Source organism: Kitasatospora sp. NBC_01287, assembly GCF_026340565.1.
Taxonomy (GTDB): Bacteria; Actinomycetota; Actinomycetes; order Streptomycetales; family Streptomycetaceae; genus Kitasatospora.
The window spans coordinates 3,621,544-3,679,214 of the sequence record NZ_JAPEPB010000001.1 but is presented as its reverse complement, the minus strand read 5'-3'; the positions used below and the strand labels follow the sequence as shown (position 1 = coordinate 3,679,214).

Annotated in this window: 46 protein-coding genes, 1 tRNA gene and 1 pseudogene (2 of these 48 only partly in view); 33 read left to right on the top strand and 15 right to left on the bottom strand. The window is 73.8% G+C overall.

Going from position 1 to position 57,671, the window contains the following annotated elements; genetic code table 11:
* The 3 genes from OG455_RS15375 to OG455_RS15365 all read left to right on the top strand — a co-directional run.
* Positions 1–1,593 carry the end of an ATP-dependent DNA helicase gene (locus OG455_RS15375; protein ID WP_266294040.1) on the top strand. It extends 1,797 nt beyond the left edge of the window, so 1,593 of the gene's 3,390 nt are visible here — the last part of the coding sequence; its start codon lies beyond the left edge, outside the window; it ends in the stop codon at positions 1,591–1,593.
* Between the two features lie 163 nt (positions 1,594–1,756).
* On the top strand, positions 1,757–5,005 hold the full coding sequence (locus OG455_RS15370) for an ATP-dependent DNA helicase (RefSeq protein ID WP_266300799.1): 3,249 nt from the start codon (positions 1,757–1,759) through the stop codon (positions 5,003–5,005).
* 195 nt (positions 5,006–5,200) lie between these two features.
* Positions 5,201–6,415, top strand: coding sequence for a PP2C family protein-serine/threonine phosphatase (locus OG455_RS15365; protein ID WP_266294038.1), 1,215 nt, complete (start codon positions 5,201–5,203; stop codon positions 6,413–6,415).
* A 41-nt stretch (positions 6,416–6,456) separates the two neighbouring features.
* Here OG455_RS15365 and OG455_RS15360 read toward each other — a convergent pair whose 3' ends face one another.
* From OG455_RS15360 to OG455_RS15350, 3 genes are all read right to left on the bottom strand, one after another.
* The gene (locus tag OG455_RS15360) at positions 6,457–7,101 is read right to left on the bottom strand and encodes a hypothetical protein (RefSeq protein WP_266294036.1); all 645 of its coding nucleotides are present in this window, start codon (positions 7,099–7,101) and stop codon (positions 6,457–6,459) included.
* A 14-nt stretch (positions 7,102–7,115) separates the two neighbouring features.
* The gene (locus tag OG455_RS15355) at positions 7,116–7,409 is read right to left on the bottom strand and encodes a hypothetical protein (protein WP_266294034.1); all 294 of its coding nucleotides are present in this window, start codon (positions 7,407–7,409) and stop codon (positions 7,116–7,118) included.
* A 128-nt stretch (positions 7,410–7,537) separates the two neighbouring features.
* Complete coding sequence (locus OG455_RS15350) at positions 7,538–8,509, bottom strand: endonuclease/exonuclease/phosphatase family protein (protein WP_266294032.1); 972 nt, start codon at positions 8,507–8,509, stop codon at positions 7,538–7,540.
* A 63-nt stretch (positions 8,510–8,572) separates the two neighbouring features.
* Here OG455_RS15350 and OG455_RS15345 point away from each other — a divergent pair, with 63 nt between their 5' ends.
* The 7 genes from OG455_RS15345 to OG455_RS15315 all read left to right on the top strand — a co-directional run bounded on the left by OG455_RS15345 (position 8,573) and on the right by OG455_RS15315 (position 17,018).
* Positions 8,573–9,193, top strand: coding sequence for a PadR family transcriptional regulator (locus OG455_RS15345; protein ID WP_266294030.1), 621 nt, complete (start codon positions 8,573–8,575; stop codon positions 9,191–9,193).
* Positions 9,190–9,963 (top strand): ABC transporter ATP-binding protein, encoded by a 774-nt coding sequence (locus OG455_RS15340; protein ID WP_266294028.1) that lies wholly within the window; start codon positions 9,190–9,192, stop codon positions 9,961–9,963. The genes OG455_RS15345 and OG455_RS15340 overlap by 4 nt, the downstream gene beginning before the upstream one ends.
* Complete coding sequence (locus OG455_RS15335) at positions 9,960–12,740, top strand: FtsX-like permease family protein (protein ID WP_266294026.1); 2,781 nt, start codon at positions 9,960–9,962, stop codon at positions 12,738–12,740. Before OG455_RS15340 ends, OG455_RS15335 begins: the two co-directional genes overlap by 4 nt.
* Positions 12,741–12,851: 111 nt before the next feature.
* On the top strand, positions 12,852–14,264 hold the full coding sequence (locus OG455_RS15330) for a dipeptidase (RefSeq protein WP_266294024.1): 1,413 nt from the start codon (positions 12,852–12,854) through the stop codon (positions 14,262–14,264).
* A gap of 29 nt (positions 14,265–14,293) precedes the next feature.
* Entirely contained in the window at positions 14,294–15,235 is a 942-nt protein-coding gene (gene nudC, locus OG455_RS15325; RefSeq protein WP_266294022.1) for an NAD(+) diphosphatase, read from the top strand.
* 218 nt (positions 15,236–15,453) lie between these two features.
* A complete protein-coding gene (locus OG455_RS15320) occupies positions 15,454–16,326 on the top strand; it encodes a GntR family transcriptional regulator (protein ID WP_266294020.1) in 873 nt (290 codons plus the stop codon).
* Between the two features lie 110 nt (positions 16,327–16,436).
* Entirely contained in the window at positions 16,437–17,018 is a 582-nt protein-coding gene (locus OG455_RS15315) for a GNAT family N-acetyltransferase (RefSeq protein WP_266294018.1), read from the top strand.
* A gap of 23 nt (positions 17,019–17,041) precedes the next feature.
* Here OG455_RS15315 and OG455_RS15310 read toward each other — a convergent pair whose 3' ends face one another.
* Complete coding sequence (locus OG455_RS15310) at positions 17,042–17,296, bottom strand: mycoredoxin (protein WP_266294016.1); 255 nt, start codon at positions 17,294–17,296, stop codon at positions 17,042–17,044.
* Between the two features lie 284 nt (positions 17,297–17,580).
* On the opposite strand from OG455_RS15310, the gene OG455_RS15305 reads away from it, so the two are divergent.
* The 4 genes from OG455_RS15305 to OG455_RS42080 all read left to right on the top strand — a co-directional run bounded on the left by OG455_RS15305 (position 17,581) and on the right by OG455_RS42080 (position 21,540).
* Complete coding sequence (locus tag OG455_RS15305; RefSeq protein ID WP_266294014.1) at positions 17,581–19,938, top strand: ATP-dependent DNA helicase UvrD2; 2,358 nt, start codon at positions 17,581–17,583, stop codon at positions 19,936–19,938.
* Between the two features lie 209 nt (positions 19,939–20,147).
* Entirely contained in the window at positions 20,148–20,627 is a 480-nt protein-coding gene (locus OG455_RS15300) for a hypothetical protein (protein ID WP_266294012.1), read from the top strand.
* A 167-nt stretch (positions 20,628–20,794) separates the two neighbouring features.
* Positions 20,795–21,166 carry a WhiB family transcriptional regulator gene (locus OG455_RS15295; RefSeq protein WP_323185514.1) on the top strand — a complete coding sequence of 124 codons (372 nt, stop codon included), beginning with the start codon at positions 20,795–20,797 and terminating at the stop codon, positions 21,164–21,166.
* Between the two features lie 143 nt (positions 21,167–21,309).
* Positions 21,310–21,540: a hypothetical protein gene (locus tag OG455_RS42080; protein WP_323185642.1), complete on the top strand. Its 231-nt coding sequence runs from the start codon at positions 21,310–21,312 to the stop codon at positions 21,538–21,540.
* 271 nt (positions 21,541–21,811) lie between these two features.
* Here the strand turns inward: OG455_RS42080 and OG455_RS15285 are convergent, their stop codons facing one another.
* Positions 21,812–23,143, bottom strand: a complete 1,332-nt coding sequence (locus tag OG455_RS15285; protein ID WP_266300798.1) for an AarF/ABC1/UbiB kinase family protein — start codon at positions 23,141–23,143, stop codon at positions 21,812–21,814.
* Positions 23,144–23,384: 241 nt separating this feature from the next.
* Positions 23,385–24,497, bottom strand: coding sequence for a ThiF family adenylyltransferase (locus OG455_RS15280; protein WP_266294006.1), 1,113 nt, complete (start codon positions 24,495–24,497; stop codon positions 23,385–23,387).
* 259 nt (positions 24,498–24,756) lie between these two features.
* Here OG455_RS15280 and OG455_RS15275 point away from each other — a divergent pair, with 259 nt between their 5' ends.
* A complete protein-coding gene (locus tag OG455_RS15275; RefSeq protein WP_266294004.1) occupies positions 24,757–25,539 on the top strand; it encodes a M48 family metallopeptidase in 783 nt (260 codons plus the stop codon).
* An 80-nt stretch (positions 25,540–25,619) separates the two neighbouring features.
* Here OG455_RS15275 and OG455_RS15270 read toward each other — a convergent pair whose 3' ends face one another.
* Together OG455_RS15270 and OG455_RS15265 are read right to left on the bottom strand one after the other, a co-directional pair.
* Complete coding sequence (locus OG455_RS15270) at positions 25,620–26,180, bottom strand: NUDIX hydrolase (RefSeq protein ID WP_266294002.1); 561 nt, start codon at positions 26,178–26,180, stop codon at positions 25,620–25,622.
* On the bottom strand, positions 26,177–27,745 hold the full coding sequence (locus OG455_RS15265) for a zinc-dependent metalloprotease (RefSeq protein ID WP_266300797.1): 1,569 nt from the start codon (positions 27,743–27,745) through the stop codon (positions 26,177–26,179). Before OG455_RS15265 ends, OG455_RS15270 begins: the two co-directional genes overlap by 4 nt.
* 254 nt (positions 27,746–27,999) lie before the next feature.
* On the opposite strand from OG455_RS15265, the gene OG455_RS15260 reads away from it, so the two are divergent.
* From OG455_RS15260 to OG455_RS15245, 4 genes are all read left to right on the top strand, one after another.
* Complete coding sequence (locus OG455_RS15260) at positions 28,000–29,091, top strand: NAD-dependent epimerase/dehydratase family protein (protein ID WP_266294000.1); 1,092 nt, start codon at positions 28,000–28,002, stop codon at positions 29,089–29,091.
* Between the two features lie 168 nt (positions 29,092–29,259).
* Entirely contained in the window at positions 29,260–29,700 is a 441-nt protein-coding gene (locus tag OG455_RS15255) for a molybdenum cofactor biosynthesis protein MoaE (RefSeq protein WP_266293998.1), read from the top strand.
* Positions 29,701–29,894: 194 nt separating this feature from the next.
* The gene (locus OG455_RS15250; RefSeq protein WP_266293996.1) at positions 29,895–30,098 is read left to right on the top strand and encodes a hypothetical protein; all 204 of its coding nucleotides are present in this window, start codon (positions 29,895–29,897) and stop codon (positions 30,096–30,098) included.
* Between the two features lie 95 nt (positions 30,099–30,193).
* Positions 30,194–31,276 (top strand): PDZ domain-containing protein, encoded by a 1,083-nt coding sequence (locus tag OG455_RS15245; protein ID WP_266293994.1) that lies wholly within the window; start codon positions 30,194–30,196, stop codon positions 31,274–31,276.
* A 67-nt stretch (positions 31,277–31,343) separates the two neighbouring features.
* On the opposite strand, the gene OG455_RS15240 is transcribed toward OG455_RS15245, so the two are convergent.
* The gene (locus tag OG455_RS15240; protein ID WP_266293992.1) at positions 31,344–31,922 is read right to left on the bottom strand and encodes a PPA1309 family protein; all 579 of its coding nucleotides are present in this window, start codon (positions 31,920–31,922) and stop codon (positions 31,344–31,346) included.
* Positions 31,923–32,111: 189 nt separating this feature from the next.
* Here OG455_RS15240 and OG455_RS15235 point away from each other — a divergent pair, with 189 nt between their 5' ends.
* From OG455_RS15235 to OG455_RS15210, 6 genes are all read left to right on the top strand, one after another.
* Positions 32,112–35,108 carry a UPF0182 family protein gene (locus tag OG455_RS15235; protein WP_266293990.1) on the top strand — a complete coding sequence of 999 codons (2,997 nt, stop codon included), beginning with the start codon at positions 32,112–32,114 and terminating at the stop codon, positions 35,106–35,108.
* An 89-nt stretch (positions 35,109–35,197) separates the two neighbouring features.
* Positions 35,198–35,274 (top strand) — tRNA-Met (locus OG455_RS15230).
* Between the two features lie 170 nt (positions 35,275–35,444).
* Positions 35,445–37,388 (top strand): BTAD domain-containing putative transcriptional regulator, encoded by a 1,944-nt coding sequence (locus OG455_RS15225; protein ID WP_266293988.1) that lies wholly within the window; start codon positions 35,445–35,447, stop codon positions 37,386–37,388.
* Positions 37,389–37,710: 322 nt separating this feature from the next.
* Entirely contained in the window at positions 37,711–39,213 is a 1,503-nt protein-coding gene (locus OG455_RS15220; RefSeq protein WP_266300796.1) for a chitinase, read from the top strand.
* 64 nt (positions 39,214–39,277) lie between these two features.
* On the top strand, positions 39,278–41,374 hold the full coding sequence (locus OG455_RS15215; RefSeq protein WP_266293986.1) for a glycosyl hydrolase family 18 protein: 2,097 nt from the start codon (positions 39,278–39,280) through the stop codon (positions 41,372–41,374).
* 330 nt (positions 41,375–41,704) lie between these two features.
* Complete coding sequence (locus OG455_RS15210; RefSeq protein ID WP_266293984.1) at positions 41,705–43,681, top strand: tetratricopeptide repeat protein; 1,977 nt, start codon at positions 41,705–41,707, stop codon at positions 43,679–43,681.
* A gap of 97 nt (positions 43,682–43,778) precedes the next feature.
* Here the strand turns inward: OG455_RS15210 and OG455_RS15205 are convergent, their stop codons facing one another.
* Positions 43,779–44,195: a Fur family transcriptional regulator gene (locus tag OG455_RS15205; protein ID WP_266293982.1), complete on the bottom strand. Its 417-nt coding sequence runs from the start codon at positions 44,193–44,195 to the stop codon at positions 43,779–43,781.
* A 101-nt stretch (positions 44,196–44,296) separates the two neighbouring features.
* Here OG455_RS15205 and OG455_RS15200 point away from each other — a divergent pair, with 101 nt between their 5' ends.
* Positions 44,297–45,775 carry a catalase gene (locus OG455_RS15200; protein WP_266293980.1) on the top strand — a complete coding sequence of 493 codons (1,479 nt, stop codon included), beginning with the start codon at positions 44,297–44,299 and terminating at the stop codon, positions 45,773–45,775.
* 99 nt (positions 45,776–45,874) lie between these two features.
* Here OG455_RS15200 and hisN read toward each other — a convergent pair whose 3' ends face one another.
* The 5 genes from hisN to OG455_RS15175 all read right to left on the bottom strand — a co-directional run bounded on the left by hisN (position 45,875) and on the right by OG455_RS15175 (position 50,539).
* Positions 45,875–46,672 (bottom strand): histidinol-phosphatase, encoded by a 798-nt coding sequence (gene hisN, locus OG455_RS15195; RefSeq protein ID WP_266293978.1) that lies wholly within the window; start codon positions 46,670–46,672, stop codon positions 45,875–45,877.
* 235 nt (positions 46,673–46,907) lie between these two features.
* Entirely contained in the window at positions 46,908–47,231 is a 324-nt protein-coding gene (locus OG455_RS15190) for a multidrug efflux SMR transporter (RefSeq protein ID WP_266293976.1), read from the bottom strand.
* Between the two features lie 95 nt (positions 47,232–47,326).
* Positions 47,327–48,382, bottom strand: a complete 1,056-nt coding sequence (gene rsgA / locus OG455_RS15185; RefSeq protein ID WP_266293974.1) for a ribosome small subunit-dependent GTPase A — start codon at positions 48,380–48,382, stop codon at positions 47,327–47,329.
* Between the two features lie 17 nt (positions 48,383–48,399).
* On the bottom strand, positions 48,400–49,731 hold the full coding sequence (aroA, locus tag OG455_RS15180; RefSeq protein ID WP_266293972.1) for a 3-phosphoshikimate 1-carboxyvinyltransferase: 1,332 nt from the start codon (positions 49,729–49,731) through the stop codon (positions 48,400–48,402).
* Positions 49,732–49,831: 100 nt separating this feature from the next.
* The gene (locus OG455_RS15175) at positions 49,832–50,539 is read right to left on the bottom strand and encodes a M50 family metallopeptidase (protein ID WP_266293970.1); all 708 of its coding nucleotides are present in this window, start codon (positions 50,537–50,539) and stop codon (positions 49,832–49,834) included.
* A 217-nt stretch (positions 50,540–50,756) separates the two neighbouring features.
* On the opposite strand from OG455_RS15175, the pseudogene OG455_RS15170 reads away from it, so the two are divergent.
* The 7 genes and pseudogenes from OG455_RS15170 to OG455_RS15140 all read left to right on the top strand — a co-directional run.
* Positions 50,757–51,508: pseudogene (locus tag OG455_RS15170) on the top strand (SOS response-associated peptidase).
* The gene (locus OG455_RS15165; RefSeq protein WP_266293968.1) at positions 51,508–52,206 is read left to right on the top strand and encodes an alpha/beta family hydrolase; all 699 of its coding nucleotides are present in this window, start codon (positions 51,508–51,510) and stop codon (positions 52,204–52,206) included. Before OG455_RS15170 ends, OG455_RS15165 begins: the two are co-directional and overlap by 1 nt.
* Before the next feature lie 542 nt (positions 52,207–52,748).
* Positions 52,749–53,414, top strand: coding sequence for a sigma-70 family RNA polymerase sigma factor (locus tag OG455_RS15160; RefSeq protein WP_323185641.1), 666 nt, complete (start codon positions 52,749–52,751; stop codon positions 53,412–53,414).
* A complete protein-coding gene (rsrA, locus tag OG455_RS15155; protein WP_266293966.1) occupies positions 53,411–53,770 on the top strand; it encodes a mycothiol system anti-sigma-R factor in 360 nt (119 codons plus the stop codon). Before OG455_RS15160 ends, rsrA begins: the two co-directional genes overlap by 4 nt.
* Positions 53,771–54,050: 280 nt before the next feature.
* A complete protein-coding gene (locus OG455_RS15150; protein WP_323185513.1) occupies positions 54,051–55,472 on the top strand; it encodes an HD-GYP domain-containing protein in 1,422 nt (473 codons plus the stop codon).
* Positions 55,469–57,121, top strand: a complete 1,653-nt coding sequence (locus OG455_RS15145) for an HD-GYP domain-containing protein (RefSeq protein ID WP_266293964.1) — start codon at positions 55,469–55,471, stop codon at positions 57,119–57,121. Before OG455_RS15150 ends, OG455_RS15145 begins: the two co-directional genes overlap by 4 nt.
* 228 nt (positions 57,122–57,349) lie before the next feature.
* Positions 57,350–57,671 carry the start of a hypothetical protein gene (locus OG455_RS15140; RefSeq protein ID WP_266293962.1) on the top strand. 665 nt of this gene lie beyond the right edge of the window, so the window shows 322 of its 987 coding nt (coding positions 1–322); its start codon is at positions 57,350–57,352; the stop codon falls past the right edge of the window.

The window sequence follows — 57,671 nt, the reverse complement described above, 5'->3', positions numbered from 1 at the left end:
CTGGAGCGGTCGGCGCTGCGCGGCGGCACCGTGGGCCGCAACGCCGACCGCGACCTGGACGCGCTCTGCGCCCTCTTCGAGACCGCCGCCCGTGCCGAGGACCAGGTCACCGGCCACCGCGGCGCCCTCGACCTGCTCGCCGAGGTCGAGGCCCAGGACATCGCGGCCGACACCCTCACCGTGCGCACCGCCCGCGCCGAGGCGGTGCGGCTGATGACCGCGCACCGGTCCAAGGGGCTGGAGTGGCGCGTGGTCGTGGTGGCCGGCGTCCAGGAGGGGCTCTGGCCCGACCTGCGCCGGCGCGGTTCGCTGCTGGAGGCGGACCGGATCGGCCGCGACGGCCTGGCCGAGCCGCTCAGCCCGGGCGCGCTGCTCGCCGAGGAGCGCCGCCTCTTCTACGTGGCCGCGACCAGGGCCAAGGAGCGGCTGATCGTGACCGCCGTCAAGGCTCCGGCCGAGGACGGTGACGAGCCCTCCCGGTTCCTGCGCGAGCTCTACCGCGAGGAGCTCGACCCCCGCACCGGCAAGCCGCTGCGCCGCCTGCCCGAGGTCATCGTCGAGGACGTCACCCACCGCCCGCGCCGCCCGCTCTCCGTCGCCGCCCTGGTGGCCGAGCTGCGCGCGGTGACCGTCGACCCGGGCCGCTCGCCGGAGCTGCGCCGCGCCGCCGCCGAGCGGCTGGCCGTCCTCGCGGGCGCGCGCGGCGAGGACGGCGCCGCGCTGGTGCCCGCCGCCCACCCGGATCGCTGGTGGGGCATGGCGGAGGTGACCAGCAACCCGGTGCCGCTGCGCGAGCCGGACCGCCCGATCCAGCTCTCCGGCAGCGGGCTGGAGCAGCTCGACGCCTGCTCGCTGCAGTGGTTCCTGACCAAGGAGGTCAACGCGCAGAGCGCCACCTCCGGCGCCCAGGGCTTCGGCAACGTGCTGCACGCGCTGGCCGACGAGGTCGGCTCCGGGCGCACCCCGGCCGACCTCGCGGTGCTGCTGGAGCGGCTCGACACCGTCTGGGACGCGCTGGCCTTCGACGCGCCCTGGAAGTCGACCCAGGAGAAGGTCCAGGCCAGGGCCGCGCTGGAGCGCTTCCTGCACTGGCACGTGCTGGAGCGCGGGCGCGTCACCCTGGCCACCGAGCACGGCTTCGACCTGACCCTGCCGGTCGGTGAGCTGGCGGTGCGGATCCGCGGCGTGATGGACCGGGTCGAGCAGGACGCGGGCGGGCGGGCGTACGTGGTCGACTTCAAGACCGGCAAGCGGGCCCCGAGCGACAAGTCGCTGCCCGAGCACAAGCAGCTGGCGGTCTACCAGCTGGCGGTGCGCGAAGGGGCGCTGGACGAGCTGGTCAACGCCCGCCCGGAGCTGGGCGGTGCCGAGCTGGTCCAGCTGCGCTTCGAGGACAAGAAGCTCCCCGAGGCGCCCAAGGTGCAGCACCAGCCGCCCCCCGAGGGCGAGCCGTGGATCGAGAACCTGCTCGCCGACGCCGCCGGCCGGGTGCTGGCCGAGCGCTTCGTCCCCACCACCGGCGACGGCTGCGGCAACTGCGGCTTCAAGCGCAGCTGCTCCGCCCAGCCCGACGGCCGCCAGCTGGTCGACTGACGTTGCCCCCGGCCGCCCCGGCCGCCCCGGCCTGACTGGCCTGACCACCCCGGCCTGACCGCCCTGGCTTGACTGGCCTGACCGCCCTGGCCTGACCACCCCGGCCTGACCATCCTGGCCTGACCACCCGCTCCCGGCCGCGCTGTCCGTGCCGCCGACTACCGTGGTGGCCATGCTCACCCACCCCGGCCAGCTCAAGGAGCTGCTCGGCATCCCCTTCAACCGGGAGCAGATGCTGGCCATCGGCGCCCCGCTGGAGCCTGCCGTGATCGTGGCCGGGGCCGGGTCGGGCAAGACCACGGTGATGGCCGCCCGGGTGGTCTGGCTGGTCGGCTCCGGTGCGGTGCGCCCCGAGCAGGTGCTCGGGCTGACCTTCACCAACAAGGCCGCCGCCGAACTGGCCGAGCGGGTGCGCACCGCGCTGGCCCGGGCCGGTCTGCGGGAGCCGGCCGTGCCCTTCGAGCAGCCGGTCGGGGCGGCGGACCACGGTGAGCTGGACCACGGGGAGCCGGAGATCTCCACCTACCACGCCTTCGCCGGCCGGCTGCTCAAGGAGCACGGCCTGCGGATCGGCATCGAGCCGGACGTCCGGCTGCTGGCCGACGCCACCCGGTTCCAGCTGGCCGCCCGGGTGCTGCGGTCGGCGCGCGGGCCGTTCCCGCAGCTCAAGGACCGCTTCTCGGCCCTGGTGAGCGAGCTGACCGCGCTCGACGGCGAGCTGGCCGAGCACCTGGTCGAGCCCGCCGCGCTGCGCGCCTTCGACACCGCGCTGCTGGCGGAGCTGGCCGGGGCCAGGCTGACCAACCAGGAGCTGCGGGACGTCCCCGAGGCAGCCCTGGGCCGTCAGCAGCTGCTCACCCTGGTCGAGGAGTACCGCCGCCGCAAGCACGCGGCCGGCCTGCTGGACTTCGGCGATCAGATCGCCGCCTCGGCCCGCCTGGCCCAGCAGCGCCCCGAGGTGGGGCGGCTGCTGCGCGAGCAGTACCGGGTGGTGCTGCTGGACGAGTACCAGGACACCTCGGTGGCCCAGCGGCTGCTGCTGGCCGGGCTCTTCGGCGCCACCGGGGCACACCCGGGCGGCCACCCGGTGACCGCCGTCGGTGACCCGTGCCAGGCGATCTACGGCTGGCGCGGCGCCTCGGTGGCCAACCTGGACGACTTCCCGCGCCACTTCCCCAAGGCCGACGGCACCCCGGGCGCCCGCTACGCGCTCAGCGAGAACCGCCGCAGCGGCGGCCGCCTGCTGGCCTTCGCCAACGAGCTGGCGGCCCCGCTGCGGGCCCGCCACGCGGGCGTCGAGGCGCTGCGCCCCGCACCCGGGGCGGAGCTGGACGGCTTCGCCCGGGTGGCGCTGCTGCCCACCCACGCCGAGGAGATCGACTGGCTGGCCGACTCGATCGCCCACCTGGTCCGCACCGGCACCGCGCCGGGGTCGATCGCGGTGCTCTGCCGCGGCGGCGCGGCCTTCCCCGACATCCACGCCGCGCTGGTGGTCCGCGAGGTCCCGGTGGAGGTGGTTGGCCTGGGCGGGCTGCTCCAACTGCCCGAGGTGGCCGACCTGGTCGCGGTCTGCGAGGTGCTCCAGGATCCGACCGCCAACGCCGCCCTGGTCCGGCTGCTGATCGGCCCGCGCTGGCGGATCGGCCCGCGCGACCTGGCGCTGCTGGGCCGGCGTGCCGCCCAGCTGGTCCGCTCGGCCCGCTCGGCGGGCGGTGACGCCTTGGCGGCCGCCGTCGCCGAGACCGACCCGACCGAGGTGGTCTCGCTCAGCGACGCGCTGGAGAGCTTCCTGGAGGCGGCCCAGCCGGACGAGCTGCCGTTCTCGCCGCAGGCCAGGACCCGCTTCGCGCACCTCGCCAGGGAGATCCGCGACCTGCGCCGCGCCCTGGCCGAGCCGCTGATGGACGTGCTGCACCGGGTGCTCGCCGCCACCGGCCTCGACGTCGAGCTGGCCGCCTCCCCGCTCGCGCTGGCCGCCCGCCGCCGCGAGACGCTGAGCGCCTTCCTGGACGTCGCGGCCGGCTTCGCCGACCTGGACGGCGATCCGGGTCTCACCGCCTTCCTGGCCTTCCTTCGCGCGGCCGAGGAGTACGACCGGGGCCTGGACAGCAGCCTGCCCGGCGGTGAGGACACCGTGAAGGTGCTCACCGTGCACAAGTCCAAGGGCCTGGAGTGGGAGGTGGTGGCGCTGCCCGGGCTGGTCAGGGGCGCCTTCCCGAGCAGCCGCGGCCGCGAGCGCTGGACCAGCCGCCGCCCGGTGCTGCCCTACCCGCTGCGCGGCGACGCGGCCACCCTGCCCGAGGTCGGGAGCTGGACGGCCAAGGGCATGACCGCCTTCAAGGCGTCGCTGAAGGACCAGACCGCCACCGAGGAGCTGCGCCTTGGCTACGTCGCGGTGACCCGGCCGCGCTCGCTGCTGCTGGCGGGCGGCCACTGGTGGGGCCCCACCCAGAGCACCCGGCGCGGTCCCTCCGAGTATCTGGAGGCGCTGCGCGCGCACGCCGAGCTGCCCGGCGCGGGGGAGGTGGAGCACTGGGCCGAGCCGCCCCTGGAGGATGCCGAGAACCCGGTGCTGCGCCCGGCCGGCGAGACCCCGTGGCCGCTGCCGCTGGACCAGGGCGCCCAGCTCGCCCGCCGCCGGGTGGCGCAGGTGATCGGCGCCCGGCTGGCCGGTGCCCCGGCACCGCGGCCCGAGCGGCTGGCCCCCGAGGAGCAGCGCCAGGTGGACTCCTGGGACCGCGACCTGACCGCGCTCCTCGGCGAGCTGGAGCGGGCCCGGCGCACCGGGCGCACGGTGCCGCTGCCGCCGGCCCTCTCGGCCACCCAGCTGATGCGGCTGGCCGCCGATCCGGACGGGCTGGCCCAGGAGCTGGCCCGCCCGCTGCCCCGCCCGCCGGCCGGCGCCGCCCGCCGCGGCACCCGCTTCCACGCCTGGATCCAGGCCCAGTACGCCCCGCTGCCGCTGCTCGAACCGGACGCGTTGCTGGGCCCCGAGGACGCGACGGACGACGGGATCGAGGACGAGCACGATCTGGAGCGGCTCAAGGAGGCGTTCCTGCACGGCCCGTACGCGCGTCGGCGCCCCTACCGGGTGGAGGCCCCGGTGCAGGTGGTGCTCGGCGGCCGGGTGGTGCGCGGCCGGATCGACGCGGTGTACCGGGAGCGTGACGGCGACGCTGGGTCACAGGGTGGCTACCGGTACGAGGTGGTCGACTGGAAGACCGGCCACCGGGAGGAGGCCGACCCGCTGCAGCTGGCCGTCTACCGGCTGGCCTGGGCCGAGCAGCGCGGGGTGCCGCTGGAGCAGGTCACCGCGGCGTTCTGCTACATCCGCAGCGGTCGGATCGAAAGACCGGTAGGACTTCCTGACCGGATTGCGTTGGAAACGCTTCTGGTCGGGAAGAGTGACTAATAGGTCACAGAGAGCATCCAACTCGTCACGGAGTCGCGCGAAACCGATGCGTCGTGCACGTTTCGCGCCTATTGTGGGGTCGGTAACCGGTCACCCGCGTCTGCTCGGCCGCCGGACAGGCCCCATTTCCTCACCCTCAGTCATCGTCGCAGGTGCTCAGCGAGCACCGGGCGCCTTCTGCTGGAGACACCTAAGTTGAGCGCCGCCGGGAAGTTGAGCGCGATCGGATGGTTCCGCGACCGGTTCGCCGGTCCGACCCGGGGTCCGGCCACCGTCCGTTCGACGGGGACCTGGCCCAGGACCGCCCTGGCCCTGCCGTTCATCGGCATGGCCCTGGTGGTCTGCCTGGACTACTTCAGCACCATCGAGGTGACCGTCGAACCGGCGCTCACCGCCGTGCCGGCGCTGGCGGCGATCGTCAGCCGCCGGGTCTGGTACCCGATCCTGACCGGCTTCCTGGCCGAGCTGGCCGCCTTCGGCCTGGCCGGGTACAACCACGTGCTCGGCGAGTCGGTGCACAGTGCCACCATCTTCGCGATCGCCCTGGTCACCGCGATCAGCTGGGTCAGCGCCACGCTGCGGGTGCGGCAGGAGCAGGCGCTGGCCGACGCGCAGCTGGTGGCCGAGATCGCCCGCCGGGTGCTGCTGCGCTCGGTGCCCGACCGGGTGGGCAGCGTGCGGGCCGCCGTGCACTACGCGGCCGCCGCCGCGCACGCCCGCATCGGCGGCGACCTCTACGAGGTGGTCAACACCCGGCACGGGGTGCGCGCGGTGGTCGGTGACGTGCGCGGCAAGGGGCTGAACGCGGTGGAGACCGCCGCCGCCGTGCTGGGCGCGTTCCGCGAGGCCGCGCACCAGGAGCCGGCCCTGGACAAGGTGGCCGGCTGGCTGGCCGTCAGTCTGGACCGGGCGCTGCACGAGCACGACCACCCCGGGGTGGAGGAGGAGTTCGTCACCCTGGTGCTGATCGGGGTGGCGCCGGACGGCAGCGCCGAGATCGTCAACTGCGGCCACCCGGCCCCGCTGCTGCTGCGCGGCGACGGCTCGGTGCGGGCGCTGGAGCTGGCGGAAACGGTTCCGCCGCTGGGGGTGCTCGACCCGGCCGAGGTCGCGCCGCCGGTGCAGCGGGTCCCGTTCGAGCCCGGTGACCGGGTGCTGCTCTTCACCGACGGGGTGATCGAGGCCCGGGACCGGGCCGGCCGCTTCTACCCGCTGGCCGAGCGGCTGCCGGGCTGCGCGGCGGACGGCGACCCGTCGGAGGTGCTGCACCGGGTGCACGCCGACGTCGTGCGGCACGTCGGCCGGCAGCTCGGCGACGACGCGGCGATGCTGCTGCTCCAGTACGAGCCCGCGACCAGTGGGGCGCCGCAGCAGCTGCCGCACCAGAACGGCCGGCTGGCCCGCCAGTAGCGCGGGCCGGCCGACCCGCGCTACCGGCCGGCCGCCGGGGGCTACTCGATGGCGCGCCGGCTGCCGCTGAGGCCCGCGCGCCCGCCGGCCAGGGCGCCCCCGGCGCCGACCGGCCCACCGGAGACCGGGGCGCCACCGGTGCCGCCGCCGGGCGAGCCGGTCTGCCCGGTGCCCACCGTCGTCTGGGCGGCGCTCGCCAGCGCCTGGATCGCGCTCGCGTTCTGCGCGTCGACCGCCGAGGCCTGGGCGATGATGGCGGCCTGCGCGACCATCAGGTCGGCGCCCGCCTTGGCCTGGCGCTGCTGCTCGGAGTCGGTCGGCGGGGTCGGGGTCGGGGCCAGGGTCAGACTGCCGTCGGCACCCACCGTGTAGCCCCACTGGCTCGCCTGCTGCTCCCACTGCTGGAGCTGCGCCTGGCACTGCTCCAGCTGCTCGGCCCCCTCGGTCAGCGTGTAGCCGATCGCGTGCAGGTTGTCGGCGCCCGCGGCGAGCCGGCTCCGGGTCTGCTGGAGTTGCGGCAGCGCCTGCTCGGCGGCGCCGCCCTGCCAGTTCGCCCGGGTGCGGGCGACCACAGCGGCCTCCCAATTGTCGCACTGGGCGCCGAACCGGGTGCCCAGGTCGATGTAGCTGGTGGCGGTGCTGCTGAGTGAGCTCGGGCGCAGGGCGCTGAGCGTGGCGTAGTCCATGGTTCGTCTCCCCCCTACGGCTGGGCGTTGATGGTGCGGAAGCTGTCGGCGACGCTCCCGTTGGCGGTGCTAACGTTGTCGGCGCTGGTGACCAGGTTGCGCCCCTGGTTGTCCATGTCGGCGGCGAGCCTGTCGATCACCGCGTTCCAGCTGGTGGTGCAGGCGTCCAGCGCGGCGAGCGTGGCGGTGCCGCGCAGGCCGGCCGACGCCTGGTCGGTGGCCTGGTTCAGCTCGATCTTGCCCTGGGGCAGCTGTGCCCCGAGCGACTCGGCACTCTGCCCGGCCGCCTTGACCTGAGCCGGATTCATGCTGACGACCGTTGGTTCGACGTTCCTTGGCACGGCATCCCCCTCAACCCCGTGGTGACTACTGGCTGAGATTGAATCAGTTCGTCCTGTGGCAGGCCAGGTTGAGGTGGGGGCGATCAACGCCGCCGCTAAAGCTCCACCTCGACGAGCAGCGGCCGGTGGTCCGACACCCCGACCCGGGGCGCCGTGACGGTGCCCACCGCGGTGCGCGGCACGCCCACCGCGAGTACGTGGTCGAACTGCACGGCCGGGCGGTGCGAGGGATAGGTGGGGGTGCGGGCCAGGTCGTGCCAGCCGCGCAGTTGCGGGTGGCCCTCGCGCCCGGGGCGGCGGCGCAGGCCGGGCAGCGGGCGCGGGTGGCGGGCGGTGCGCGGCTCGCGCGGTCGGCGGCGGGCGCCGGGGGCGCGGTCCAGCGCGGTGGCCCCGCCGAGCACGGTGCGCGGCACCGGGCCGACCAGGTTGAAGTCGCCGAGCACCAGGTAGGGGCGGGGCAGGTCGGCGATCCAGCGGCGGATCCCGGCCAACTGCGCCATGTTCCAGCCGGGCACGAAGGAGAGGTGGGTGGCGACCACGGTGAACGGGCCGCGTTCGCCCTCCAGGACGGCCGCCAGTGCCGCGCGCGGCTCGTCCGGCACCGGGGTCAGCCCGCGCCGGCCGGCCACCCGCAGCGGCAGCCCGAACGGGGCGGGGGCGAACCGCCGGGCCCGCCAGTGCCGCACCGGCAGCCGGGTGAGCAGGGTGGTGCCGTAGGAGGGCAGCTCGATGGCGGTGGCCACCTCCTCGGGCCCGTAGACCCGCAGGCCCGGCACCGCGGGGTTGCGCAGCCAGCCGGCCACCGGCGCCGGGCGCCCGTGCAGAGCGGCGGCGAAGCGCCAGTCGGCGGCGCCCATCGCCGCCGCGGCCACCGCGCTCTGGTCGCTCAGGCCGGAGCGCTGCTGGTACCGGTCCACCTCCTGGAGCGCCAGCACGTCGGCGTCCAGCGCGGTGATCGCCGCGAAGAGCGGATCGGCGGCCTGCTCCGGATAGGGCAGCGGGGTGCCGTCGGCGGCCAGTGGCTGGCCGTGCAGCAGGTTGAAGGTCGCGATGCGTAGCGGGCTCACACCTGGTGACGGTACGCGAGAGCGGCTTGTGGCTTCGTTGCATACCGGGTATACATACCTGGTATGTCCATCAGACACGGCCTGCTCGCCCTGCTCGACCAGGGCCCCCGCTACGGCTACCAGCTGCGCATCGAGTTCGAGGCCCGCACCGGTGCCACCTGGCCGCTCAACGTCGGCCAGGTGTACACCACGCTCGGCCGCCTGGAGCGCGACGGCCTGGTCGTGCCGGACGGCGAGGACGAGGAGGGCCACCTCTTCTACGCCGTCACAGAGAAGGGACGCGCCGAGCTGCGCTCCTGGTTCGACACACCGGTGCCGCGGACCAATCCGCCCCGGGACGAGCTGGCGATCAAGCTCGCGATGGCGGTGACGGTGCCCGGGGTGGACGTGCACGCCGTGGTCCAGGGCCAGCGCCGGCACAGCATCCAGGCGCTGCAGGACTACACCCGGCTCAAGGCCCGGGCGCTGGCCGGCGAGGCCGCCGCCGGTGCCGCCGAGGGGGCCGAGCTGGCCTGGCTGCTGGTGCTGGAGCAGCTGATCTTCCAGGCCGAGGCCGAGGTCCGCTGGCTGGACCACTGCGAGACCCGGCTGGCCAACCACCACGAGCGGCAGGCCGCTGCCGCCGCCGCGCCTTCCGAAGCGCCCAAGCGGCGCCGGACCAAGCTGAACCTGGGGGAACGATGACAGACGCCGGTTTTCCCGACCGCACCGAGCCCGTGCTGCACCTCGAGCAGTTGAGCCGGGTGCACGGCCACGGAGCGGCCGAGGTGCACGCGCTGCGGCAGGTGGACCTGCGGGTCTACCCGGGTGAGTTCGTGGCGGTGATGGGTCCTTCGGGGTCCGGCAAGTCCACGCTGCTGACGCTGGCCGGTGGGCTGGACAGCCCGAGCAGCGGGCGGGTGCTGGTGGAGGGGCGCTCGCTGGGTGAGCTGTCGCGCCGCAAGCTGGCGGAGGTGCGGCGGCGGGCGGTGGGCTACGTGTTCCAGGACTACAACCTGATCCCGGCCCTGACCGCGGCGGAGAACATCATGCTGCCACGGGAGTTGGACGGGGTGTCGACCCGCACCGCGCGGCGCGAGGCGCTGGCGGCGCTGGCCGAGATAGGCATCGGTGAGCTGGCCGACCGGTTCCCCGACGACATGTCGGGCGGACAGCAGCAGCGGGTGGCGATCGCCCGGGCGCTGATCGGCGACCGCCGGCTGGTGCTGGCCGACGAGCCCACCGGGGCGCTGGACTCCACCACCGGGGAGAGCGTGCTCGCGCTGCTGCGGGCCCGCTGCGACGAGGGCGCGGCCGCCATGATGGTCACCCATGAGGCCCGCCACGCCGCCTGGGCGGATCGCGTGGTCTTCCTGCGTGATGGCCGCCTGGTCGACGAGACCGGCCGGCAGAGCCCCGAATCACTGCTGGTCACCGCTGCCACCAACAGCCTCAACCGCCCGGATCCGCGATGAGGTGGGTGAGTTGGCGGGTCGCGCTGCGGATCGCCCGGCGCGACGCGCTGCGGGCCAAGGGCCGCAGCCTGCTGGTGCTGGCCATGATCGCCCTGCCGATCCTCGGGGTGACCGGCGTCGACGTGACCTACCGCAGCAGCAACCTGACCGCCGCCGAGCAGGCGGACCGACAGCTGGGGCGCGCCGACCTGCTGCTCGAGTCGCACATGCGCGGCGGCACCGTCAGCCAGGCGCCGTTCGCCGGCGACGGCGAGAACGACTCGCCGGCCGGCCGGCAGCCCACCGAACAGCAGCGGCGCAGCCTGGGTACCGACCCGGCCCAGCTGGCCGCCCAACTGCTCCCGCCCGGTTCGGTGCTGACCCCGGTGGCGGGCGACCAGCGGATCTGGGCCACCAGCGTGCCCGGCCGGCTGCAGGTCACCGCGACCGAGGCCGACCTGACCGACCAGGTCTGGCGCGGCAAGCTCAACCTGATCCGCGGCAAGGCCCCGGTGGACGACCAGCAGATCGCCGTCACCCAGCGCTTCCTGGACGGCTCGGGACTGAAGGTCGGCGGCACCACCAAGCTGGCCGGCGTGGGTGACGCGCCCTTCACCATCACCGGCGTGGTCGAGTACCCCGACGAGCTCGGCCTGACCGCGGTGGTCACCCGCCCCGGCGTGTTGAGCCAGGGGCAACCGCAGGCCGCCCAGGCCGCCGACGGCTGGCTGGTGCGGCTGCCGGCCGGCACGACGGTCGACTGGGCCAAGGTCCAGGAACTGAACCAGTACGGCTTCGCGGCCACCTCGCGCAGCGTGGTGCTGCACCCGCCGGCCCGCGCCCAGGTGCCCTACTACGTGGCCCAGGACAACGCGTCGCACGGCAGCTACTTCAACAAGACCGCGGTGGTGATGCTGGTCACCGTGGCCGGCATGGCGCTGTTGGAGATCGTGCTGCTCGCGGGCCCCGCCTTCGCCGTCGGGGCCAGGCGCTCACGGCGTCAGCTGGGCCTGCTGGCCGCCGCGGGCGGAGACCGGGCCCAGGTGCGGGCGGTGGTGCTCGGTGGCGGCGTGCTGCTGGGCGTGGCCGGGGCGGTGACCGGCGTCGTGCTGGCCGTGCTGCTGGTGGCGCTCACCCGGCAGTGGACCGAGCCGCTGGCCGGTCGGCGGCTCGGGGCGCTGCGGCTGATGCCGCTCGACCTGCTCGGCATCGTGGCGATCGGCCTGGTCACCGGGCTGCTCGCGGCCCTCGTCCCGGCCGTCCAGGCCTCGCGGCAGGACGTGGTGGCCGCACTCACCGGGCGCGGCGCGGTCAAGCCGCCGTCCAAGAAGCTCACCCTGCTCGGGCTGCTGATGCTGGCCGGCGGGGCGGGGCTGGCGCTGCTCGGCGCGACCCGCGGGATGGGCAGCCGCAGCTCCGCGGTGCTCGGCGGCTCGATGATCGCCGAGTTGGGCATGGTCGCCTGCACCCCGATGGTGGTCGGCCTCTTCGGCAAGCTGGGCCGCTGGCTGCCGCTCGGCCCCCGGCTGGCGCTGCGCGACTCGGTGCGCCACCGCGGGCGGACGGCGCCGGCCGTGGCGGCCGTGATGGCGGCGGTGGCCGGGGCGGTCGCGGTCGGCATCTACTCCGCGAGCGCGGACGAGGAGGGCCGGCAGTCGTACACCCCCGCGGGGCCGGGCGGATCGGTCAGCCTCTCGGTCTTCTCGACGTCGCGCGGCGGCGTCGACGCGGCCACCGCCCGGGGGGCTGTCGAACGCGCGGTCTCCACCATCGGGCCGCGGGCCGACGTGTCGGCGCTGCGCTACCCGGCCGGCTGCGACGAGGCGGCAGGCCACTGCGGATACGCGATGGCGGTGGCCTCCCCGGCTGTCCGGTGCCCGCTGGACGACGGGCAGTACCACGACGGGACCGAGCGCCAGCAATCCTTCTCGGACCCGCGCTGCCTGACCGACCAGTTCGCGCCCGGCCGTTTCGGCTCGGTCGTGGTGGGCGACGCGAACCTGTTGCACAACCTCTTCGACCTGTCCGGCGGCGCCGCCCAGCAAGCGGTGGCCGACGGCAAGGCGGTGGTCTTCGACCCGCGGATGATCCAGGACGGCAAGGCCTTCATCCGGCTCCAGGATCCCTATCAGGACGGCCAGGACCCCTCCAAGGCGCCGCCGAGCCACGAGGTCACGGTCGACGCGGTGCTGGCGCCGGTGTCCGCGGCGCCCGCGCAGATGCTCATGCCGCCGCAGACCGCCGCCCGGCTCGGTCTGCAGCTCACCGACAGCGGCTCGATCTGGCGGCCGACCACGGCGTTGTCCTCGGCCGACGAGCAGCGGGCGAGCGCCGCGCTCGTGAACGCCGGCGGCGGCAATGCCAACCTGTACGTGGAGCGCGGCTACCACCCGGCGCACAGCCTGGTCGGGCTCGGCCTGACCGGCTTCGCCATCCTGGTGGCGCTGGGCGCGGCGGGCATCGCCACCGGTCTGGCCGCCGCCGACTCGCAGCAGGACCTGGCCACGCTGGCGGCGGTCGGAGCGGCGCCGCGGATCCGGCGCTCGCTCTCCGGCTTCCAGTGCGGGGTGATCGCCGCGATGGGAGCGGTGCTCGGCACGGTCTGCGGGATGGTGCCCGCGGTGGCGTTGCGGCGGATCGAGGGGATGGCCGATTCGCCGCTGGCCCACTCGCACACGGTGATCGCCTTCCCCTGGCTGAACATCGCGCTGACCCTGGTGGTGCTGCCGCTGCTGGCCGGATTGCTGGCCGGCGCGCTGACCCGCTCGCGGGTCACCCTGCTGCGGCGGGCCGCGTAGCGGGGCCGGTGGGGCGGGTAGGGCGAGGGGTGACGGAGGTTACACGTCGCCGCGGTCCGCGTCGCGGACCGCGGCGACATCCGGCGGGTCCGGCGAACTAAAGTCGTCCACATGACGAAAACCTCGGACAGCGTCGTCCGTTCCTTCATCGACCAGCACGAGGCAGCCTTCCTGGCCGACCTCGGCGAGTGGCTGCGGATCCCCTCCGTCGGGGCGGACCCGGAGCGGGCGGGCGATGTCCGCCGGTCGGCCGAGTGGCTGGTGGCGAAGCTCCGCGAGACCGGCTTCCCGGTCGCGGAGGTCTGGGAGTCCGACGGCCTGCCCGCGGTCTTCGCCGAGTGGCCCTCGGGCGAGTCCGATGCGCCCACCGTGCTGCTCTACGGTCACCACGACGTGCAGCCGGCCGCCAAGGAGGACGGCTGGGACACCGAGCCGTTCGAGCCGGTGGTGGTCGGCAACCGCCTCTACGCCCGGGGCGCGGCCGACGACAAGGGGCAGGTCTTCTTCCACACGCTCGGCCTGCGCGCCCACCTGGCCGCCACCGGGCGCACCGCGCCGGCCGTCAACCTCAAGCTGCTGATCGAGGGTGAGGAGGAGTCCGGATCGCCGCACTTCGGCGCCCTGCTGCGCCGGGAGGCGCACCGGCTCGCCGCCGATCTGGTCTTCGTCTCGGACACCGGGATGTGGAGCGAGAGCACTCCGACGGTCTGCACCGGCATGCGCGGCAAGGCCGACTGCCAGATCGACCTCTTCGGCCCGCTGAGCGACATCCACTCCGGCTCCTTCGGCGGCGCGGTGCCCAACCCGGCCACCACCGCCGCGGAGCTGGCCGCCGCGCTGCACGACGGCGACCGCCGGGTCGCGGTGCCGGGCTTCTACGACGGCGTCATCGAGCTGACCGAGCGGGAGCGCGAGCTCTTCGCCAAGCTCCCCTTCGACGAGGCGGGCTGGCTGGCGACCGCGAAGTCGCAGGCCACCCAGGGCGAGGCCGGCTACTCGACCCTGGAGCGGGTCTGGGCCCGGCCGACCGCCGAGGTGAACGGGATCTGGGGCGGCTACACCGGCCCCGGCAGCAAGACCATCGTGCCGGCCGCGGCGCACCTGAAGATCTCCTTCCGACTGGTGGCCGGGCAGGACCCGGAGCGGGTCGAGCGGGCCGTCGCCGACTGGGTGGCCGGGCAGCTGCCGGCCGGCATCCGGCACGAGATCAACTTCCGCGCGGCGACCCGCCCTTGCCTGACCCCGCTGGACCACCCGGCACTGCGGTCCACCGTGCGGGCGATGGAGCGGGCCTTCGAGCAGGAGATCCTCTTCACCCGCGAGGGTGGTTCCGGGCCCGCCGCCGACCTGCAGGACGTGCTCGGGGCGCCGGTGCTCTTCCTCGGCATCTCGGTGCCCTCGGACGGCTGGCACTCGGTCAACGAGAAGGTCGAGCTCGACCTGCTGCGCAAGGGCGTGGAGGTCGCCGCCCACCTCTGGGGCGACCTGGCCGAGAACTACCGGCCGGCGGCCGGCAACCACTGAAGACTCTGTGATCGGGGACGGATCAACGAATGAGTACCTTGCCTGACACCGAACTGCCGGCCGCCCTCCCGCTGGCCCGGGCGGGCGTGGACCGGGCCGCCCAGCACCGCCTGGACGAGCCCTGGCTGGCGGCGGCCTGGAGCCACCCCGCCACCAAGGTGCTGCCGATCTCCGGTGGCGAGGCGTTCGTGGTGGACACCGACACCGGTGCCGAGCTGGTCCTGCTGCCCTCCTTCGAGGCACCGCAGACCGGTGACCGCTACTTCCTGGGCACCGACGAGGAGGGGGTCTCCTACTTCGCGCTGGCCGGCGAGGCGCTGCCCGGTCGACTGGACGGCGACGCCCGCCCGGCCGGGCTGCGCGAGGTCGGCGGCACCCTCTCGGACCGGGACGCGGGCCTGCTGGTGCACGCGGTGGCGCTGGAGCACTGGCACCGGACGCACAGCTTCTGCTCGCGCTGCGGGCACCCGACCGAGAAGGCGGGCGCGGGTCACCTGCGCCGCTGCACCTCGTGCGCGGCCGAGCACTACCCGCGGACCGACCCGGCGGTGATCATGCTGATCACCGACGAGGAGGACCGCTGCCTGCTGGGACGCCAGGCGCTCTGGCCGGAGGGCCGCTGGTCCACCTTGGCCGGCTTCGTCGAGCCCGGTGAGTCGATCGAGCAGGCGGTGGCCCGCGAGGTCCTCGAGGAGGCCGGGGTGCGGGTCGGCGAGGTCGGCTACGTGGCCAGCCAGCCGTGGCCGTTCCCGGCCAGCCTGATGCTCGGCTTCATGGGCAGGGTCGCGCCGGGCGGCGCGGAGATCACGGTGGACGGCGAGGAGCTGGCCGAGGCGCGCTGGTTCTCCCGGGAGGACCTGCGGGCCGGCTGGGAGGCCGGGGAGATCGTGCCGCCCACGGGAATCTCGATCGCCCGGCACCTGATCGAGCGCTGGTACGGCGAGCCGATGCCGGGTACCGCCCGCTGGTAGCGGAAATAGCAAGGGGGGCGTGCGGAAATTAATCCGCGCCCTCTTTGCCGCTGCCCGGTCCCGCTCACCCGCACGGGTTGCCCTGGCCTGATGGCCCGACCGAAGCCGCAGGTCAGAGCCGTCCGGACGGGCCGCTGATCTATTGTTCGGCGGGCAATCATGGCCAATTATGGTCGGTTTAGCTGAGAGGGTCTGGGCGGAATCGCTACATTTCCAGGGTGACCATCTCCAGTGGCAGCGTTCCCTCTCCCAAGTACCAGCGACTGGCCGCCGACCTGCGCCGGCGGATCGCGGCCGGGGAGTGGCGCGGCGACACGGCGCTGCCCGTGGAGGCCGAACTGGAGCAGCAGTACGGCGTGGCCCGCAACACCGTCCGGCTGGCGGTGGACGTGCTGGTCAACGAGGGCCGGCTGGTGCGGCTGCAGGGCAAGGGGACCTTCCTGCGCGAGCACCCGGTGCTGGACCACCGCGCCTACGGCCCGCCGTTGGCCGGCGCGCCGGTCGCCGAGGTCGCCGTGGCGGTCCCCGGCCCCGCGGTCGCCGCCGGTGAGCCGCTGCTGCCCGCCCAGCGGGACGGCCTCTCCGCACCCAGCGCGGTCTACGCGGCCGAGGCGGACGCGGCCGGGCGGGCGCTGACCGCGGAGTTCGAGATGCTGATCGTGCGGGCCCGGGTGGACGTGGCCGAGCGGCTGGGCCTGCGGCCGGGGGAGGCGGTGGTGGTCCGGCGGCAGTTGCGGTTGCTGGACCGCGAGCCGTACTCGATCGAGGAGAGCCACTACCGGGCGGGGGTCGCGGCCGGCACCGCGCTGATGGAGCCCGATCCGGTGCCGGGCGGGGACGAGGCGGTGCTGGCCGCGCTCGGGCGGATCGAGGTCGGCGCGGTGGACCAGCTGGTCTCCCGGATGCCGGGCCCCGAGGAGGCGCAGTGGTTCCAAGGCGGACCCGGCATCCCGCTGCTGGTGCAGACCCGGGTCACCTACGACCGGCGCGGTCCGGTGCGGGTGATCGAGACCCGGTACTCGGCCGACCGCTGCCGCCTGGTCTACGGGCTGGGCGAGTTGGCGGCGCGGCCGCGCGCGGAGCGGGCGTGAGGGTGGGCCGCGCACGGCCGGTCGTGGAGGAACGACGTGGAGCAATGATCTTGACGGATCGGCGCGCGAGCGCCCTAAGGTGACGCGTTGTCAACGAGGGGAGCCCCAGCATGTCCACCGTCACCGCCTTCTTCACCCACGTACTCGGCCCGGACGCGGCCCTGATACCGAAGACCGAGGAGATCGCCGAGCAGTACCACGAGGTGCTGATCGCCAACCGTGAGCGGCTGGCCCGCTGGGAGCCGTGGGCGCGCGAGGAGCTGACCCCGCAGAGCACCCGCGAGTTCATCGGGCTGGAGGGCCGGGACTGGCTGGCCGGCGGCAGGCTGCCGGTGGTGCTGGCCGTCGCGGCGCCGGAGGGCCGCTGGGAGCCGGCCGGCTCGCTCAGCCTGCGGATCAACCAGGAGCTGGCCTCCGGGGAGCTGGGCTACTGGATCGCCGAGCAGTACGAGGGGCGCGGGCTGGTCCGGCGGGCCGCCGAGGTGATGCTCGACCAGGCCTTCGGGCCGTTCGGGCTCGGCCGGGTGCAGCTCAGCATCGAGGTCGGCAACGCCCGCAGCCGGGGTCTGGCCGAGCGGCTCGGATTCACCCAGGAAGGCGTGATCCGGCAGTCGATCGTCTTCCCCGAGGAGCGGCGCGACAAGGTCGTCTACGGGATGCTCCCCGAGGAGTGGCGGGCCCGGCGCGGCTGACCGCCCCGGCCCGCCGACGGCCGTCAGGCGCCGAGCGCGGCCTGGACCTGGCGCAGGCTCGGGTTGGTCATCACGGTGCGCTCGCCGCCCGCGGCCACCACCAGCACGGTCGGGACGGTCTGGTTGCCGTCGTTGGCCGACTCGACGAACTTGGCGGACTCCGGGTCCTGCTCGATGTTGATCTCGTCGTAGCCGATGCCCGCGCGGTCCAGCTGGCTCTTCAGCCGCTGGCAGTAGCCGCACCAGGTCGTGCTGTACATCGTCACGCTGCCGGACATCGAAAGGGCTCCTTCGCCTGGGATCGGCCACCGAGGGTGGGTCTCGCGGTGCACAACGTACGCGAGGCCGGGCGCATTCCAGGGCGGGACCTCCTGCTGCGCCCTGCCGCGGTCACCCCCGCTGTGCCCGGCCCGGCCGTACCGTGCCTGGCGCGGCGAGCCGATCGTCATACCAGGGCTGTGGACAACGCGCGACGGGTTGTCGGCGGATCCTGTCAGGATGTCGGAACCCGGGCCGGTCGGCCCTGCGGGCGAAGAGGATGTGGGCTGAGAGGATGGAGCCCATGCAGGAAGAGCTGTCGATCGACACCCAGGGCAGTTACGGCGGAGGTTACGGCGGTGGCCACGGCGGCCGTCCCGCGGATCCGGACGCCGTTCTCGCCGGACTCGACCCGGAGCAGCGGGCGGTCGCCACCGCGCTGCACGGACCGGTCTGCGTGCTGGCGGGCGCCGGGACGGGAAAGACCAGGGCGATCACCCACCGGATCGCGTACGGGGTGCGCAGCGGCGTCTTTCAGCCGCAGCAGGTGCTGGCCGTCACCTTCACCGCGCGGGCGGCCGGCGAGATGCGCGGCCGGCTGCGCCAGCTCGGCGCCGACGGCGTGCAGGCCCGCACCTTCCACGCGGCCGCGCTGCGCCAGCTCCAGTACTTCTGGCCGCGCGTGGTCGGCGGCGAGGTGCCGCGGCTGCTGGAGCGCAAGGTGCAGCTGGTCGCCGAGGCCGCCGCGCGCAGCGGCCTGCGGGTGCAGCGCACCGAACTGCGCGACCTGACCAGCGAGATCGAGTGGGCCAAGGTCACCCAGATCGTGCCGGACGACTACCCGGTCGCGGTGGCCAAGTCCGCTCGGGACGCCCCGCGCGATCCGGCCGAGATCGCCCGCGTCTACGCGACCTACGAGCAGACCAAGCGCGACCGCAACGTGATCGACTTCGAGGACGTGCTGCTGCTCACCGCCGCCATCCTGGAGGACCGCCCGGAGATCGCCGAGCGGGTCAGGTCCCAGTACCGGCACTTCACCGTCGACGAGTACCAGGACGTCTCGCCGCTCCAGCAGCGGCTGCTCGACCAGTGGACCGGCGGTGGCTCGGGCGCGAGCCTGTGCGTGGTCGGTGACGCCAGCCAGACCATCTACTCCTTCACCGGTGCCACCCCCGACTACCTGCTGAACTTCCGGGTCAAGCATCCGGAGGCCACCGTGGTGAAGCTGGTCCGCGACTACCGCTCCACCCCGCAGGTGGTGCACCTGGCCAACGGGCTGCTGGCGCAGGCCCGCGGCGAGGCCGCCCGGCACCGGCTGGAGTTGGTCTCGCAGCGCCCGGCCGGCCCGGAGCCGCTCTTCGTCGAGTACGCGGACGAGCCCACCGAGGCGGAGAGCACCGCGCACCGGATCAAGGAGCTGCTCGACCAAGGGGTGCGGGCCAGCGAGATCGCGGTGCTGTTCCGGACCAACGGGCAGTCCGAGGTCTACGAGCAGGCGCTGGCCGACCTCGGCATCTCCTACCAGCTCAAGGGCGCGGAGCGGTTCTTCGAGCGGCCCGAGGTGCGGGAGGCGGGCCTGCTGCTGCGCGGGGCCGCCCGGGCCGCCAGCGACCCGCTGACCGTGGACGTGCCCGATCTCGCGGCCCAGGTGCGCGCGGTGCTGGCCACCCGAGGCCTCACCCCGACCGCGCCGGCCGGCTCCGGCGCGGTGCGCGAGCGGTGGGAGTCGCTGGCCGCGCTCGCCCGCCTCGCCGAGGACTTCGAGACCGCCCGCCGGGCCGCGGGCGAGCCGGCCGACCTGCCCGCCTACGTGGCCGAGTTGGACGCCCGGGCGGCCGCCCAGCACGCCCCGGCGGTCGAGGGGGTCACCCTCGCCTCGCTGCACGCCGCCAAGGGCCTGGAGTGGGACGCCGTCTTCCTGGTCGGCCTGACCGAGGGCACGCTGCCGATCATCTACGCCAAGACCGACGAGCAACTGGAGGAGGAGCGCCGCCTGCTCTACGTCGGGGTGACCAGGGCGCGCGAGCACCTCTCGCTCTCCTGGGCGCTGTCGCGCTCGCCGGGCGGCCGGGCGAGCCGCAAGCCGAGCCGGTTCCTGGACGGGCTGCGCCCGGGCTCCACGGCGGGCACCGGGCGCTCGCCCGGCGGGCGCGGCGGCGCGGGGGCCGGGGCGGAGCGCTCGGCTGCCCGGCGGGCGCCGCGCGGACCGGTCAAGTGCCGGGTCTGCGGGCGCACCCTGACCGAGGCGGTGGAGCGCAAGCTGCGCCGCTGCGAGGGCTGCCCCTCGGCGATGGACGAGGGCCTCTACGAGCGCCTGCGCGAGTGGCGCTCCCGGCGGGCCAAGGAGGCGGGGCTGCCGGCCTACGTGGTCTTCACCGACGCCACCCTGATGGCGATCGCCGAGGACAGCCCCGGCAGTACCGGTGAACTCAGCCTGATCTCCGGCGTCGGTGCCATGAAGCTGGACAAGTACGGGGCCGACGTGCTCTCGTTGTGCGCGGGGGAAGACCCCGATGAGGTGCGGGCCGCCGCGGCGGACGCCCCCTCGGGTGAAGCCGTCGGCGACCTCGCCGCGGATGACGCGGAGCAGGCTCGGCAGGAGCTGTCGGGGGAGCCGTCCGAAGGGCCCGGGGACCAGTCCCGAAACTCGCCGGAAAAATAGTTTGCGCGCTGTGCATGATGCGCAATAGCCTGCCGGAGCGGTCAAGGGGACGAGGCCGCGAAGCTGCTCGGGAGCTCTCCTGGAACAGCTTTCCCCTGCGTACCACCGCATGACCCTGCTTCACCGCAGGACAGCAGGACCGACCGAATATCCGAATACCGGAGCCCGGGAGACTGGGCACCGCGAGACGCCGAGAGGAGGCGAAGACAGTGACGATCCAGATGAACACCAAACTGACTGGCCAGGCCGCTGTTTCCGCTTGCCCGCGTCTCTCCGTGTTCGGCGGCGGCACCCCCGGTGCCCGCCCCGGTGGAGTCACGCTGTCCGGCGTCCGCGGCGGTCTGGGCCTCGACGCCACTCCCCTCGACCTGACCGGTGCCACCGGTGCCCTGCGCACCAGTGTGCTGACCGGCGGCGGTAGGGGGACCAGTGTCGAGACCGGTCTGTCCCTCGGCTGGGTCTCTGTCGCCGACTCCTCGCGTGTGATGCGCGATGAGCGACCGACCAAGGCACCGAAGGCAGTGGAAGCGGCGGCCAAGCATGGCGCCTATCTGCTGGTCGACGGTGCCGGAGCAGCCCAGAAGCAGGACGAGCAGCTGATCAACCAGGCCAAGGTCGCCTTTATCGGCGCCGAGGCCGTCCGGATCCGGGCCTTCCGCGGGCCTGAACCCTGGAGAGAACGAACCTGAGGAACCCTCAGGTCGGCGCACTCCAGGGCCGCGGAACCCGTACACCGGGATCCGCGGCCCTTCTGTTTTGTCCGGTACGACAGACCACCAGGCCCTTCGGGGCCTCCGGTCCAGCCCGACCAGTCAGCTGGACCGGAACCACAACCAAGACGAGGAAGACGCCACCAGTGTCCACGGTCATCACACCGCCCCTCCCGTCAGTACCGCCGACAACGCCGACCCAGGCCCCGCCCGCTCAGTTCCCCCCTCCGGAAGGTTCTCTCATGCAGATCACCGCGCTCGACGACGCCGAGACCCTCGGCGCTCCCATCCCGTGCCGCTCCTTCGACCCTGAGGTCTTCTTCGCCGAGACCCCGGCCGACGTGGAGTACGCGAAGTCCCTCTGCGGCACCTGCCCGGTCAAGGAGGCCTGCCTGGCCGGCGCCCTCGACCGTCGCGAGCCGTGGGGCGTCTGGGGTGGCGAGCTCTTCGTCCAGGGCGTCGTGGTGGCCCGCAAGCGGCCGCGTGGCCGCCCGCGCAAGACCGAGGTCATGGCGTGAACCCGCACCGAGCAGCGAAAGTCCACCGGGATTGCCCCCCGGCGGGCGGCGCACTGCGCCACTCCGTTCGCATCGCCCTTGCCCAGGCTGATGCGGCGGCACAGACCACCTATCCGATGACGCACCACGAGCAGGACCACCACATGGCGATCACCGCAGGGCCTCGCGCCCGAGCCGAGCAGACCACTGAACTCTCGATCCAGAACAGGACCCTTGAGATGCATCTCATGCAAGAAAACCTGGCCCGCGCCCATATGCAAGAACGCCTCCAGGAGGCGGAGGACCAACGCTTGGTCCGCGCCCTGCGCCTGCGACGCAAGGCGGAGCGCGCCTCGCTGCGGGCCCGCAAGGCCCTCGCGGTGGCGGTGCTCTAGTGCCGCGTCAGGCAACTTTTGCCCGTCAAGGAGCGAAGGTTGCCTGACGCGGCACCAGGTCCGGACACCCAGGGTCGTGCAGACCCCTGGGGCCGTACGGGTCCTGGGCGCCCGCCTTTGACGGCACGCCGGACGCCGCACCCGCGGCGGGCCGAGGAGGCCGCCGCGCCCGGTCCGCCCGGTCCGCTGGACCTTCCCGACACGGCGCTGCCCGGCTCCCGCGATGCGGGGGCCGGGCAGCGCCGTTCCGTGGGAGCGCGGGGGCTCCTGGTCACTCCTCGGCGAATCCGGGGAGCCAGGTGAGCATCTCGCTGCGGAACGGGGCCTGGGCGCCGAGCTGGCAGAGCACCCCGATGGTGCTCAGCGTGACCCGGTGGATCAGCAGGTAGTCCGGGGGCAGGTTGAGCTGCTTGCCCAGGTTGGAGGCGGGGGAGCGGGGGTCGGCGATCCGGGCGGCCTGGGCGCGCATCCAGGCCCGGGTGAAGTGGAAGTCGTCCACCGCGGCCGGCTCGATGATCGGGAGCAGGTAGTCGAGCACCGCGTCCGGGTCGAGTTCGATGGTGGGTTTCACGAAGCCCTCGGCGCGCAGCATGTCCAGCACCCCGACCGCGTCCCCGGCCAGGGCCATCCGCAGCGAGTTGCCGATCGGTGCGGGCAGTCCGCTGGGCAGCCGGTCGACCGTGCCGAAGTCCATCACTCCGAGCCGCCAGCCGGCGGCCGGTCCGTCGTCCTTCAGCAGGCGGAAGTTACCCGGGTGCGGGTCGGCGTGCAGCAGACCGGTGCGGGCCGGGCCGGCGAAGAGGAAGCGGGCCAGCAGATGCCCGGCCCGGTCGCGTTCGGCCTTGGTGCCACCGGTGATCACCTCGGCCAGCGGGGTGCCCTCCAGCCACTCCGTCACCAGCACCTGGTCGGCCTGGGCGACCACGGCCGGCACCATGATGTCCGGATCGCCCGCGAACTCCTCGGCGTGCACCCGCTGGGCTTCGGCCTCCAGGGCGTAGTCCAGTTCCTCGGCGACCCGGCTTCGCAGCTCGGTGATCAGCGGCTTGATGTCCAGGCCCGGGATCAGCGGGCCGAGCAGCCAGGCCACCCGGCTGAGTTGGGCGAGGTCGGAGAGCAACGCGTCGCCGGCCCCGGGGTACTGGACCTTGACCGCGACCTGCCGCCCGTCCTGCCAGACCGCCCGGTGGACCTGGCCGATCGAGGCCGCCGCGGCCGGGCGGTCATCGAAGCTGCGGAAGTTGGCCCGCCAGTCCCGGCCGAGCCGCTGGGACAGCGCGGTGTGCACCGAGGCAGCAGGCATCGGCGGAGCCGCGTCCTGAAGTTTCGTCAGGGCGGCCCGGTAGGGGCCGGCCACCTCCTCCGGCAGGGCCGCCTCGAAGACCGAGAGGACCTGCCCGAACTTCATCGCGCCTCCCTTCAGCTCACCGAGGACCTTGAACAGCTGGTCGGCGGTGGCCTGCTGGAGTTCGGCGGTGACGACCTCGGCCGACCGGCCGCCGATCCGCTTGCCCAGCCCGAGCGTGGCCCGCCCCGCTATCCCCAACGGCAGGGCGGCGAGCCTTGCCGTGCGGGTCACAGCCTTGCGCGGAAGATCGCTCACCAGGGCCTCCCAATCGAACATGCGCCGACAGTCACCGCGGCTGCGGCGGCTGGGGGACGGCGGTCACTACGTCATTGTGCCCGTTCTCCTTCAAGACCCGGCCGGGGCCCGGGCCGTGGGTTTCGTGATCGTCGGCCCGGGGCGGCAGGCCGGTCGGCTGCCGAGCGGTTGCGGCTGTGTCCCTGGTCAGCCCCTGCTCAGCCGCTGCTCAGCCCCTGGTCAGCCCCTGCCCAGCCGCTGGTCAGCGCCAGAAGCAGCCGCAGTCGGTGTGCGGCGGCAGCCGGAGCCGCCGCACCATGCCGTCCAGCGCGGAGACCTCGCACCAGCCGTCCACACTCGGCGGCCGCACCCCGTCGAGCAGCAGCAGCGCGTGCAGCCCGGCCAGCCCCGCCACCGCCGTGGCCACCGCGCCATCGCAGGCCACCTCCCGCGGCCGGGCGGGCCCGGCCGCGGTGAGCTGGGCGAGCAGCCGCGGCCAGGCCGCGTCCTGGTCGGTGCGGGTGAGGCCGAGGCAGCGGCCGCAGGCGGAGGCGCCGGGCAGCACCAGCGGCCCGACAACCCCCAGGTGCTCGACCACCCCGAGGTAGAGGTGCGGGGTGCCCGCCTGCATCAGCGCGTGCGCCTCGACGGCATCGCCCGCATAGGCACCGCTGCCGTCCCGAGGGGCCAGCACCACCAGATCGGGCAGCCGCCCGGCGGGGCCGCCCGCTTCGCGCCGCCGGCCCGGTGGTGCGCCAGGCCCCGCCCCGGCGCCCGCACTCGCCCGGGCCCCCGCTGCCCGCCGCACCGCCTCCAGGGCGGCCGCCGCCCTGGTCCGCCCGATCTCCTGGGCCGGGATGCCGCCTGGCGAGCAGTCCCCGGGCAGCACCCTGCCCTGGTCCAGCACCCGCACCCGGCCCACCCCGGCCGCCGCCAGCACCGCCGCCACCGCCGCGCCCACCCGCCCCGCGCCGCGAACCTCCACCACCAGCCCCGCCCGCCGGGCCAGCGCCTCGGCGCCGCCACCCGGTCGGGGATGGAGCAGCGAGAGTGAGGCGAGATCGGGCCCCAGCAGCTCCCGGCGGCTCGGTGGCAGTTCGGCGAGCGCCGCCTCGACGGCCACCGCGTCGTCCAGCAGGCCGGTTTCGGCCAGCGAGTGGAGTGCCTGCGCGACATAGGCGGGGGCCAGACCGAGCCCCTCGGCGGCGGCTGCCACGGCCGGCTCGTCCCGCTCGCCGTCGAGCAGGGCGAGGAAGGCGCAGAACTGTTCGTCGGCCTGGTCCACCACGTGGGCCCGCTCGGGCGCGGTGCCGAACTGCAGGGTCTCCTGATCGCGCCAGACCCGGGACAGCGCGGACTTCAGCATCGGACGCATGGCGACCTCTTCTCGCGGTGACCGATTGGAATTGATCGATCGCATTCCGTGAGCAAAGACTGCCCCAGGAGCGAGGAATCGCCAAGCCGGTTATCCACAGGCAGTGGAGAAAAGCGGATGGGCCTTTCAGCAGCTCATTCGGCAAGGATCGAAGTTGGCCCGGCCATCGGCCGAACCCGGCCCGCCCGTGATCATTCTTGAAAACAATTCGGCCGGGGCAGCGGACTTCTGTCAGTGCCAGCGGGTACCGTCGTGTGCCATGGCAGCCGAACGGGACTCCCAGCCCCCGGCGTCGCCTCGGCGTGCCCGTGCCGCGGCCGGGTCGGGAGTCGCGACGCCCGGTACGCGTGGGCGGCCGGGCGCGGCCCGTCCGAGTCAGGCCCACCCCAACCAGGCCCACCCCAACCAGGCCCAGGCCGTGCACCAGGGGCCAGGGGAGTCGCCCGCCGGGGGCGCGCACGTCCAGCGCGGCCCCGTCGAGGTCCGCCGCAGCGCCCGCCGCAGCCGCACCGTCTCCGCCTACCGCGAGGGCGATCGCACGATCGTGCTGATCCCGGCCCGGATGTCATCGGCCGAGGAGCAGCGCTGGGTGGCCCAGATGCTCGACAAGCTGGCCGCCCAGGAGAGCCGCCGCACCCTCGGCGACGACGCGCTGACCGAGCGGGCCGGCCGGCTCTCCGCCGCCTACCTCGCCGGCCGCGCCCGCCCCGACCAGGTCCGCTGGGTCACCAACCAGAACTCCCGCTGGGGCTCCTGCACCCCCAGCGAGCGCACCATCAGGCTCTCCCACCGCCTCCAGGGCATGCCGGAGTACGTGCTCGACTACGTGCTGCTGCACGAGCTGGCCCATCTGCTGGTGCCGGACCACGGCCCGCGCTTCTGGGCGCTGCTGGAGGCCTATCCGCGCACCGAGCGGGCCCGTGGCTACCTGGAGGGCGTGGCCGCCGCCGCCCGGCTGCCGCACATCCCCGGTGCCCGGGCGGCCGGCCCGTCCGAGGACGAGGCGGCCGAGCAGGCGGAGCCGGGCGAAGCCTGCGGCTGACCCGGCCCGTCAACCACCCCTCCGGCCGGCCCACCTCCGGCCGGCCCACCCCAACCAACCGGTCAGGTGGACCAGGCGGCTCAGCCCACCCGCTTCCGCGCCAGCTCCACCAAGCGCCGCAGCGAGGCGTCCGTCAACTCCGGCAGCGAGTCGAAGCCGAACCAGCGAAGGTCGTCCGACTCGTCGCTGATCTGCTCCTGCGCGCCGGCCGGGGCCAGCGCGAGGTACTGGACGTCCAGGTGGGTGTTCTCCGGCTGGTCCTTGCCGGCGCACCGCACCTGGTGCCGGTCCAGCAGCACCGGGGCGGGCTCCGTGTCCAGGGCCACCAGCCGCAGCTCCGCGATGCCCGACTCCTCGGTCGCCTCGCGCAGCGCGGCCGCCGCGAGCGTCTCGTCGCCCGGCTCGCAGTGGCCGCCCATCTGCAGCCAGAGCCCGACCTTGGGGTGCAGGGTGAGCAGCACCCGACCGGCGGCCGGGTCGACCACCAGTGCGCTCGCCGTGATGTGCGCGGGTCGGCAGGAGCGCCACAGGCCGTCCTGGTGCGCCGCCAGGTGGGCCAGGTAGTCGCGGCGCAACAGCTCCTGCCCGGCATCCTCGGTCGTCCAGGCGGTCAGGGTGCGGACGGCATCGGTGTGGATCATGCGCTCGGGTCGTCCTTCTGCTCGTGCTCGTCACCCTGCTCGTGCTGGTCACCGCGGTCGCCGTCGCCCGTGCCCTTGGCGTCGCCGGTGCCCTTGCCGTCGCCGGCGCTCGCCGCGCCGTCGGCCTTGCCGGCCGCCGCCTCGCCGAGCAGCTTGTCGATCGCGTCGAAGTCCAGGCCGCCCTCGATCGGCTCGGCGCCACCGCGGTGCACGAAGCCGTCCGGGTCGTCCAGGTCGCTCGCGGTGGGCAGCATGTCGGGGTGCTGCCAGAGCCCGTCGCGGCCCTCGATGCCGCGGGCGTCGGCCAGCGAGGCCCAGAGCCGGGAGGCGTCGCGCAGCCGGCGCGGGCGCAGTTCGAGGCCCACCAGGGTGGCGAAGGTCTGCTCGGCCGGACCGCCGGTGGCCCGGCGGCGGCGCAGCGTCTCGCGCAGCGCGGAGGACTGCGGCAGGTGCGGCTCGGCGGCCGCGTGCACCACCGCGTCGACCCAGCCCTCGACCAGCGCGAGCGCGGTCTCCAGGCGGGCCAGGGCGGCCTTCTGCTCGGGGGTGTCCTCGGGCTGCAGCAGCCCGCCGGCCAGCGCGTCCTGCAGGGCCTCGGGGTTCTCCAGGTCGAGGCGGCCCATCAGCTCCTCCATCCGGGAGGTGTCGACCTTGATCCCCCGGGCGTAGGCCTCCACGGCGCCGAACAGGTGGGCCCGCAGCCACGGCACGTGGGCGAAGAGCCGCTGGTGGGCGGCCTCGCGCAGGGCCAGGTAGAGGCGCACCTCCTCGGCCGGCACGCTCAGGCCCTCGCCGAACTCGGCGATGTTCTGCGGCAGCAGCGCGGCCTTGCCGGCCGGCGCGAGCGGCAGGCCGACGTCGGTGGAGCCGAGCACCTCGGCGGCCAGCGCGCCGAGCGCCTGCCCGATCTGGGTGCCGAACATCGCGCCGCCCATCGAGCGCATCACGCCCATCAGCGGGCCGGCCATCGCCTGCATCTCCTCGGGCAGCACGCCGCCCATGGCGTTGCCCACCCGCTCGGCGACCGGGTCGACCAGCTCCTGCCAGACCGGCAGGGTGGCCTCGATCCACTCCGCCCGGCTCCAGGCCACGGCGGTGGCGGACGAGGACGGGAACTCGGTGACCGAGTCCAGCCAGAGCTCGGCCAGCCGGACCGACTCCTCGACGGCCGTGCGCTCGGGGGCGCCCACCGAGCGGTCCTTCTGCTTGCCCTCGGCCGGCTCGGCGACCACGGTCTGCCGGGCGATGTCCTTGGCGAGCTGCCAGTTGACCGGGCCGCCGTCGAAGGAGAGCATCTGACCGAGCTGCTGGAAGGCGGCGCCCAGGTCGTTCGGGTCGAGCCCGCCCATCATCGAGGCGAACGGGTTGTCACCCGCACCGCCGCCGGGCGCGCCGCCCATGCCGAAGAGCGCACCGAACGGGTTGCCGCCGAAGCCGAAGGGCTGCTGCTCGGGCTGGTCACCGGACTTGCCGGACTTCGCCTGGTCGTCCTTCTTGCCGCCCTGGTCCTGGCCCTCCTCGGGCTCCTCGGGCGGGACACCGAATCCGAAGGGGAGGTCGCTCACTGGGTCCTCGATCTGGTCGGCCGTCACGCGCTGGGCGGTGTGGCGGGAAGGCAAGTGGGGGTCGCGGGGTCGAGCAGTTCGGTACGGGACGGCGGGCTCGCCCGCGCCGGGTGCACCGAGTGGCCCTCTCCTCGGGCAGGATGGTCCGTACGTGACACTCGTACGTACGCACATAAGCTAACCGTGGAGGATGGCCGGTGAGTTCCCCGCCTTCGGACGTTCGCTCTGGGCTGACCGGAGGCGAGCAGCCCCAGGTGGCCCCTGGGTCCGCGCCCCCAGCCTACGGCGGGCGGCCGCTCACCGTGGCCGTCACCGGCGCCGCCGGCGTGCTCGGCGAGCGGGTCACCGCCCGCTTGGTGCAGTCGCCCTGGGTGCGCAAGGTGCTCGCCATCGACGACCGGCGCGGTGAGGCCGCGGGGGTGCAGTGGCGGGTGCTCGACGTGCGGGATCCGGCGGTGGCCGAGCGGCTGCGCGGGGTGGACGTGGTGGTGCACCTCGCGATGGACCTCAACATGGAGTCCGACCCGCGGGCCCGCAGCGCCTACAACGTCCGGGGCGCGCAGACCGTGCTGACCGCCGCCGCGGCCGCCGGCGTGCACCGGGTGGTGCTCTGCACCTCCGCGATGGTCTACGGCGCGCTGCCGGACAACGAGGTGCCGCTGGCCGAGGAGTCCGAGCTGCGGGCCACCGAGGAGGCCAGCCTGGTCGGCGACCTGCTGGAGATCGAGCGCCTGGCCCACCGCGCGCCGCGCGCCCACCCCGGCCTGCAGGTCACCGTGCTGCGCCCGGCCGTGGTGGTCGGCCCCGGGGTGGACACCGTGCTGACCCGGCACTTCGAGGCGCCCCGGCTGCTGGTGGTGGCCGGTTCGCGGCCGTGCTGGCAGTTCTGCCACGTGGACGACCTGGCCTGCGCCCTGGAGTACGCCGTGCTCGGCCTGGTCGAGGGCGAGGTGACGGTCGGCTGCGACGGCTGGCTGGAGCAGGAGGAGGTCGAGGAGCTCTCCGGGATCCGCAGGATGGAGCTGCCCGCCGCGCTGGCCCTGGGCACCGCCGCCCGGCTGCACCGGCTGGGGCTCACCCCGGCGCCGGCCGGGGACCTGGCCTACACGATGTATCCGTGGGTGGTCTCCGGCAGCCGGCTGCACGAGGCGGGCTGGCGGCCGCGGTACAGCAACGAGGAGGTGCTCGCCGAGCTGCTCGGCCAGGTCGCGGGCAAGCACGCGGTGGCCGGGCGCCGGCTGGGCGGCAAGGAGGCGGCCACCAGCCTGGGCGCGGCGGGCGCGACGGTGGCGCTGGTGGGCACCGCGGCGCTGGTCCGCCGGGCCCGCAAGCGTCGCCGGATCTGAACCGGGCCCGGCCCCGGGTGCGAGCCGGGGCGGGCCGCGCTGCACGGCCGCGGCCCCGCGCTGCCAGGGTCCGCTCCGGACCGGCCAGGATCCGCCCCGGACCTGCCCGCCGGGCTTGGACGACCCCACAATTGCCGCCACCCGCCCGGCATGGCGGATCATGGGAGCATGTCCGAGAATCACGACCCCATCCGCCTGCTCGCGATCCGCGACACGCCGCTCTCCCTCGACGAGGTGTACGCGGCGGTCGGTGACGACGCGGCCGGCGGCACCGCGATCTTCGTCGGAACGGTCCGCGACCACGACGGCGGCAAGTCGGTGACGGCGCTGGAGTACAGCTGCCACCCGAGCGCCGAGCAGGAGATGCGCCGGATCGCGGAGAAGGTGGTCGCCGACCACCCGGTCCGCGCGCTGGCCGCCGTGCACCGGATAGGCCGCCTGGACATCACCGACGCCGCGGTGATCGTCGCCGTCTCCTGCCCGCACCGGGGCGAGGCGTTCGCCGCCGCGCGCAAGCTGATCGACGACCTCAAGCACGAGGTGCCGATCTGGAAGCACCAGGTCTTCACCGACGGCGAGGAGGAGTGGGTCGGCGCCGGTTCCTGCTGAACGGCGCTGGTCCCAGCTGAGCGGCGCTGGTCCCCGCTGAACGGAGAGGGAACCCGTTCGGCGGTGCTGCAGTCCTACGAATACGTCCAAGGGGTGGCGGCCAACGGCCGACCGTAACCCGGATGGCGTCGCAGCCGTTCTCAAGCCGGGCGGTTAATGTGCTGATAGGCACGACGGATTCGGAGGGACCGGATATGGGAGCACTGGCCTGGTTGGGCATCCCCGTCGCCGCGGGCGTGGTCGCCGCCCTCTGGGCGACCTGGGCCGCGCGGCCGCCGCGGGTCACCGGTGACAGAGCCTCGCTCGCCGAACACCAGCGCTTCCTGGCCGCGATGGAGCGCAGCACGGCCGGCCGGCCCGCCGGGGTCGGCCCCACGGACGGCCCGGCCTCCTCCTAGCCCGGGTGCCGGGCCCGGTTCGTGGTCAGGGTTCCCGACCCGGTTCTTCCCGGCCCGGCGGGCGCCACCTGGTGCTGGTCCCGTACTGTCGTGGCATGCCACGCCGCTCTGCGACGATGCTCGCCGCCACCCTGATGCTCATAGCGCTGCTCTGCGCCTCCGTGCTGATGAACGTGCCGTACTCGGAGCTGAGCCCCGGCCCCACGTACAACACGCTGGGTGCCCAGGACAAGGCGGGGACTCCGGTGATCAGCATCTCGGGGCACCAGACCTACCCGACCAGCGGGCACCTGAACATGACGACCGTCCAGGTCACCGGTGCCGACTACGAACCGAGCCTGGTCTCGGTGCTGGTCGGCTGGCTGCGCTCGGACGTCCTGGTGGTGCCGCACGACACCCTGTACCCCAAGGGCACCACCGAGCAGCAGTCCGAGCAGCAGAACGCCGAGGAGTTCGCCTCCTCCCAGGACAGCGCCAAGGTGGCGGCGCTCACCCAGCTGGGCATCCCGACCGCGAGCGAGGTGATCGTCTCCTCGGTGGTCGCCGGCGCCCCGGCCGACGGCAAGCTGCACGCGGGCGACCGGATCGTCGCGGTGGACGGCACCGCGGTCAGCGACCCGAAGCAGGTGGCGCCGCTGGTGACCAAGCACAAGCCCGGTGACACCGTGGTCTTCACCGTGGTCCCGCAGGCCAAGGACGGCATGAACCCCGCTCCGGCCGACCAGCAGCAGGTCAGCATCACCACGGGCGTCAGCCCCACCAGCGGCGGGGCCTACGTCGGCATCCTGCCGGACACCGGCCACGCCTTCCCGTTCAAGATCGACATCGGGCTGCAGGACGTCGGCGGGCCGAGCGCCGGGCTGATGTTCTCGCTCGGCATCATCGACAAGCTGACTCCCACCGACCTGACCGGCGGCAAGTTCGTGGCCGGCACCGGCACGATCGACGACGGCGGCAACGTCGGCCCGATCGGCGGGATCTCGATGAAGGTGATCGCCGCCCGCGACGCCGGTGCCCAGTACTTCTTCACCCCCAGCGACAACTGCGCCGAGGCCGCCGCGAACACCCCGAAGGGGTTGCGGCTGGTCAAGGTGAACACGCTGGACGACGCGATCAAGGCGCTCGGCCAGATCCGTGCCGGGCAGGACTCGGCGCTCGCCTCCTGCTCGGCGAAGTAGCCCCGCCGAAGCGGACGCGGCCGGTGGGGCCGCCGGGGCTCAGGGAGCTCGGCGAGCCCCCTGAGCGTTACGCGAAGGTCGCCAGCAGGGCTTTGGTCAGCCCCGGCACCAGGTCGGGGCCGGTCAGCACCTCGCGCGCCAGGTCCTTCTCGCGCAGCCGCAGCGCGATCTCGCGCTTGCCGTCGCGCAGCACGGCGGCGGTGATCCGCACCTCCTGGCGGCTGGGGTGGTTGGCCACCCAGTCGGCCAGCTGCTTCTCGGTCGCGCCGGCCGGGCGGCTCTTCTCCGCGCCCGGCGGAAGCATCAGCCGCTCGACCACCAGCGCGCAGCCGGTCACCATGTCGGGCCAGGCGATGGTGCCGAGGAACTCGTCCAGCGCCATGCCGTCCGGCAGTTCGTCCTGCTCGACCGGCGTCAGGTTGCCCGCCGTCTCGTCCTCCAGGCCGAGCTGCTTGGCCACCGCCGGGTCGGTCCGGCGCAGCCGGGCGCTGTCGACCAGGGCGAAGAGGCGCGCGGGCTTGTCCCAGCCGAGCCCAGCGACGTACTCGTCGATCTCCAGGGCGGCGCGGGTGAGCGGGGTCGCGGCCGGCGGCAGGCCGTCCGCCGCGGGGCTGAGGGGAGCGGGGGTGTTCTGGGCATCGGACATGGAGCAATCCTCACATGTCGGTGCCCGGCCCCGGTCCTGACCCGCTCGGAACGTGCCCTGCGCCCGGGAACTCAATGAAAGGCTGATTAAGTTGCACTCGGGGGGCCGCTCCCGGGAGTTCCCTTGACCTGACCGACCGTCCTGACCGATCCCGACGACCACAGCAGAGGTGCCGCCTTGGTGTTCCAGATGCCAGACCGGGGAGGGCAGGGCTTGGGGGCGCGCATCGGCCCGCCGTCCCGCCGCGCCAAGGTACTGCTGCTCACCGTGGGTGTGCTGGTCCTGCTGTTCCTGGGGTTCGTGCTGTTCGCCGGCTTCTGGACGGACTGGCTCTGGTTCAAGTCGGTGCACTACGCCTCGGTGTTCAGCACCGAGGTGCGGACCAAGGTCGCGCTCTTCGGGGTCTTCGGGCTGGTGATGGCGCTGGTCACCGGGGTCAACACCTGGGTGGCCCACCGGCTGCGCCCGCCGCTGTCGGCGATGTCGGTCGAGCAGCAGAGCCTGGACCGCTACCGGATGGGCCTCGCGCCGTTCCGCAAGTGGCTGCTGATCGGCAGCTCCCTGCTGGTCGGCCTGGTCGCCGGTGCGGCCGCGTCGGGGCAGTGGCGGCTGTGGCTGCTGTGGACCAACGCGACCGACTTCGGGGTGAAGGACAGCCAGTTCCACCTGGACGTCGCCTTCTACGCCTTCGACCTGCCCTGGTACGAGTTCCTGCTCGGCTTCGCGTTCAGTGCGGTGGTGGTCTCGCTGATCGCCGCGCTGCTGGTGCACTACCTCTACGGGGGCCTGCGGCTGCAGGGGCCCGGGCGGCGGGCGAGTTCCGGGGCACAGGGCCATCTCGCGGTGCTGCTCGGCCTCTTCGTGCTGCTCAAGGCGGTCGCGTACTGGCTGGACCGGTACGCGCTGGCGGTGAAGACCGCTTCCTACAAGGGCGTGCCGGGCTACACCGGCCTGCGCTACGTGGACGCGAACGCCGTCCTGCCGGCCAAGACGATCCTGTTCTGCGTGGCGATCATCTGCGCGGTGCTCTTCTTCCTGACGCCGGTCCGGCGCACCTGGGCACCGGCGCTGGTCGGCTTCGGCCTGATGGCGCTCTCGGCGGTGCTGATCGGCGGGCTCTACCCGGCGATCGTGCAGCAGTTCCAGGTCAAGCCGAACGAGCAGGCCAAGGAGACGCCGTACCTCCAGCAGAACATCGACGCGACCAGGCAGGCCTACGGCATCGCCGGGGCGCAGTCGCAGGTGTACACGCCCAGCCCGACCGCCGACGCCGCCAAGGTGCAGCAGGACAGCCAGACCATCTCGGACATCCGGCTGCTGGACCCCAACCTGGTCTCGCCGACCTTCCAGCAGATGGAGCAGCAGCGCTCGTACTACGGCTTCCCGAGCACTCTGGACGTCGACCGGTACCCCACCACGACCGACCCGCAGGACACCGTGATCGGGGTGCGCGAGCTCAACCCGAGCGGCGTGCAGCAGCACAACTGGATCAACGACCACTTCAAGTACACCCACGGCTTCGGTGTGGTGGCGGCCAAGGGCAACCAGGTCAACGCCAACGGCCAGCCGGTCTTCACCGAGTCGGGCCTGCCCGCCACCGGCGACCTGGGCAGCTACGAGCAGCGGATCTACTACGGCGAGAACACCACCACCTACTCGATCGTGGACGGCTCCAACCACGAGATCGACAACACCGCCGACGCCGGCGCGCAGACCTACCAGTACACCGGTGACAGCGGGGTCTCGCTGAACAACCCGCTCACCAGGGCCGCCTACGCGGTGAAGTTCAGCGAGCCGCAGATCCTCTACTCCGGGGCGATCACCACCGGCGCCAAGGTGCTCTACGACCGCACGCCGCAGGAGCGGGTGGCCAAGGTCGCGCCCTGGCTGGCGATCGACGGCGATCCGTACCCGGTGGTCGAGGACGGCCACCTGACCTGGGTGCTGGACGGCTACACCACCTCGGACGGCTACCCGTTCTCCTCCAAGACCACGCTGGGCGACGCCACCAAGGACTCGCTGAGCAGCGAGCGCGGCCAGGTCTCCGGGGACGCGAACCAGGTCGACTACATCCGCAACTCGGTCAAGGCCACGGTGGACGCGTTCACCGGCCAGGTGACGCTCTACCAGTGGGACGACGCCGACCCGGTGCTGAAGACCTGGATGAAGGCCTTCCCCGGCACGGTCCAGCCCAGGAGCGCCATCCCGGCCGCGCTGCTGCCCCACCTGCGGTACCCGCAGGACCTGTTCAAGGTGCAGCGCGACCTGCTGGGGATGTACCACATGACCGACCCCAACGCCTTCTTCAACGGGACGGACATCTGGCAGGTGCCGGGCGACCCGACCAACGGCGGCAGCCAGCCGCAGCCGCCCTACTACCTGACCCTGCGGATGCCCGACATGCCGGCCGCGACCTTCTCGCTGAACAGCACCTTCGTGCCCAGCGGCAGGCCCAACCTGGCGGCCCTGATGTCGGTGGACGCGGATCCGGGGCCGGACTACGGCAAGATCCGGATCCTCACGGTGCCCACTGACAGCAACACCCCGGGGCCCAGTCAGGTGCAGGCGAAGTTCAACTCCGACTCGGCGGTGGCCAGCCAGATCACCCTGCTGAAGAACGGCAGCGACTCCAACCTGGACTACGGCAACCTGCTGACCCTGCCGGTGGGCGGCGGCTTCCTCAACGTGGAGCCGGTGTACGTCAAGGGCAGTTCCTCCAACTACCCGGTGCTGCAGAAGGTGCTGGCGGTCTACGGCAACGACAACGTGGCCTTCGAGGACAGTCTGAAGTCGGCGCTGACCCAGGTGATCGGGGCGGCGCCCGGGGTGACCGACGTCGCGCCGGTGAGCGGCGCCGGTGGCAGCGGTGGTGGTGGCGGCGGTGGTGGCGGTGCAGGCACGGTCGCCGCCACCGACCCCGCGCTGAAGCAGGCGCTGGCCGCGGCGCAGAAGGCCGAGACCGACGCGCAGAACGCGGTCAAGGCCGGCGACTGGACGGCCTTCGGGGCGGCGCAGAAGGCGCTGCAGGACGCGATCAACGCCGCGGTGGCGGCCGAGCAGAAGGGCGCCGGCGGTGCGTCCGCGGCACCCTCGCCGACCGCCGCGGCACCCCCGCCGGCCACCTCGGCACCTCCGTCACCGGCGCCCGCGCAGCCCTCCTCGCCGGCTGCCGCCGCCTCGCCGTAGCGGCGCTGACCTGCGCCCCCGCGCACATCGCCCGCCGGGTGGTGTGCGCGGGGGGCCGCCGGGGGCGTGCTATGGTTGAGACACAACGACGCGGGGTGGAGCAGCTCGGTAGCTCGCTGGGCTCATAACCCAGAGGTCGCAGGTTCAAATCCTGTCCCCGCTACCAAAGTCGAAGGCCCGGAGGATTTCCTCCGGGCCTTCGGTTTTTCGCCCGCGCCCTGCCTGCCTTGTCCCCGGCGCGACAAGTATTTCTCCGTGACGTGTTGACGCCGTCTCTGGTCTAGTCCACCGTGGGTCCACCTGTGGGCCGCTCCCACAGGTGAGGGGAGCGGGGGAATGGTCGCGCGGGCCGGGGCGGGCGGGATGCTCCGTTACGAGCTGCTCGGGCCGCTGGTGGTGCACCGGGCCGGGGTGGTCCGCGATCCGGGGCCCGCCATGCAGTGCGCGGTGCTGGCCGTCCTGCTGCTGAGCGCCAACGAGCCGGTGCCCAGGGGGCAGATCGTGCAGGCCGTCTGGGGCGCCCGGGCCACCGTCAACTCGCCGGGCCTGGTGGCGACCTACGTCTCCCGGCTGCGGCGGATCCTGGAGCCCGACCGGCCCCGGCGGGCGGCGGGCACGGTGCTCACCTCGCACGGCGCGGGCTACCGGCTCGCGCTCGGGCCCGGCGAGCTGGACCTGCACGAGTTCGAGGCGGCCCGGCAGCGGGCCAGGGCCCGGCGGGCGGCGGGCCGCCCGGCCGAGGCGGCCGGCGCCCTGGACGAGGCGCTCGCGCTCTGGCGCGGCGGCGGCCTCGACGGGCTGCCCGGGCCGTTCGCCGCGCTGCACCGGGGCCGGCTGGCCGAGCTGCGGCTGGCCGCGCAGGAGGAGCGGTTCGAGCTGGCGCTGCTGCTCGGGCGCCAGCACGAGGTGGTCGCCGAACTCGGGCTGCTGGCGGCCGCGCACCCGCGCCGGGAGCGGCTGCGCGGCCTGCTGATGCTGGCGCTCTACCGGGCGGGTCGGCAGAGCGAGGCGCTGGCCGTCTTCGCCGAGACCCGACAGTCGCTGATCAGCAGTCAAGGTCTGGAACCAGGGCGTGAGTTGGAGGAGCTGCAGCAGCGGATCCTGCGGGCCGACCCGGGCCTGGACCTGGAGCCGGCGCTGGACCGGCCCGGGGCCCCCGCGCTGGCGACCCGGTTGCGGGAGGTCTGCCGACCGGCCCAGCTGCCCAGCGACCTGGCAGATTTCACCGGCCGGTCGGCCGAGGCCAGGCTGCTCGCGCGGACCCTCGGTGCGGGCGGGGTCGGTCGGCGGACCGGGGCGGTGCCGGTGGCCGTGATCAGCGGGCCGCCCGGGGTGGGCAAGACCGCCCTCGCCGTGCACGTGGCCCAACGGCTGCGCGAGCGGTTCCCGGACGGTCAGCTCTACGCCGGGCTGCACGAGGCCGACGGGCGTCCGGGCGAGGCGCGGGCGCTGCTGGGGCGACTGCTCGTCGACCTCGGGGTCGCCCCGGAGGCGCTGCCCGCGGAGGCGGAGCGGCGCGGGGCACTGTTCCGCTCGGTCATCGCTGGGCGCCGGCTGCTGCTGGTGCTGGACGACGCCGGGGACGAGGGGCAGGTGGCGGCGCTGCTGCCGGGCTCGCCCAGCTGTGCGGTGCTGGTCACCGCGCGGGGGCGGCTGGCCGGCCTGCCGCAGGGGCGGGGGGCGGCGCTGGACTGCCTCGGCGGCGGGGACGCGCGGCGGCTGTGGCGGCGGCTGGTCGGTGAGCCGGACGCGGGGGAGCCGCACACGGGGGAGGGGGGCGCGGGGGAGGGGGACGGGGAGGCCGCGCTGCTGGCCGCCTGCGCCGGCCTGCCGCTGGCCCTGCGGGTGGCGGCGGCCCGGCTGTTGGCCCGGCCGGGGCGCCGGCTGGGTGCCCTGGCGGCAAGGCTGGCCGACGAGGAGCGCCGGCTCGGGGAGCTCAGCCCGAGCGGCGGGGGCGTGGCGCAGGCACTCGGCACGGCCTGGGCCCGGTTGCGGCGGGAGCCGGACGGCCTGGCGGCCGGCGCCGCGCTGCGCCTGCTGGCCGCGCTGGACCCGGCCGGCTTCGACGGCCCGGCCGCCGCCCGGCTGCTCGGCCGCCCCGAGCCCCGGGTCGAGCCGCTGCTCGACCTGCTCGCCGAGCACGGCCTGCTGCTCGCCACCCCGGACGGCTGCTACCGGATGCACCCGCTGACCGCGCTGCTCTGCCGGTCGCCGCGGTGGACGGTGGATGGAATCCGGATGCCGCCAGGAGCTCCCAGGAGCGGGCCGCACCCGCGCTGAACTGCCCTGACGGCAAGCCTGGTGATATCGCGTCAGCTCCGTGCGGACTTGACGTGCGGTCGGCCGGGGCCGGTCCGCGAGCGGCTCTTGACCGGCCATTTGGTCTAGTCCACTCTGAGTCCCGTCCGTGCGGACAGCACGCTCCCTGCTGCCTGTGTTCCGCCTCCGCGCGCGGTCCGGTCCGCCGCGCCGTCCAGCCGATCCGAGGAGCCGTATCGTGCAACGTGCGACCAGAGCGATCCAGAGAAGACCCGAGCCGGGCGGGCGGAGCCCGGTGGCCGCCCGCGCCCTGGTGGCCGGTGTGGCCGCCTTCGCCCTCGCGGTGAGCGGCGCGGTGCTGCTCGCGGGAGGCGGCAGTGCCAGCGCCGATCCGGTGAACCTGCTGCAGAACCCGGGCTTCGAGGCCGGCAGCCTCTCCGGCTGGAGCTGTTCGGCGAACTCCGGCGTGGCCGTCACCAGCCCCGTGCACAGCGGGAAGTACGCCCTGCAGGCCACCCCGGCCGGCAGCGACGACGCCCAGTGCGTCCAGCAGGTGGCGGTGGTGCCCAGCTCGACCTACACGCTGAGCGCCTGGGTGCAGGGCAGCTACGTGTACCTGGGCGCCAGCGGGACCGGCGCGACGGACACCTCCACCTGGAGCAGCAACGCCGCCTGGAACCAGCTGACCACCACCTTCAGCACCGGCCCGTCCACCCACACGGTCACCGTCTACCTGCACGGCTGGTACGGCACCGGCGCCTACGGGGCGGACGACCTGGTGCTGACCGGTCCTGGCGGCGGGCCCACCTCCACGGTCAGCACGGGGCCCACCGGCACCGGCTCGCCGAGCTCCAGCGGTTCGCCCAGCTCCAGCGGTTCGCCCACCAGCAGCGGCTCGCCGACCGGTAGCAGCTCGCCCACCACCAGCTCCTCCCCCACGGGACCTGGCGGCGGGAAGCACGTCCTGACCGGCTACTGGCAGGACTTCGACAACGGCGCGACCGACCAGAAGCTCAGCGCCGTCAACCCGGCCTACGACATCATCGCCGTGGCCTTCGCGAACGCCGACCCGACCAGCCCCGGCGGCATCACCTTCAGCCTGGACAGCACGCTGGCGAGCAAGCTCGGCGGCTACACCGACGCGCAGTTCAAGGCCGACATCGCGGCCGAGCACGCGGCCGGCCGCAAGGTGATCGTCTCGGTCGGCGGCCAGAACGGCACCATCTCGGTGAGCGACAGCACCTCGGCGGCCAACTTCGCCAACAGTGCCTACGCGCTGGTCCAGCAGTACGGCTTCGACGGCGTCGACATCGACCTGGAGAACGGCGTCAACTCGACCTACATGAGCCAGGCGCTGCACTCGCTGGCCGCGAAGGTGGGCAGCGGCTTCGTGCTCACCATGGCGCCGCAGACGATCGACATGCAGTCCACCGGGACCGAGTACTTCAAGCTGGCGCTGGCCACCAAGGACATCCTGACCATCGTCAACACCCAGTACTACAACTCCGGTGCGATGAACGGCTGCGACGGCAACGTCTACTCCGAGGGCGGCGTCAACTTCCTGACCGCGCTCGCCTGCATCCAGCTCCAGGGCGGCCTCGCGCCGAGCCAGGTGGGCCTCGGGGTGCCGGCATCGACCAGCGCGGCCGGCAGCGGCTACGTCTCGCCGCAGACCGTGGACAACGCGCTGGACTGCCTGGCGAGCGGGAAGAACTGCGGCACCTTCAAGCCCACCACCACCTGGCCCGGCATCGGCGGCGCGATGACCTGGTCCACCAACTGGGATGCCAGCAACGGCAATTCCATCGCGACGACGGTTGGCGGCCACCTCCACAGCATGAGCTGACCAGCCGTTGGCACCACCGCAAGGCGTCCATCTCTCACCCCCACAGCAGAGAGAAGAGAACCGCATGCGCAGATCGAGCAGAGCGGCAGGGGCGGTGACCGCGGCGGCAGCCATGCTGCTGGGCGGTGCCCTGTCGGTGCTGGGCATGGCCCATGCCCAGGCCTCGCAGAGCGAGTCGGCGGCCACCCCACTGGCCACGACGACCAACACCACGGGCGCGCCCGCCACGTCGGGCGGCATCACGGTGGCCTACTACGACCAGTGGTCGGTCTACCAGAACGCGTTCTACCTGCAGAACGTGGCCGCCAACGGTGAGGCCGGCAAACTCACCTACCTGATCTACGACTTCGAGAACATCGACCCCACCAACCTGACCTGCTTCGAGGCCGACTCGGCCGCCTCGCAGGACGAGAGCAACCCGAACGCGGGTGACGGGGCCGGCGACTCGTACGCCGACTACGGCAAGACCTTCGCCAACGGCAACAGCGTGGACGGCAGCACCGACACCTGGAACCAGCCGCTCGCGGGCAACTTCCACCAGTTGCAGGAGCTGAAGGCGAAGAACCCGAACCTCAAGATCCTGCTGTCGATCGGCGGCTGGACCTACTCGAAGTACTTCTCCGACGCGGCGGCCACCGACGCCTCGCGCAAGAAGCTGGTCTCGTCCTGCATCAACATGTTCATCGACGGGAACCTGCCCTCGCGCAACGGCTACGGCGGCACGGGCACCGGCAAGGGCATCTTCGACGGCTTCGACATCGACTGGGAGTACCCGGGCGGCGGCGGCCACACGGGCAACCACGCCGGCGCTGCCGACAAGCAGGACTACACCGCCCTGCTCTCGGAGTTCCGCTCCGAGTTGAACACCCAGGGCGCGGCCGACGGCAAGACCTACGCGCTCTCGGCGGCGCTGCCCTCCGGTCAGGACAAGCTGCAGTACATCCAGACCGACCAGATCGGCCAGTACCTGACCTTCGGCGACCCGATGACGTACGACATGCACGGCGGTTGGGAGGCCACCGGACCGGCCAACCACCAGTCGCCGATCTACGACAACCCGGCCGATCCGTCCAGCGTGATCGCCCCGGGGACCAGCAAGTACTCGATCGACGAAGCCATCAAGGCCTATACGGTCGGTGATCCGCAGTACGGGATACCAGGCGGCTTCCCGGCGAACAAGCTCACCATCGGGGTGCCCTTCTACTACCGCGGCTGGACCGGGGTGCCGGCGGGCAGCAACCACGGGCTCTTCCAACCGGCCACCGCACCGGCGACCGGCGCGGCGGACTCCGGCAACGTGGCCGGGATCCGGATGTACAAGGAGCTCTCGGGGGTGGTGGACAACCCGGCGGACACCTACTGGGACCCGATAGCGCAAGCCGCCTACTTCTACGACGGCAACAACTTCTGGTCCGGTGAGGACGCCCAGTCGCTCCAGGCGAAGGCCGACTACCTGCACTGCAACGGCCTGGGCGGAACGATGATGTTCTCGCTCTACGACCTGGACCCGGCGGCCACCCTCTTCAACGACGTGGTGAAGGACACCGCCGGCTCGGCGGCCAACTGCCCGGCCCCGCCGGCCAGCCCGTCGCCGTCCCCCTCCTCCTCGCCGTCGAGTTCGCCGTCCTCCTCGCCGTCCTCCTCGCCGTCCTCCTCGCCGTCCTCCTCGCCGTCGAGTTCGCCGTCGAGTTCGCCGTCGTCGTCCCCGTCCTCGTCCCCGTCGGGTTCGCCGAGCTCCAGCCCGTCCTCGTCGCCCACCGTCCCGTCCGGCGGCCCGGTGGTCAACGGCGGCTTCGAGTCCGGCGCGCTCGCCCCGTGGACGTGCACCGGCAACCTGGGCTCGGTGGTGAAGAGCCCGGCGCACTCCGGCTCGTACGCCCTCGCGGGCGCTGCCGGCGCCAGTGACGACGCGCAGTGCTCGCAGACCATCACGGTCAAGCCCAACACCACGTACACGCTCTCCGGTTGGGTGCAGGGCAACTACACCTACCTCGGGGTGACCGGCTCCGGCGCGGACACCTCGACCTGGACCAGCAGCTCCGGCTGGTCCCAGCTCTCGACCAAGTTCACCACCGGCGCCGCGGTCACCTCGGTGACCATCTGGGTGCACGGCTGGTACGGCCAGGGCACGTACTACGCGGATGACATCAGCGTGAGCTGAGGGTCCGTGATCTGAGCAGTCGTGTTCTGATCGGCCGTGTTCCGACCGGCCGTGTTCCGAGCGGCTGTGAGCGGCCGGAGGCGGTGTCACCACAAACGGTGGCACCGCCTCCGGTACTATGGGCGAACAAAACTCGGTACATCCCCGGCGCGGCGGGGTTTGTGGGGCGCGAGTGTCGGGAAATCGACAAAGCGCTGAAGCAATCTCGCCCGCTTCGGCCCGGCCCGGCAAAAACGCCCGAGCCGGTGTACGCGAGTCTTCGGGTGATGCGACGATGGACCACATGGGGGACGGGGCACGGCGGTTGACGAGCCGTGAGTGGGAGTCGGCATGAGGCGGAGCCAGCACAGGCAGGGCGAGCACACCGAGCAGGACCTCGACGTCGCGACCATGCCCTCAGCACCCCCGATCCCTCTGGCGCCCTCCGCGCCCGCAGCCCCTTCGACCCCGTTGACGACGCCCGCTCCCGTACCCGCGCAGCGCGGCAGCCGGCCCGCCGTCAGCGGGCACGCCCACGGCCCCGATAGCCTGGTGCACCTGCCGGCCCCGCAGCTCGCCGGCCGCCACCCCGCCGCGGGCGAGGCGGCTCCCGCCGCGCTGGACGAGGCCGGGAGCGTCTTCGAGACCGCCTCCTTCGAGACCGAGCTGGCGGCCCGCGAGTCCGCCGCCCTGGAGACCCGCCACCGGGCCGCCGCCGAGGCGGGCGACGTCAACGCGGCCAGCCAGCTCGGCGCCCTGCTGCTGCGCCGGGGCGACCCGGACGACGCCGAACCGTATCTGCGCAAGGCGGCGGCGGCCGGCCTGCGGGCCGCCGCCAACAACCTCGGCGTGCTGCTGCACCAGCGCGGCCACCGGGCCGAGGCCGGCGGCTGGTGGCGCCAGGCCGCCGTGGCGGGCAGCGCGCCGGCCGCGCACGCGCTCGGCCTGCACCTGCGCGACCACGGTGACGAGGAGTCCGCCGAGTACTGGCTGCACTTCGCCGCCGAGCAGGGCCACCCGCTGGGCGCCTACGCGCTGGGCGACCTGATGGAGCACCGGCGCGACGTGCGTGCCGAGCGCTGGTTCAAGGCGGCCGCCGACGCGGGCCACCGGGAGGCGGCCTACCGGCTGGCCCGGATGCGCGAGGCGGCGGGCGACAAGGAGAGCGCCGAGACCTGGTACCGCACGGCGGCCGTGCGCAGCCACGCCCGGGCCGCGCTGCGCCTGGGCGTGCTGGTGGAGGAGCGCGGCGCGCGGGACGAGGCGGCTCGCTGGTACCGGCAGTCGGCGCAGAACGGCGAGCCGCGGGCGGCCTGCGCGCTCGGCTTCCTGCTGCGCGACTCCGGCGACCTGCCGTCGGCCGCCGAGTGGTGGCAGGAGGCGGCCGAGGCGGGCGACGGCAACGCAGCCAACGCGCTCGGCGCGCTGCACGCGGGGCGCGGCGAGGACGGCGCCGCCGAGCGCTGGTACCGCGCGGCGCTGGAGGCCGGCGACCACAACGGCGCCTTCAACCTCGGCCTGCTCTGCGCCGGCGCGGGCCGCCAGGCGCAGGCCGAGCAGTGGTACCGCAGGGCCGCCTACGCCGGGCACCGGGAGGCCTGCAACGCGCTGGCCGTGATCCTGCTGCAGCGCGGCGACGAGTCCGGGGCCGAGCCGTGGTTCTCCAAGGCCGCCGAGGCCGGCAGCGTCGACGGCGCCTTCAACCTCGGCATCCTGCACGCCAACCGCGGCGAGCACCAGCAGGCCCAGGAGTGGTACGCCCGGGCCGCCGCCGAGGGGCACGGCGAGGCGGCCCTGCAGCTCGCGGTGGCCAAGGAGCAGCGCGGCGACCTGACCGCCGCCATGCAGCGCTACCGCCAGGCGGCCGACGGCGGCTCCGCCGAGGGCGCCTTCCGGCTGGCCTCACTGCTCGACCGGCGCGGGGACGTGCCGGAGGAGGCCGAGCACTGGTACGCGATCGCGGCCGACGCCGGCCACGCCAGGGCCCAGGTGCGGATGGGTGTGCGGGCCGCCGAGCGCGGTGCGCTGGAGATCGCCGAGAGCTGGTACCGCCGGGCGGCCGGGACGGGCAGCCGCAGCGGCGCCTTCAACCTCGGCCTGCTGCTGGCCCGGCAGGAGCGGGAGGCCGAGGCGATGCTCTGGTACACCCGGGCCGCCGACGCCGGGCACGGCCGGGCCGCGCTGCGGCTCGCCCTGCTGGCGCTGCGCCGCGGCGAGCCGGTTCAGGCGGAGAACTGGTGCCGGCGGGCGAGTGACTACGGCCCGCCGGAGGTGGCCGAGCGCGCGGCCCGACTGCTGGACGCGCTGCGCCCGGAGCTCAGCGCCTGACCCCGCGTCGGCGCTGACCGGCCTGCCGGGCCGGCTGCCGTGCGGCCGACCAGCCGGGGGGCGAGTCGGCGCTCGCGGTGGTCAGCGCCCGCGGTGGTCAGCGCCCGCGGCAGTCCGGGCAGAGCCCGCGGTAGGTGATCTCGGCACCGGAGACCGCGAAGCCGAAGCGCTCCGCGTCCGGCAGGGCGGCCAGCGGGTCGGCGCTGGGGTGGACGTCCCGGATGGTGCCGCAGGCCGAGCAGACCAGGTGCTGGTGCGCGTGGTGCGCGTTCGGGTCGTACCGCTTGGCCCGGCCGTCGGTGCTGACCTCCAGCACCTCGCCGAGCGAGACCAGTTCGCCGAGCGTGTTGTAGACCGTCGCCCGGCTGATCTCCGGCAGCAGCGTGACCGCGCGGGCGTGCACCTCGTCCGCGGTCAGGTGGACGTGCTCGCCGTCCAGGACCTCCGCGACCACGCGCCGCTGCGCGGTGAGTCGCCAGCCCTGCGCGCGCAGCCGTGTCAGTAGGTCGCTCATGACAGGAACCATAGCAAGTTCCGAAGTTGGGTCCAGTATTGACTTAGACAATGTCCAAGTTAGGATCGGGTCAGACGACCGGACGACGCGGAGGAGCTCCCATGACTGCCCAGGACGGGCTGCGGCCGACCCTGACCACCGAGGCCGGTGCGCCGGTGGCCGACAACCAGAACACCGAGTCCGCCGGTACCGGCGGACCGGCCCTGATCCAGGACCAGTTGCTCTTCGAGAAGCTCGCGCACTTCAACCGCGAGCGGATCCCGGAGCGCGTGGTGCACGCCCGCGGTGCGGCGGCCTACGGCACCTTCACGGTGACCGCGGACGTCACGCCGTACACCCGGGCGAAGTTCCTCGCCGAGGTGGGCAAGCGGACCGAGACCTTCCTGCGGTTCTCCACCGTGGCCGGCAACCTCGGTTCCGCGGACGCCGTGCGCGACCCCCGCGGGTTCGCGCTGAAGTTCTACACCGAGGAGGGCAACTACGACCTCGTCGGCAACAACACCCCGGTCTTCTTCATCAAGGACGCCATCAAGTTCCCCGACTTCATCCACACCCAGAAGCGCGACCCGTACACCGGCTCCCAGGAGGCGGACAACGTCTGGGACTTCTGGGGCCTGTCGCCCGAGTCGACCCACCAGGTGACGTGGCTCTTCGGCGACCGGGGCATCCCGGCGAGCTACCGCCACCTGAACGGCTACGGATCGCACACCTACCAGTGGCAGAACGAGGCCGGCGAGTACTTCTGGGTGAAGTACCACTTCAAGACCGACCAGGGGATCAGGAACCTGACGGCCGAGGCGGCGGCGAAGCTCGCGGGCGAGGACCCGGACAGCCACCAGCGCGACCTGCGCGAGGCGATCGAGCGCGGCGAGTTCCCGAGCTGGACCGTGCAGGTGCAGGTGATGCCGGCCGCCGACGCCGCGGCGTACCGTTTCAACCCGTTCGACCTGACCAAGGTCTGGCCGCACGAGGACTACCCGCCGATCGAGATCGGCAAGCTGGAGCTCAACCGCAACCCCGACAACGTCTTCGCCGAGGTCGAGCAGTCGATCTTCTCCCCGGCGCACTTCGTGCCCGGCATCGGCCCCTCCCCGGACAAGATGCTGCAGGGCCGGCTCTTCGCCTACGCGGACGCGCACCGCTACCGGGTCGGCATCAACGCCGACCAGCTGCCGGTGAACCGCCCGCACGCCACCGAGGCGCGCACCAACAGCCGCGACGGCCACCTCTACGACGGCCGGCACGGGCGTCAGAAGAACTACGAGCCGAACAGCTTCGGCGGCCCGGCGCAGAGCGGCCGTCCGCTCTGGGCGGCCACCGAGGTCAGCGGCCGCACCGGCACCCACGAGGCGCCCACGCACCGCGAGGACAGCGACTTCGGGCAGGCGGGCACCCTCTACCGGCTCTTCTCCGAGGAGGAGAAGCGGCGCCTGATCGAGAACCTGGCCGGCTTCATCGCCAAGGTCTCCGCCGACCGCGAGGACATCGTGGAGCGGGCGATCGGCAACTTCCGTCAGGCCGACGCCGACTACGGGCAGCGCCTGGAGGCGGCCGTGCGCGAGCTGCGCAAGCAGCGGTAGCGCGGCAGTGGTTCGGGCTCCCGGGTAGGGACCCCCCAAGACCGCGGGCCCCCACGATCAGCTGACTGATCGTCGGGGCCCGCACCCATGCCGCCGGCGCTACACGCTCAGCCGGCGCAGCGCCTCCTCGTGCAGCAGCCCGTTGGAGGCCACCGCGTCCGCGCCGCCCGGGCCGTCGATGCCGTCCAGGCCGGTGAAGCGCCCGCCGGCCTCCTGCACCACGACGCACGGGGCTGCCATGTCCCACAGGCTCAGCTCCGGCTCGGCGGCGATGTCCACCGCGCCCTCGGCGAGCATCATGTAGGACCAGAAGTCCCCGTAGGCGCGGGTGCGCCAGCAGGCCCGGGTCAGGTCCAGGAAGGGATCGAGCCGGCCGCGCTCCTCCCAGCCGCTCAGCGAGGAGTAGGAGAGCGAGGCGTCCTCGATCCGGGAGACCCCCGAGACGTGGATCCGCGCGGCCTTGGCCAGGCTCCGCCCGGCGTACGCGCCCAGGTCCTTCGCCGCCCACCAGCGCCGCTGCAGCGCGGGCGCCGAGACGATGCCGACCACCGGCTGCAGCTCGCCGTCCGGGGCCTCCTCCAGCAGCGCGATCAGGGTGGCCCAGACCGGCACGCCGCGGATGTAGTTCTTGGTCCCGTCGATCGGATCGATCACCCAGCGCCGCGGCCCGGTGCCGACCAGCCCGAACTCCTCGCCCAGCACCGCGTCCCGCGGCCTGGCCCGCTGCAGCACGCTGCGCACCAGCTCCTCGGCGGCCTTGTCGGCGTCGCTGACCGGTGTCAGGTCGGGCTTGGTCTCGACCTTCAGGTCCAGCGCGCGGAAGCGCTCCAGGGTGATGGAGTCGGCCGAATCGGCGAGCACATGGGCAAGGCGGAGGTCATCGTGGTAGTCGGCCATGGGTCGAACAGTAGCGAGCCGCCCGGTGAATCGACAGCTCGGCTCGCTCGGCGGACGGTCAGGACGGCCGGCTACTCGTGGACGGGGAAGGCGCTGGTGTCGAGGCTGAAGCCGAACGGCTCGGGCAGAGCCGTTGCCGGCTCCATGCCGGCTCCATGCCGGCACCCCGCCCCGGCACCCCGGCCCTAGGCCGTGTCTGACAATTCCCGCCGGGCCGCGAATTGTCAGACACGGCCTAGTGTCCCGACCCGCTCAGCTGCAGCCCCACCACGCCCGCGATGACCAGGGAGATCGAGACCAGCTTGAGTGCCGAGGAGCTCTCGTCCATCCAGACCATGCCGTAGATCGCGGTGCCCGCCGCGCCGATCCCGGTCCAGACCGCGTAGGCGCTGCCGACCGGCAGGTGCTTCAGCGAGAGGGTGAGCAGCCCGAAGCTGCTCAGCGCGAAGAGGGCGAAGGCGATGGTGGGGCCGAGGCGGGTGAAGCCGTGGCTGAGCTTGAGGTTGATCGCGAAACCGGTCTCCAGCAGCCCCGCGACGATCACCATGAGCCATGCCATCGCTTCGTCTCCTTTGCGATCGGTTGACCTTCTTATGATCACCAATCAGCGCGGCGCTGACACCTGCAACGTGCGGCCCGGGCCGCGCGCCCCGCTCAGTCGCTCTCGTGCGCCTCCTTGGTCGACAGCAGCCGGCGCAGCGAGTAGAGCCGGGCCGGGTCGGCGTGGCCCTCGGCGACCCAGGCGTCCAGCGCGCAGTCGGGCTCGTCGTGGCTGCAGGCGCGCGGGCAGTCGGCGGTGCCGGGCTCCAGGTCGGGGAAGGCGAGGATCACCCGGGACGGGTCGATGTGCGACAGGCCGAAGGAGCGGAAGCCGGGGGTGTCGATCACCCAGCCCGGGTCCAGTGCCTTCTTCGAGCCCGGCTTGGCCCCGGGCGGCGGCGGCAGCCGCAGCGCGAGCGCGGAGACCGTGGTGTGCCGGCCGCGCCCGGTGACCGCGTTGACCCGGCCCGTGGACCGCTGGTGCTCCGGCACCAGGGCGTTGACCAGGGTGGTCTTGCCGACCCCGGAGTGCCCGATGAAGACGGTGGACAGGCCGCGCAGCCGCTCCCTGACCGCCTCCGCGCCGGCGGAGGCCAGCTCGTCGCGGTTGGTCACCACGTACTCGATGCCGAGCGGGGCGTAGGACTCCAGCAGTGGTGCGGCCGAGGCCAGATCGGCCTTGGTGAGCACCAGCAGCGGCGTCATGCCCGCGTCGTAGGCCGCCACCAGGCAGCGGTCGATCAGCCGGGGGCGCGGCTCGGGATCGGCCAGCGCGGTGACGATGGCCAGTTGGTCGGCGTTGGCCACCACGATCCGCTCGTAGGGGTCGTCGTCGTCAGCCGTGCGGCGCAGCACCGAGGTGCGCTCCTCGACCCGGACGATCCGGGCCAGTGTGTCCGCCTCGCCGGAGAGGTCGCCGACCAGGCTGACGGTGTCGCCCACCACCACGCCCTTGCGGCCGAGCTCGCGGGACTTCATCGCGAGCACCTCGCGCTCCTGCTTGGTCCCGGCCTCGACCAGGCAGGTCAACCGCCCGCGGTCGACGGTGAGGATCATCGCCTCGGCGGCGTCCTCGTGCTTGGGCCTGATCCTGGTCCGGGGCCGGGAACCCTTGCGGCCCGGGCGGTTGCGGATGTCGTCCTCGTCGGCGTCCTTGCCGTAGCGGCGCATGATGCTGGTACTCCCGCTCAGTTGCCGGCCGCCGCCGGATCGAGCAGTGCGGCCCACATCGCCGGGAAGTCCGGCAAGGTCTTCGCGGTGGTCGCCACATTCTCCACCTGGACGCCGGGCACCGCGAGCCCGAGCACGGCCGCGGCGGTGGCCAGCCGGTGGTCCTCGTAGGTGTGGAAGACGCCGCCGCGCAGCGGGCGCGGGCGGATCCGCAGGCCGTCCTCCGTCTCGGTGACCTCGCCGCCGAGGGCGTTGATCTCCTTGGCCAGCGCGGCCAGCCGGTCGGTCTCGTGCAGGCGCAGGTGGGAGATGCCGAACAGGTGGGACTCCGAGTCGGCCAGGGCGGCCACCGCGGCGATCACCGGGGTCAGCTCGCCGACGTCGTGCAGGTCGGCCTCGATGCCGTGGATCGCGCCGCCACCGGTGAACTCCAGCCCCTCGTCGGTGAAGCGGCAGCTGCCGCCCATCCGGGTGTAGAGCTCGCGCAGCTGGTCGCCGGGCTGGGTGGTGTGCCGGGGCCAGTCGCGGACGGTGACCCGGCCGTCGGTGACCAGTGCGGCGGCGAAGAACGGCGCGGCGTTGGACAGGTCGGGCTCGACCACCAGGTCGCGGCCGCGCAGCGCACCGGGGGTGACCCGCCAGACGTCCTTCTCGCCGCCGTCCTCCGGGGCGTCGACCTGGACGCCGGCCAGTCGCAGCATGTCGACCGTCATCCGGATGTGGGGGAGGGAGGGGACCGGGCCGCCGGTGTTGCGGATCTCCACGCCCTGGTTGTAGCGGGCGCCGGAGAGCAGCAGCGCGCTGACGAACTGGGAGGAGGCGGAGGCGTCCAGCTCGACGGCGCCACCCTCCAGGGCGCCGGTGCCGTGCACGGTGAGCGGGAAGCCGCCGCGCCCGGCGTCCTCGATCCGGGCGCCGAGGGCGCGCAGGGAGTCGATCACGCCGTGCTGGGGGCGCTCGTAGGAGCGCGGGTCGCCGTCGAAGTGGACGGGGCCGTCGGCCAGGGCGGCCAGCGGCGGCAGGAAGCGCATGACCGTGCCGGCGTTGCCCACGTCCACCTGGGCGGGGCCGGCCAGCTGGGTGGCCGGGATGATCCGCCAGGCCTCGCCGCCGCCGGTGCCGCCGGAGGAGTTGTTGACCTGCTCCTCGATGCCGACGCCGAGCGCGCGCAGCCCGTCCGCCATCAGCTGGGAATCCCGGCTGCGCAGCGGCCGGCGCACCCAGCCGGGCTCGGCCGCCAGCGCGGCCAGGATCAGCGCCCGGTTGGTGACGGACTTGGAGCCGGGGATGGTGACGGTCGCGTCGACTGCGGTGGTCGCGACGGGGGCGGGCCACGGGGTCTCGGTCATGCGGTCAGTTTAGGGGGAGCCCGGCGCGCGGTCCGGCGCCCGTTCCGGCCTGTGGACAACCTCGGCCCTGTGGACAACCGGTTCGGACCGCCGGTCGGTCTCAGCCCAGCAGCTGGCTGCCGCCCGCGAGCAGGCAGGCCAGCGCCACCACCAGGAAGAGCGCCACCCAGAGCAGCGCGCCCACCCCGGTCAGCCGGGCCAGCTGGTCGGCGTCCGAGTCGCGGGCCTCGCCGAGCCGGCGCTTGCGCTGCAGCTCGACCACCGGTCGGACCCCGGCCAGCAGCAGGAACCAGACGCCCAGGTAGGCGAAGACGGCCTGCCACTGGGCGCTGCCGTACCAGGAGATGACGAAGAAGGCGCCGCCGGTGAGCACCACGGAGAGCAGCCCGAAGACGTTCCTGATCTTGATCAGCATGGCGGCCAGCAGGCCGATCGCGATCCAGAGCAGCGCGGTGATCCGTCCGGTGGCCAGCAGCGCGGCGCCGCCCAGGCCCAGCAGCGAGGGGGCAAGGTAGCCGGCCGCGGCGGTGAGGATCATGCCGGGGCCGGTGGGCCGGCCGTAGGAGAGGGTCAGGCCCGAGGTGTCCGAGTGCAGCCGGATGCCCGCCAGCCGTCGGCGGGTGAGCAGCGCGACCAGGCCGTGTCCGCCCTCGTGCGCGATGGTCACCACGTTGCGGCTCAGCCGCCAGAGCGGGCGCGGCAGTATCACCAGCAGCGCGGCCGCGGCGCAGCTGAGCACCAGCCAGCGCGGCGGGTCGGGCTGGGTGCCCACGACCTGCTGCCACACGTCGCCGATGCTCTGGTTCATGATCATCCTTGTGGTGCCGGGGGTCGGGGAGGCCAGCAGCCTCCCATGCGAGGACCGCGGCGGGGTAGCCGCCGGTTCCCGCCGGCCGCCGGTTCCCGCCCGGACCGGGCGCCGCTGCCGCACCGGCCACCGCTGCCGCACCGGGCGGCGGTGTCGCGCGGCCCGCCGCTCCCGGTCCGGTCGCCGCCGACCCGCGGGGCCGTGGGAGGCTGAAGCCATGTGTGGTCGATTCGCGGCGAGCACCGATCCTGAGGACATCGTCGAGCTCTTCGGCGTCAGCCGGTGGGACCCGGCCCAGGCCCCCGCGCCCAGCTGGAACGTGGCCCCACCGATCCTGTCCTGGCGGTCCTGGAGCGGGTGCCCAAGGGCGGTGGCGAGCCGGTGCGCCAGGTGCGGCAGCTGCGCTGGGGCCTGGTGCCGGCCTGGTCGGGGTCGCCGGAGACGGCGGTGAAGATGATCAACGCCCGGGCCGACACGGTGCACGAGAAGCCCGCCTACCGGCAGGCCTTCGCCGCCCGCCGCTGCCTGCTCCCGGTGGACGGCTACTACGAGTGGCAGACGATCCCGAGCGCGAGCGGCGGCAAGCCCCGCAAGCAGCCCTTCTTCGTCAGCCGGCTGGACGGCGCGCCGCTCGCGCTGGCCGGGCTCTACGAGTTCTGGCGCGACCGCACCGTGCCGGCCGACCATCCCCGTGGCTGGTTGGTCACCTGCGCCATCGTGACCACCGAGGCCGAGCCGCTGCTGGCGCCGATCCATGAGCGGATGCCGCTCTTCCTGCAGCCCGAGAGCTTCGCCGACTGGCTGGACCCGGGCCTGGACGACTCGGCGCGGGCGCGCGCAATGCTGGTCGCCCCGGCGCCCGGACTGCTCCGGGCGACCCCGGTCGGCTCGGCGGTCGGCAGCATCCGCAACAACCACCCGGGCCTGACCGCACCGGCCACCCCGGAGTCCGAGGGAGCGCTCTTCTGATGCCCGCCGATCCGTCGCCCGCCGATCCGCCGCCCGCCGACCGGGTGCCCGCCGGCCCGAGGCCCGCCGGCCGAACCCTGGTGCAGACCCCTGCCGGGGCGGCCGCGATCAGCTGGCACCGGGCCGTCGAGCCGCGCGCGGTGCTGGGGCTCGGGCACGGTGCCGGAGGCGGGATCGAGGCGCCGGACCTGGTGGCGCTGGCACGTGTGCTGCCCGCCCGCGGGATCACCGTGGCGCTGGTCGAGCAGCCCTGGCGGGTGGCCGGCAAGAAGGTGGCCCCCGCGCCGAGGACGCTGGACGCCGGCTGGCTGCCGGTCGTCGAGCGGCTCGCCGCCGAGGGCCCGCCGCTGGTGGTCGGCGGACGCAGCGCGGGCGCCCGGGTGGCCTGCCGCACCGGCGCGGCGAGCGGTGCGGTGGCCGTGCTGGCGCTCGCCTTCCCGCTGCACCCGCCCGGCCGGCCGGAGCGCTCCCGGGTCGCGGAACTGCTCGGGGCCGGACTGCCGACGCTGGTGGTGCAGGGCGAGAAGGACAGCTTCGGTACGCCCGCCGAGTTCCCCGCCGGACCACGGCTGGTGCCGGTGCCGTACGCCAACCACGGCTTCGCGCTGCCCAGGTCGGCCCCGCTCGGGCAACCGGCGGCGCTGGAGCTGATCGGCGCGGCGGTGGCGGACTGGCTGGCCGGCCTGCCGCTCGGCTGAGCGCCGTCGCCCCGGCCGCCGTCGCCCCGGCCGCGGTCGCCAGGAGTGCTTTCGCCCCGGACCGCTTCGGCCCCGGACTGCCTTCGCCCCGAGGGCAGTTGCCTCGACGGCCGGCGCCCCGACCGGCGTCGCCCCGGTGGCCGTCGCGCCGGGCGCGGGCGCCGGATCCGTGCTCGGCCGGGAATGTCCGGACAGTGGTGCGGGTTAACCCCTTCGTCAGTATTGCCCCAGGCGGAAAGGCAGCGCACATGGGTTCGATCGCGTGCCGTGAGCGATCCGAGGAGCGGAGCGCGGAGAGCGCCTTCCTCCCATGGTCCGAGTGGCTGGTCGCGGGCGAGAAGCCCGTGAGCCCGATATCCTCCCTTCCGGGTCGGCTCGCGGTGAGCCGTACTCGATTCAGCGAGGAGGTGGGTCCGGTCGTCGCGACCGAGGACGAGCCGAACGTGGGCCTGGGCGGGTTCGACCCGCAGTCCGGGGCCGACCACTCGGCCGAGCCGTCCGCTGCCGGGGCTGCGTCCAGCGCCGACCAGGCGGTGGAGCCGATCAGCGGTGATGAGCTGGCCGAGGCCATCGGCGAGGACACCTTCCGGGTCTCCGCGGAGGAGACCGAGGAGGCCCGCCGAGCACGCTTCGAGCGTGACGCGCTGGGCTACCTGGACCCGATGTACTCGGCCGCGCTGCGGATGACCCGCAACCCGGCCGATGCCGAGGACCTGCTGCAGGAGGCCTTCGCCAAGGCCTACGCCTCCTTCCACCAGTTCCGGGAGGGCACCAACCTCAAGGCCTGGCTGTACCGCATCCTGACCAACACCTTCATCAACTCGTACCGCAAGAAGCAGCGGGAGCCGCAGCGCACCGCGGCCGAGGAGATCGAGGACTGGCAGCTCGCCCGTGCCGAGTCGCACATGTCGACCGGGCTGCGCTCGGCCGAGACCCAGGCGCTCGACCACCTGCCGGACAGTGACGTGAAGGACGCCCTGCAGGCGATCCCCGAGGAGTTCCGCATCGCGGTCTACCTCGCGGACGTCGAGGGTTTTGCATACAAAGAGATCGCCGACATCATGGGGACCCCCATCGGTACGGTGATGTCCCGGCTGCACCGAGGCCGCCGCCAACTGCGGGGCATGCTGGAGGACTACGCCCGCGAACGCGGACTGGTCCCGGCCGGCAGCGGGGCTGGGCGCGAGGCGAAAGGCACGGGCTCATGAGCTGCGGAGGTCCGCACGCCACGGACTGCGGCGAGGTGCTTGACCACCTCTACGAGTTCCTTGACAACGAGATGGCCGAGGGCGACTGCGCCAAGCTGCGCGAGCACTTCGAGGAGTGCTCGCCCTGCCTGGAGAAGTACGGCCTGGAGCAGGCCATCAAGGCCCTGATCAAGCGGTCCTGTGGGTGTGATGACACTCCGTCGGATCTGCGGAGCAAGGTGCTGGCCCGGATCGACAGCATCCGGGCCGGGCAGCGCACCGGCGAGCCGGTGATCGAGGTGGACCCGGCGGGAACCCCCGTGCACGGGGGCGCCGAGGTGCTGGCCGGCCCTGCGGCGGCGGCGCCGGCCGAGTAGTCGGCGAGCGGGGCCCGGGAGTCGTCCCGGGCCCCGTCGGCTTTCCCGGGACGTGACCCTGCGTCAGTTCCCTTGCTCACTCGATCGGGTGAGTGTGGGCCGTGGCGCGGCGGGTATCGCGCACTGGCGGGCTCAGCTGCCGCGGGGGAGCCCTATTCTCCTCAGACGAGCCTGTCGGCGAGTTGGGGAGGCTGAGATCGCTGTCGATCGCGGGGGCCGCGCGCTCCCTGGGCAGACGCCGGCGCGGCTCCCCGCGGCGGCCTTCGGATACGTCCTGCTGGTGCTCGGCGCCGCCCTGCTCGCGGTGCTGCCGCTGTTGCCGTGGGTCGACGCCCGGCTGGCGCTGCCCGGCTGGCTGGGCGGGCCGGTGGACTGGCCCAAGGTCGGCCTGCTCGCCTTCCTGCACGCCTGCTGGGAGTCGGTCGCCCAGGGGCTGCCCACCCCCTGCCTGCGACTGGTCCGCCGACTGCGGCAGTCGGTCCTGCGGTCGCTGGGCCGCTCGCCGGCCCCGCGCGCGGGTCTGGGCCGTGAGCCGGTGCGGCCGAGCGCCAACACCTTCCTGCCGGTGCTCTTCGCCGGGGTGCTGATGCTGCCGCCGGCCGCCGCCGCGCTGGTCGCCCTGCCGGCCGCGCTGACCGGCGCGGCCGGTGCGCCGCGACTGCTGCGCCGGGCCTGGAACGCCGCCCAGTTCGCGCTGGCGGCCTGGCCCGCCGCCGCCCTGTTCCACCTGCTGAGCGGCCCGCGGCTGCTGCTCGGCTCCCGCTACCCGGCGGCGCTGCTGCCCGCGCTCGCCGCCGTGCTGGTCTTCTGCCTGGTCAACGGGGCGCTGGTGGCCGGGATCCGGCTGCTCGCCGAGCGCCGCTCGCCGGCCGAGCTGGCCCGCGGCGCGCTCACCGTGCTGGGGCCGCCCGCCTTCGTGCACGCGCTCGGCGGGCTGATGATGGCGGTGCTCTGGCAGGGCCCGTACGGCGCCTTCGCCGCGCTGCTCGCGCTGCTGCCGCTCTCCGTCTCGGCCTGGGTCTTCGCCCAGGGCCACCGTGAGCGGGCCGCCCACCGGGCCACCGTGGAGGCGCTGGTGCAGGCCGTGGAGATCAAGGACGCGTACACCAGGGGCCACAGCGAACGGGTCGGCCGGGCCTCGGTGCTGATCGCCGATCAGCTCGGCATGACCGGCGAGCGGCTGCGCACCCTGCACTTCGCCGGCACCCTGCACGACGTGGGCAAGCTCGGGGTCGCCACCGAACTGCTGCGCCGCAACGGCCCGCTGACCGAGGCCGAGCGCCGGGCCGTCGAGGTGCACCCCGAGTACGGGCACGACCTGGTGCGCGGCATCGACTTCCTGGGCGAGGCGCACAGCGGGATCCTGCACCACCACGAGCGGATGGACGGCCGTGGCTACCCGCACGGGCTCGCCGGTGAGCGGATCCCCGAGTTCGCCCGGATCATCGCGGTGGCCGACGCCTTCGACTCCATGACCTCCACCCGCTCCTACCGGCGCGGCCGTCCGGTGCCGGAGGCGGTGACGGAGCTGCGGCGCTGCGCGGGCAGCCAGTTCGACCCGCTGATGGTGGAGGCACTGGTCACGGCGGTGGACCGGTGCGGCTGGCAGCCGGTGCTCCCCGCCGCTCCGGAGGCCGACGCCGCGGTGCCCGACATCCCGCTCGGCGTGCCGGAGCCCGCGCCCCGGACGGTGGCGCGATGAGGCAGGCGGGCAGGGCGGGGGCGGCCGCCGGAGCTGGGGCGGGCGGCGAGGCAGGCGCGGTCGGCGGGGCAGGCGCGGTCGGCGGGGCGGTCGAGAGGGGCGCGCCGGGTGCGGCGCGGCGGGAGTTCGCCGCGCCGGGCGACGAGACGGTGAGCGGGGCCTCACTGGTCCGGGCGGCGGCCCTGCTGCTGCTCGCCGGGGCCCTGGCGGCCGCGCTGGCCCACGGGGTGACCGATCCCCAGGTCGCGCTGGCCTTCGGGACGCTGATCGCGATCGGCGAGGCGGCCCGGGTGGCGGGCGTGGGTGGCGGCCGAGGCCAGGCGCCGCTGGGCGCCGCGGCCGGTCTCGCCTACGCGCTGCTCGGCCCGCTGCGCGGTCTGCCGACCGGGCAAGGGGTGTTCCAGGTGGTCGCCGTGGCGGGCGCCGGGCTGGCCCTCGGGGGGTTGGCCAGGGTGCTGGTGCGCGGTTGCGGCCGGTTGCGGCGGGCGGAGCGGGAGCGGGCGGTGCCCTCCGTCCCGCGGCCCCGGCGCACTCCGGCCGGCGGTCGGCCGAGGGTGCCCGCGCTGCTCCCGGTGCGCGCGACCGGGCCGCACCGGACCATCGCCGGGCCGCGCCGTCGTAGCGCGCGGCCCGGCTCCCCACCCGCCCGGCCGCAGCACCGGGCGCACACCAGGCCCCACGGATGGCCGGGCGGTCACGGCCGGGCCGCGCGCTACGACGGCGCGGCCCGCCGGCTGCTCACCGTCTCCTTCGCCGCCGTCCTCTTCCAGCCCCTCTACAACAGCGGCGTGCTCGACCGCATCCCGCTGGCCGGCCCGGCCTACGGCTTCTTCCTGGTGCTGGTCGCGGCGCTCGCCGGCCTGGCCGACGCGGTGCTCGCCGCCTGCCAGCGGCGCGGCGGCGGCCGGTTCGGCTCGGCGCTGGAGAGCGAGCTCCGCGCGCTGCCCGGGATCGGCTCGGCGATCGCCGCCACCGGCATGCTGGTCAGCCTCGCGGCCGGCGAGGTCGGCCTCTGGGCGCTACCGGTCTTCTGCCTGCCGCTGCTGCTGGCCCAGGCCTCGTTCCGGCGCGCGGCCGCCGTCCGGGCCACCTACGGGCAGACCATCGCCACCCTGGCCAGGGCCACCGAGGTGGCGGGCTACACGGCGCCCGGGCACGCGCGCCGGGTCGCGGACACGGCGTGCGCGCTCGGGCGCGAGCTGGGGCTGAGCACGCACGACCTCGCCCTGCTGGAGTACGCGGCGCTGATGCACGACATCGGCCAGCTCTCGCTGGTCGAGCCGGTGCGGGGCGGTGCCACCGCCGAGCTGCCCGAGCCGGAGCAGCAGCGGATCGCCCGGCTGGGCAGCGAGGTGATCCGCTGCACCGGTGTGCCGGGGCCGGTGGCCGAGCAGGTGGCCCGGCTGGCCGATCCGCTGCTCGGCCCGGACGGTCGACCGGACCGCAGCCTGCCGCTGGCCGCCAGGATCATCCGGGTGGCCAACGCCCACGAGGACCTCACCGGTCCGGCTGAGCAGGGCAGCGGCGCGCTGGCGGTGCTGCGCGCGCAGAGCGGGCGGATCTACGACCCGGTGGTGGTCGCGGCGCTGGAGCGGGTGCGGGCGCTGGGTGCCGGTCCGTGCACCGTCGCCCGCGCCGAGAGCGGGTGACCCAGCGTGACCGATTGCGCGGGAAGCGCACCCTGCCGCCGTCGTGGTTGGATGCGGTCGTAGCGTGGAACACCCGAGCAGGGGCAACCCGCCCTCTCGGCCCCGGCCACAGCACTGGGCAGCACACCGTGCGGAAGGCGAGCCGACCACCTCCGGCAGGAGCTGCCGGGCGCGGCCCGGCTCCCAGTAGGACTCAGCAGAAACCGAGCGGACAGGCGGCAGGGCAACGTGAAGATCTTCCACCGGGCACGGCATCGGCCGTCCGCCACCTGGCGGCAGACGACCGACCGGGCCTTCACGCTGATCGGTGACGGGCGCTACGAGGACGCCGGCGCGCTGCTGGTGATGGCCGCGGACCTGGAGCCGTGGCTCTCCGACTCCTGGTTCAACCTGGCGCTGCTGCACAAGTTCCGCCGGGACTGGGAGCAGGCCAGGGTGGCGGGCCTGCGCGCGGTCGCCCTGCTCGACCGCGACCAGGGCGCTCCCGACTGGTGGAACCTGGGCATCACCGCCACCGCGCTGCAGGACTGGCCGCTGGCCCGCCGGTCCT

Excerpts from the sequence above, each read along its gene's own strand:
- OG455_RS15360 (WP_266294036.1), bottom strand. The coding sequence starts at position 7,101 with ATGGACTACGCCACGCTCAGCGCCCTGCGCCCGAGCTCACTCAGCAGC.
- OG455_RS15355 (WP_266294034.1), bottom strand. The coding sequence starts at position 7,409 with ATGAATCCGGCTCAGGTCAAGGCGGCCGGGCAGAGTGCCGAGTCGCTC.
- OG455_RS15345 (WP_266294030.1), top strand. The coding sequence starts at position 8,573 with ATGTCCATCAGACACGGCCTGCTCGCCCTGCTCGACCAGGGCCCCCGC.
- OG455_RS15340 (WP_266294028.1), top strand. The coding sequence starts at position 9,190 with ATGACAGACGCCGGTTTTCCCGACCGCACCGAGCCCGTGCTGCACCTC.
- OG455_RS15335 (WP_266294026.1), top strand. The coding sequence starts at position 9,960 with ATGAGGTGGGTGAGTTGGCGGGTCGCGCTGCGGATCGCCCGGCGCGAC.
- OG455_RS15330 (WP_266294024.1), top strand. The coding sequence starts at position 12,852 with ATGACGAAAACCTCGGACAGCGTCGTCCGTTCCTTCATCGACCAGCAC.
- nudC (WP_266294022.1), top strand. The coding sequence starts at position 14,294 with ATGAGTACCTTGCCTGACACCGAACTGCCGGCCGCCCTCCCGCTGGCC.
- OG455_RS15315 (WP_266294018.1), top strand. The coding sequence starts at position 16,437 with ATGTCCACCGTCACCGCCTTCTTCACCCACGTACTCGGCCCGGACGCG.
- OG455_RS15310 (WP_266294016.1), bottom strand. The coding sequence starts at position 17,296 with ATGTCCGGCAGCGTGACGATGTACAGCACGACCTGGTGCGGCTACTGC.
- OG455_RS15305 (WP_266294014.1), top strand. The coding sequence starts at position 17,581 with ATGCAGGAAGAGCTGTCGATCGACACCCAGGGCAGTTACGGCGGAGGT.
- OG455_RS42080 (WP_323185642.1), top strand. The coding sequence starts at position 21,310 with ATGGCGATCACCGCAGGGCCTCGCGCCCGAGCCGAGCAGACCACTGAA.
- OG455_RS15280 (WP_266294006.1), bottom strand. The coding sequence starts at position 24,497 with ATGCGTCCGATGCTGAAGTCCGCGCTGTCCCGGGTCTGGCGCGATCAG.
- OG455_RS15275 (WP_266294004.1), top strand. The coding sequence starts at position 24,757 with ATGGCAGCCGAACGGGACTCCCAGCCCCCGGCGTCGCCTCGGCGTGCC.
- OG455_RS15270 (WP_266294002.1), bottom strand. The coding sequence starts at position 26,180 with ATGATCCACACCGATGCCGTCCGCACCCTGACCGCCTGGACGACCGAG.
- OG455_RS15255 (WP_266293998.1), top strand. The coding sequence starts at position 29,260 with ATGTCCGAGAATCACGACCCCATCCGCCTGCTCGCGATCCGCGACACG.
- OG455_RS15250 (WP_266293996.1), top strand. The coding sequence starts at position 29,895 with ATGGGAGCACTGGCCTGGTTGGGCATCCCCGTCGCCGCGGGCGTGGTC.
- OG455_RS15245 (WP_266293994.1), top strand. The coding sequence starts at position 30,194 with ATGCCACGCCGCTCTGCGACGATGCTCGCCGCCACCCTGATGCTCATA.
- OG455_RS15240 (WP_266293992.1), bottom strand. The coding sequence starts at position 31,922 with ATGTCCGATGCCCAGAACACCCCCGCTCCCCTCAGCCCCGCGGCGGAC.
- OG455_RS15235 (WP_266293990.1), top strand. The coding sequence starts at position 32,112 with ATGCCAGACCGGGGAGGGCAGGGCTTGGGGGCGCGCATCGGCCCGCCG.
- OG455_RS15225 (WP_266293988.1), top strand. The coding sequence starts at position 35,445 with ATGGTCGCGCGGGCCGGGGCGGGCGGGATGCTCCGTTACGAGCTGCTC.
- OG455_RS15215 (WP_266293986.1), top strand. The coding sequence starts at position 39,278 with ATGCGCAGATCGAGCAGAGCGGCAGGGGCGGTGACCGCGGCGGCAGCC.
- OG455_RS15210 (WP_266293984.1), top strand. The coding sequence starts at position 41,705 with ATGAGGCGGAGCCAGCACAGGCAGGGCGAGCACACCGAGCAGGACCTC.
- OG455_RS15205 (WP_266293982.1), bottom strand. The coding sequence starts at position 44,195 with ATGAGCGACCTACTGACACGGCTGCGCGCGCAGGGCTGGCGACTCACC.
- OG455_RS15200 (WP_266293980.1), top strand. The coding sequence starts at position 44,297 with ATGACTGCCCAGGACGGGCTGCGGCCGACCCTGACCACCGAGGCCGGT.
- hisN (WP_266293978.1), bottom strand. The coding sequence starts at position 46,672 with ATGGCCGACTACCACGATGACCTCCGCCTTGCCCATGTGCTCGCCGAT.
- OG455_RS15190 (WP_266293976.1), bottom strand. The coding sequence starts at position 47,231 with ATGGCATGGCTCATGGTGATCGTCGCGGGGCTGCTGGAGACCGGTTTC.
- rsgA (WP_266293974.1), bottom strand. The coding sequence starts at position 48,382 with ATGCGCCGCTACGGCAAGGACGCCGACGAGGACGACATCCGCAACCGC.
- aroA (WP_266293972.1), bottom strand. The coding sequence starts at position 49,731 with ATGACCGAGACCCCGTGGCCCGCCCCCGTCGCGACCACCGCAGTCGAC.
- OG455_RS15175 (WP_266293970.1), bottom strand. The coding sequence starts at position 50,539 with ATGAACCAGAGCATCGGCGACGTGTGGCAGCAGGTCGTGGGCACCCAG.
- OG455_RS15165 (WP_266293968.1), top strand. The coding sequence starts at position 51,508 with ATGCCCGCCGATCCGTCGCCCGCCGATCCGCCGCCCGCCGACCGGGTG.
- rsrA (WP_266293966.1), top strand. The coding sequence starts at position 53,411 with ATGAGCTGCGGAGGTCCGCACGCCACGGACTGCGGCGAGGTGCTTGAC.
- OG455_RS15145 (WP_266293964.1), top strand. The coding sequence starts at position 55,469 with ATGAGGCAGGCGGGCAGGGCGGGGGCGGCCGCCGGAGCTGGGGCGGGC.